The organism is Haloarcula sp. H-hyl6 (genome assembly GCF_056934455.1).
Genome location: NZ_JBRIIK010000001.1, coordinates 1,148,194 through 1,204,448 on the forward strand (window position 1 = coordinate 1,148,194; position 56,255 = coordinate 1,204,448).

The 56,255-nt window shown below is 66.2% G+C and carries 49 protein-coding genes, 2 tRNA genes and 3 rRNA genes (2 of these 54 only partly in view); 19 read left to right on the top strand and 35 right to left on the bottom strand.

Going from position 1 to position 56,255, the window contains the following annotated elements:
• From Hhyl6_RS06060 to Hhyl6_RS06070, 3 genes are all read left to right on the top strand, one after another.
• Nucleotides 1–563, top strand: the 3' end of a protein-coding gene (locus Hhyl6_RS06060; protein ID WP_483738327.1) for a DUF5305 domain-containing protein. It extends 586 nt beyond the left edge of the window; only the last 563 of its 1,149 coding nucleotides appear in the window; its start codon lies beyond the left edge, outside the window; the stop codon is at nt 561–563.
• A gap of 51 nt (nt 564–614) precedes the next feature.
• Complete coding sequence (gene mutS, locus Hhyl6_RS06065; protein WP_483738328.1) at nt 615–3,362, top strand: DNA mismatch repair protein MutS; 2,748 nt, start codon at nt 615–617, stop codon at nt 3,360–3,362.
• A gap of 71 nt (nt 3,363–3,433) precedes the next feature.
• Nucleotides 3,434–3,697, top strand: a complete 264-nt coding sequence (locus tag Hhyl6_RS06070) for a HalOD1 output domain-containing protein (protein WP_483738329.1) — start codon at nt 3,434–3,436, stop codon at nt 3,695–3,697.
• A 34-nt stretch (nt 3,698–3,731) separates the two neighbouring features.
• Here the strand turns inward: Hhyl6_RS06070 and nucS are convergent, their stop codons facing one another.
• Together nucS and Hhyl6_RS06080 are read right to left on the bottom strand one after the other, a co-directional pair.
• Entirely contained in the window at nt 3,732–4,460 is a 729-nt protein-coding gene (gene nucS, locus Hhyl6_RS06075) for an endonuclease NucS (protein ID WP_483738330.1), read from the bottom strand.
• Nucleotides 4,461–4,469: 9 nt separating this feature from the next.
• Nucleotides 4,470–4,904, bottom strand: coding sequence for a DUF6735 family protein (locus tag Hhyl6_RS06080; protein ID WP_483738331.1), 435 nt, complete (start codon nt 4,902–4,904; stop codon nt 4,470–4,472).
• Between the two features lie 307 nt (nt 4,905–5,211).
• On the opposite strand from Hhyl6_RS06080, the gene Hhyl6_RS06085 reads away from it, so the two are divergent.
• Together Hhyl6_RS06085 and Hhyl6_RS06090 are read left to right on the top strand one after the other, a co-directional pair.
• Nucleotides 5,212–5,499, top strand: coding sequence for a DUF7577 domain-containing protein (locus Hhyl6_RS06085; protein WP_483738332.1), 288 nt, complete (start codon nt 5,212–5,214; stop codon nt 5,497–5,499).
• Nucleotides 5,500–5,593: 94 nt separating this feature from the next.
• Nucleotides 5,594–6,574: a Gfo/Idh/MocA family protein gene (locus Hhyl6_RS06090; RefSeq protein WP_483738333.1), complete on the top strand. Its 981-nt coding sequence runs from the start codon at nt 5,594–5,596 to the stop codon at nt 6,572–6,574.
• A gap of 7 nt (nt 6,575–6,581) precedes the next feature.
• Here the strand turns inward: Hhyl6_RS06090 and Hhyl6_RS06095 are convergent, their stop codons facing one another.
• Genes Hhyl6_RS06095 through Hhyl6_RS06110 form a run of 4 tightly spaced genes read right to left on the bottom strand, consistent with a single transcriptional unit; the run spans nt 6,582 to nt 10,214 of the window.
• Nucleotides 6,582–7,112: a hypothetical protein gene (locus Hhyl6_RS06095; RefSeq protein ID WP_483738334.1), complete on the bottom strand. Its 531-nt coding sequence runs from the start codon at nt 7,110–7,112 to the stop codon at nt 6,582–6,584.
• A 60-nt stretch (nt 7,113–7,172) separates the two neighbouring features.
• Nucleotides 7,173–9,293, bottom strand: coding sequence for a type B DNA-directed DNA polymerase (locus Hhyl6_RS06100; RefSeq protein WP_483738335.1), 2,121 nt, complete (start codon nt 9,291–9,293; stop codon nt 7,173–7,175).
• A complete protein-coding gene (locus tag Hhyl6_RS06105) occupies nt 9,293–9,580 on the bottom strand; it encodes a DUF8156 family protein (RefSeq protein ID WP_483738336.1) in 288 nt (95 codons plus the stop codon). Before Hhyl6_RS06105 ends, Hhyl6_RS06100 begins: the two co-directional genes overlap by 1 nt.
• A 1-nt stretch (nt 9,581) precedes the next feature.
• Nucleotides 9,582–10,214, bottom strand: coding sequence for a hypothetical protein (locus Hhyl6_RS06110; protein WP_483738337.1), 633 nt, complete (start codon nt 10,212–10,214; stop codon nt 9,582–9,584).
• Nucleotides 10,215–10,368: 154 nt separating this feature from the next.
• On the opposite strand from Hhyl6_RS06110, the gene Hhyl6_RS06115 reads away from it, so the two are divergent.
• From Hhyl6_RS06115 to Hhyl6_RS06125, 3 genes are all read left to right on the top strand, one after another.
• The gene (locus Hhyl6_RS06115) at nt 10,369–11,163 is read left to right on the top strand and encodes an aldo/keto reductase (RefSeq protein ID WP_483739680.1); all 795 of its coding nucleotides are present in this window, start codon (nt 10,369–10,371) and stop codon (nt 11,161–11,163) included.
• An 11-nt stretch (nt 11,164–11,174) separates the two neighbouring features.
• Nucleotides 11,175–11,360 (top strand): hypothetical protein, encoded by a 186-nt coding sequence (locus Hhyl6_RS06120; protein WP_483738338.1) that lies wholly within the window; start codon nt 11,175–11,177, stop codon nt 11,358–11,360.
• Between the two features lie 94 nt (nt 11,361–11,454).
• Nucleotides 11,455–11,592, top strand: a complete 138-nt coding sequence (locus tag Hhyl6_RS06125; protein WP_483738339.1) for a hypothetical protein — start codon at nt 11,455–11,457, stop codon at nt 11,590–11,592.
• A gap of 154 nt (nt 11,593–11,746) precedes the next feature.
• On the opposite strand, the gene Hhyl6_RS06130 is transcribed toward Hhyl6_RS06125, so the two are convergent.
• The 7 genes from Hhyl6_RS06130 to Hhyl6_RS06160 form a co-directional block, all read right to left on the bottom strand.
• Nucleotides 11,747–11,911: a DUF1059 domain-containing protein gene (locus tag Hhyl6_RS06130; RefSeq protein WP_483738340.1), complete on the bottom strand. Its 165-nt coding sequence runs from the start codon at nt 11,909–11,911 to the stop codon at nt 11,747–11,749.
• Between the two features lie 142 nt (nt 11,912–12,053).
• Nucleotides 12,054–12,278 carry a hypothetical protein gene (locus Hhyl6_RS06135; RefSeq protein WP_483738341.1) on the bottom strand — a complete coding sequence of 75 codons (225 nt, stop codon included), beginning with the start codon at nt 12,276–12,278 and terminating at the stop codon, nt 12,054–12,056.
• A 263-nt stretch (nt 12,279–12,541) separates the two neighbouring features.
• A 5S ribosomal RNA gene (gene rrf, locus Hhyl6_RS06140) occupies nt 12,542–12,664 on the bottom strand.
• A gap of 130 nt (nt 12,665–12,794) precedes the next feature.
• Nucleotides 12,795–15,722 (bottom strand): 23S ribosomal RNA (locus tag Hhyl6_RS06145).
• 371 nt (nt 15,723–16,093) lie between these two features.
• A 16S ribosomal RNA gene (locus Hhyl6_RS06150) occupies nt 16,094–17,564 on the bottom strand.
• Together the 16S, 23S and 5S rRNA genes form the textbook arrangement of a ribosomal RNA operon.
• A gap of 419 nt (nt 17,565–17,983) precedes the next feature.
• Nucleotides 17,984–20,461, bottom strand: a complete 2,478-nt coding sequence (locus Hhyl6_RS06155; protein ID WP_483738342.1) for an efflux RND transporter permease subunit — start codon at nt 20,459–20,461, stop codon at nt 17,984–17,986.
• Nucleotides 20,462–20,464: 3 nt separating this feature from the next.
• A complete protein-coding gene (locus Hhyl6_RS06160; RefSeq protein ID WP_483738343.1) occupies nt 20,465–24,616 on the bottom strand; it encodes a COG1361 S-layer family protein in 4,152 nt (1,383 codons plus the stop codon).
• 704 nt (nt 24,617–25,320) lie between these two features.
• Between Hhyl6_RS06160 and Hhyl6_RS06165 the strand changes: the two genes are divergently transcribed.
• A complete protein-coding gene (locus Hhyl6_RS06165) occupies nt 25,321–26,472 on the top strand; it encodes a CapA family protein (RefSeq protein WP_483738344.1) in 1,152 nt (383 codons plus the stop codon).
• A 123-nt stretch (nt 26,473–26,595) separates the two neighbouring features.
• On the opposite strand, the gene Hhyl6_RS06170 is transcribed toward Hhyl6_RS06165, so the two are convergent.
• Entirely contained in the window at nt 26,596–28,176 is a 1,581-nt protein-coding gene (locus tag Hhyl6_RS06170) for a long-chain-fatty-acid--CoA ligase (protein ID WP_483738345.1), read from the bottom strand.
• Between the two features lie 284 nt (nt 28,177–28,460).
• Here Hhyl6_RS06170 and Hhyl6_RS06175 point away from each other — a divergent pair, with 284 nt between their 5' ends.
• Nucleotides 28,461–29,627, top strand: coding sequence for a thiolase C-terminal domain-containing protein (locus Hhyl6_RS06175; protein WP_483738346.1), 1,167 nt, complete (start codon nt 28,461–28,463; stop codon nt 29,625–29,627).
• Nucleotides 29,628–29,647: 20 nt separating this feature from the next.
• Nucleotides 29,648–30,118 (top strand): Zn-ribbon domain-containing OB-fold protein, encoded by a 471-nt coding sequence (locus Hhyl6_RS06180; RefSeq protein WP_483738347.1) that lies wholly within the window; start codon nt 29,648–29,650, stop codon nt 30,116–30,118.
• A gap of 376 nt (nt 30,119–30,494) precedes the next feature.
• Here the strand turns inward: Hhyl6_RS06180 and Hhyl6_RS06185 are convergent, their stop codons facing one another.
• Nucleotides 30,495–30,779, bottom strand: a complete 285-nt coding sequence (locus tag Hhyl6_RS06185; protein ID WP_220617979.1) for a type II toxin-antitoxin system RelE family toxin — start codon at nt 30,777–30,779, stop codon at nt 30,495–30,497.
• On the bottom strand, nt 30,769–31,065 hold the full coding sequence (locus tag Hhyl6_RS06190; protein WP_220617978.1) for a ribbon-helix-helix domain-containing protein: 297 nt from the start codon (nt 31,063–31,065) through the stop codon (nt 30,769–30,771). The genes Hhyl6_RS06185 and Hhyl6_RS06190 overlap by 11 nt, the downstream gene beginning before the upstream one ends.
• 325 nt (nt 31,066–31,390) lie before the next feature.
• Between Hhyl6_RS06190 and Hhyl6_RS06195 the strand changes: the two genes are divergently transcribed.
• Complete coding sequence (locus tag Hhyl6_RS06195; protein WP_483738348.1) at nt 31,391–31,663, top strand: type II toxin-antitoxin system HicB family antitoxin; 273 nt, start codon at nt 31,391–31,393, stop codon at nt 31,661–31,663.
• On the top strand, nt 31,664–31,915 hold the full coding sequence (locus tag Hhyl6_RS06200) for a type II toxin-antitoxin system HicA family toxin (RefSeq protein ID WP_483738349.1): 252 nt from the start codon (nt 31,664–31,666) through the stop codon (nt 31,913–31,915). It abuts the gene before it with no gap.
• Between the two features lie 118 nt (nt 31,916–32,033).
• Here Hhyl6_RS06200 and Hhyl6_RS06205 read toward each other — a convergent pair.
• From Hhyl6_RS06205 to Hhyl6_RS06235, 7 genes are all read right to left on the bottom strand, one after another.
• Nucleotides 32,034–32,105: transfer RNA gene (locus tag Hhyl6_RS06205), tRNA-Ala, on the bottom strand.
• 142 nt (nt 32,106–32,247) lie between these two features.
• The gene (gene rpsJ, locus Hhyl6_RS06210) at nt 32,248–32,559 is read right to left on the bottom strand and encodes a 30S ribosomal protein S10 (RefSeq protein ID WP_135305362.1); all 312 of its coding nucleotides are present in this window, start codon (nt 32,557–32,559) and stop codon (nt 32,248–32,250) included.
• A gap of 3 nt (nt 32,560–32,562) precedes the next feature.
• Entirely contained in the window at nt 32,563–33,828 is a 1,266-nt protein-coding gene (gene tuf / locus Hhyl6_RS06215) for a translation elongation factor EF-1 subunit alpha (RefSeq protein ID WP_483738350.1), read from the bottom strand.
• Between the two features lie 152 nt (nt 33,829–33,980).
• Nucleotides 33,981–34,934: a homoserine dehydrogenase gene (locus Hhyl6_RS06220; RefSeq protein ID WP_483738351.1), complete on the bottom strand. Its 954-nt coding sequence runs from the start codon at nt 34,932–34,934 to the stop codon at nt 33,981–33,983.
• Nucleotides 34,931–35,464 (bottom strand): amino acid-binding protein, encoded by a 534-nt coding sequence (locus Hhyl6_RS06225; protein ID WP_483738352.1) that lies wholly within the window; start codon nt 35,462–35,464, stop codon nt 34,931–34,933. Before Hhyl6_RS06225 ends, Hhyl6_RS06220 begins: the two co-directional genes overlap by 4 nt.
• An 89-nt stretch (nt 35,465–35,553) precedes the next feature.
• Entirely contained in the window at nt 35,554–35,775 is a 222-nt protein-coding gene (locus Hhyl6_RS06230) for a hypothetical protein (protein ID WP_483738353.1), read from the bottom strand.
• Between the two features lie 219 nt (nt 35,776–35,994).
• The gene (locus Hhyl6_RS06235) at nt 35,995–38,181 is read right to left on the bottom strand and encodes an elongation factor EF-2 (protein WP_483738354.1); all 2,187 of its coding nucleotides are present in this window, start codon (nt 38,179–38,181) and stop codon (nt 35,995–35,997) included.
• A 196-nt stretch (nt 38,182–38,377) separates the two neighbouring features.
• On the opposite strand from Hhyl6_RS06235, the gene Hhyl6_RS06240 reads away from it, so the two are divergent.
• On the top strand, nt 38,378–39,184 hold the full coding sequence (locus Hhyl6_RS06240; protein ID WP_483738355.1) for a DUF5781 family protein: 807 nt from the start codon (nt 38,378–38,380) through the stop codon (nt 39,182–39,184).
• On the opposite strand, the gene Hhyl6_RS06245 is transcribed toward Hhyl6_RS06240, so the two are convergent.
• The 5 genes from Hhyl6_RS06245 to Hhyl6_RS06265 all read right to left on the bottom strand — a co-directional run bounded on the left by Hhyl6_RS06245 (nt 39,181) and on the right by Hhyl6_RS06265 (nt 42,397).
• Nucleotides 39,181–39,894: an energy-coupling factor transporter transmembrane component T family protein gene (locus Hhyl6_RS06245; protein WP_483738356.1), complete on the bottom strand. Its 714-nt coding sequence runs from the start codon at nt 39,892–39,894 to the stop codon at nt 39,181–39,183. The two genes, Hhyl6_RS06240 and Hhyl6_RS06245, sit on opposite strands and share 4 nt — an antisense overlap.
• Nucleotides 39,888–40,592, bottom strand: coding sequence for an energy-coupling factor ABC transporter ATP-binding protein (locus Hhyl6_RS06250; protein ID WP_483738357.1), 705 nt, complete (start codon nt 40,590–40,592; stop codon nt 39,888–39,890). Before Hhyl6_RS06250 ends, Hhyl6_RS06245 begins: the two co-directional genes overlap by 7 nt.
• Nucleotides 40,589–41,173: a biotin transporter BioY gene (locus Hhyl6_RS06255; RefSeq protein WP_483738358.1), complete on the bottom strand. Its 585-nt coding sequence runs from the start codon at nt 41,171–41,173 to the stop codon at nt 40,589–40,591. The genes Hhyl6_RS06250 and Hhyl6_RS06255 overlap by 4 nt, the downstream gene beginning before the upstream one ends.
• Before the next feature lie 175 nt (nt 41,174–41,348).
• A complete protein-coding gene (locus tag Hhyl6_RS06260) occupies nt 41,349–41,966 on the bottom strand; it encodes a 30S ribosomal protein S7 (RefSeq protein WP_483738359.1) in 618 nt (205 codons plus the stop codon).
• A 2-nt stretch (nt 41,967–41,968) separates the two neighbouring features.
• Nucleotides 41,969–42,397: a 30S ribosomal protein S12 gene (locus Hhyl6_RS06265; protein WP_135305350.1), complete on the bottom strand. Its 429-nt coding sequence runs from the start codon at nt 42,395–42,397 to the stop codon at nt 41,969–41,971.
• Between the two features lie 216 nt (nt 42,398–42,613).
• On the opposite strand from Hhyl6_RS06265, the gene Hhyl6_RS06270 reads away from it, so the two are divergent.
• The gene (locus Hhyl6_RS06270; protein WP_483738360.1) at nt 42,614–45,022 is read left to right on the top strand and encodes a methyl-accepting chemotaxis protein; all 2,409 of its coding nucleotides are present in this window, start codon (nt 42,614–42,616) and stop codon (nt 45,020–45,022) included.
• A 195-nt stretch (nt 45,023–45,217) separates the two neighbouring features.
• On the opposite strand, the gene Hhyl6_RS06275 is transcribed toward Hhyl6_RS06270, so the two are convergent.
• Genes Hhyl6_RS06275 through Hhyl6_RS06300 form a run of 6 tightly spaced genes read right to left on the bottom strand, consistent with a single transcriptional unit; the run spans nt 45,218 to nt 53,352 of the window.
• Nucleotides 45,218–45,643 (bottom strand): NusA-like transcription termination signal-binding factor, encoded by a 426-nt coding sequence (locus tag Hhyl6_RS06275; RefSeq protein ID WP_483738361.1) that lies wholly within the window; start codon nt 45,641–45,643, stop codon nt 45,218–45,220.
• A complete protein-coding gene (gene rpoA2 / locus Hhyl6_RS06280; protein ID WP_483738362.1) occupies nt 45,643–46,818 on the bottom strand; it encodes a DNA-directed RNA polymerase subunit A'' in 1,176 nt (391 codons plus the stop codon). Before rpoA2 ends, Hhyl6_RS06275 begins: the two co-directional genes overlap by 1 nt.
• A gap of 2 nt (nt 46,819–46,820) precedes the next feature.
• On the bottom strand, nt 46,821–49,730 hold the full coding sequence (locus Hhyl6_RS06285) for a DNA-directed RNA polymerase subunit A' (RefSeq protein ID WP_483738363.1): 2,910 nt from the start codon (nt 49,728–49,730) through the stop codon (nt 46,821–46,823).
• A 1-nt stretch (nt 49,731) separates the two neighbouring features.
• Nucleotides 49,732–51,558 (bottom strand): DNA-directed RNA polymerase subunit B, encoded by a 1,827-nt coding sequence (gene rpoB, locus Hhyl6_RS06290; RefSeq protein WP_483738364.1) that lies wholly within the window; start codon nt 51,556–51,558, stop codon nt 49,732–49,734.
• A gap of 1 nt (nt 51,559) precedes the next feature.
• Nucleotides 51,560–53,125, bottom strand: a complete 1,566-nt coding sequence (locus Hhyl6_RS06295; RefSeq protein ID WP_483738365.1) for a DNA-directed RNA polymerase subunit B'' — start codon at nt 53,123–53,125, stop codon at nt 51,560–51,562.
• The gene (locus tag Hhyl6_RS06300; protein WP_166968171.1) at nt 53,125–53,352 is read right to left on the bottom strand and encodes a DNA-directed RNA polymerase subunit H; all 228 of its coding nucleotides are present in this window, start codon (nt 53,350–53,352) and stop codon (nt 53,125–53,127) included. Before Hhyl6_RS06300 ends, Hhyl6_RS06295 begins: the two co-directional genes overlap by 1 nt.
• A gap of 288 nt (nt 53,353–53,640) precedes the next feature.
• Here Hhyl6_RS06300 and Hhyl6_RS06305 point away from each other — a divergent pair.
• From Hhyl6_RS06305 to Hhyl6_RS06320, 4 genes are all read left to right on the top strand, one after another.
• Nucleotides 53,641–53,713 (top strand) — tRNA-Asp (locus tag Hhyl6_RS06305).
• A 362-nt stretch (nt 53,714–54,075) separates the two neighbouring features.
• Nucleotides 54,076–54,726: a hypothetical protein gene (locus Hhyl6_RS06310; RefSeq protein WP_483738366.1), complete on the top strand. Its 651-nt coding sequence runs from the start codon at nt 54,076–54,078 to the stop codon at nt 54,724–54,726.
• Between the two features lie 140 nt (nt 54,727–54,866).
• Nucleotides 54,867–55,172, top strand: a complete 306-nt coding sequence (locus tag Hhyl6_RS06315) for a winged helix-turn-helix transcriptional regulator (protein WP_483738367.1) — start codon at nt 54,867–54,869, stop codon at nt 55,170–55,172.
• Nucleotides 55,173–55,215: 43 nt separating this feature from the next.
• The gene (locus tag Hhyl6_RS06320; protein WP_483738368.1) at nt 55,216–55,704 is read left to right on the top strand and encodes a metallophosphoesterase family protein; all 489 of its coding nucleotides are present in this window, start codon (nt 55,216–55,218) and stop codon (nt 55,702–55,704) included.
• Here Hhyl6_RS06320 and Hhyl6_RS06325 read toward each other — a convergent pair.
• Nucleotides 55,679–56,255, bottom strand: the 3' portion of a protein-coding gene (locus Hhyl6_RS06325) for an inositol monophosphatase family protein (RefSeq protein WP_483738369.1). The gene runs 212 nt beyond the window's last position; 577 of the gene's 789 nt are visible here — the last part of the coding sequence; its start codon lies off the right edge, out of view — the gene reads right to left on this strand; its stop codon occupies nt 55,679–55,681. The genes Hhyl6_RS06320 and Hhyl6_RS06325 overlap by 26 nt on opposite strands.

Genomic DNA, 56,255 nt, shown 5'->3' on the forward strand with positions numbered 1-56,255 from the left:
ACCGTCTCCCGATGACGTCCGAAGGGAACGTCTACCGGGTCGAGGATCCCGGGGCGGTGACGACCTCGGGCGGCCAGACCGAGCGCGTCACCGTGCCCGCCGAGTACGGGTCGCTCCGACAGGTCGGCGGGCCCGTGCTGCTGGTCGCCGCTCTCGGCGTCCTCGCCGGCCTCGGCTACGCTCGGCGAACCGGCTGGCTCGCCGTCGCCGACGCCGAACGGGGGTGGCTCGACTACCGGTCGGCCCGCGAGGAGTTCGACGAGTGGATAACGACCGGGCGGGTGCCCCCCGAGGTCGGTGCGCCGGCGGTCGTCGACGTTGACTCGCTGTCTGGACTCGTCGACGTGGCCATCGACACCGACAACCGGGTCATCGAAGACGAGCGACGGGGGGCCTGCCTCGTCCTCGACGGGGACCGCTGGTACCGCTACGACGTCCCGACAGACCCGACGACCGAGGAACGGGATACGCTGACCGAGGCCGAAGCGGCGACCAATGGCGACAGTCCCGTCGACGCGGCGGCACGCGACATCGACCGCGCCGCGGACGACGAGGGCGACTGACGCCGGGACGCGACCGCGGGGTATTTCTACGGGCCGGCCCGCTGTGGGAGCATGGACGCTGCGCTTGGCCCGCCCGAACAGATGGCCGAGCTAGAGGAGGACCTGACGCCGATGATGGCGCAGTACTACGAGCTCTGTGAGCGGTACGACGACGCGCTCGTGCTCTTTCAGGTCGGAGACTTCTACGAGGCCTTCTGTGCCGCCGCCGAACGAGTCGCACGGCTCTGTGAGATAACGCTGACACAGCGGACCGACTCCACCGGGGAGTACCCGATGGCGGGCATCCCCATCGACAATGCCGAGTCCTACATCGAGACGCTGTTGGACGCCGGCTACCGGGTCGCAATCGCCGACCAAGTCGAGGACCCCGACGAGGTCAGCGGCGTCGTCCAGCGGGCGGTCACCCGCATCGTCACGCCGGGGACGCTCACCGAGTCGGAACTGCTGGGCGGGGCCGACAACAACTACGTCGCGGCGCTGGCCGCCGGCGAGGACGACTACGGGCTCGCGCTCGTGGACGTCTCGACCGGCGACTGCTACGCCACGAGCGTCGCCAGCGAGACGGCTGTCGCCGACGAACTGAGTCGGTTCGGCCCCGCCGAAGCCATCGTCGGCCCGGCCGTCGACGTCGACGAGGACGCGGTGTTCGGCCCCGCCTGTCTCGTCACCGAGTACGACGCCGCCGCGTTCGAGCGTGACCGGGGCGAGGAGCGCATCGAGCGATACTTCGGGCCGCCCGAGCGGTTGCTGGCCGGCGACGCCGAGCGATGCGCCTGTGGCGCTCTGCTGTCGTACGCCGAGTACACCCGCGGGAGCTCCGGTGCCGTGGGGCCGGACGGCGAACCGGTCGACCCCGACGTGGACCCCGAGCGAACCCTCGATTACCTCAACCACCTCACGCGGTACGACCCGCGCGAGTACATGCTGCTCGACGCGGTGGCTGTCGAGAGCCTCGAACTGTTCGAGCGCCGCTCCGTGCGGGGCCACGAGAACCTCACGCTGGTCGACACGCTGGACGAGACGGCCTGCGCGCTTGGCCGGCGCGAGTTGACCGACTGGCTCCGCCGCCCGCTACTGGACGCAGACCGCATCGACGCGCGCCACGAGGCGGTGGCCGAACTCCAGCGGGACCCGGCGACCCGCGAGCGCCTGCACGACCTGCTGGCGGACGTCTACGACCTCGAACGGCTCATCTCGCGAGTCTCCCGAGGTCGGGCGAACGCCCGGGACCTGCGCTCGCTGGCGGCGACGCTCTCGGTGGTCCCCGACGTTCGTGACGCCCTCGACGACGCCGACGCCCGCCTGCTGGCAGACCTCCACGCGACGCTGGACCCGCTCACGGAGACGCGCGAGGAAATCGAGGCCGCCGTCCGTCCGGACCCGCCACAGGAGATTACCGAGGGCGGCGTCGTCCGCGAGGGGTACGACGAGGAACTCGACGCCCTGCGCTCGACGGAGCGGTCGGGGAAAGAGTGGATAGACAGCCTCGAAGCCGACGAACGGGAGCGGACCGGCATCGACTCGCTGAAGGTCGGCCACAACGCCGTCCACGGCTACTACATCGAGGTGACCAACGCCAACCTCGACGCCGTGCCCGAGGACTACCAGCGCCGCCAGACGCTCAAGAACAGCGAGCGGTTCTACACCCCCGAACTCAAGGAGCGCGAAGAGGAGATTCTGCGCGCCGAGAGCGAGGCCGACGACCTGGAGTACGACCTGTTCTGTCAGGTCCGGGATGCCGTCGGCGACGAGGCCGAACGCGTGCAGGCGCTGGCCGACCGACTGGCCCGACTGGACGTCCTCGTGTCCTTCGCCGAGGTGGCCGCCCGCCACGACTTCTGCCGGCCGACCGTCGGCGGCGACGGCATCGACGTCGAGCGGGGCCGCCACCCCGTCGTCGAGCGAACGGAGGAGGCCTTCGTCCCCAACGACACCCACCTCGGGAGCGGTCCGGTGGGGGACCGCAGTGCAGACGAAACCGACCCCTTCTTCGCCGTCCTCACCGGCCCCAACATGAGCGGGAAGTCCACCTACATGCGACAGGTCGCGCTCGTCTGTCTGCTGGCGCAGGCGGGGAGTTTCGTCCCCGCGTCGTCGGCCGACCTCCCGGTGCTGGACCGCGTGTTCACCCGCGTCGGTGCCAGCGACGACATCGCCGGCGGGCGCTCGACGTTCATGATAGAGATGACCGAACTGGCGACCATCCTGCGGGAGGCGACGGCGGACTCGCTAGTCCTGCTGGACGAGGTGGGACGGGGCACCTCGACGGCCGACGGACTCGCCATCGCACGCGCCGTCACCGAGTACCTCCACGACGAGGTGGGTTCCTACACCCTCTTTGCGACCCACCACCACGACCTGACCGCGGCGGCCGACGACCTCGCGGGCGTCGCGAACCGCCACTTCGAGACGAGTCGGGAGGACGGCGACGTGGTGTTCGACCACGAACTCGCTGCCGGTGCGGCGGCGGCCTCCTACGGCGTCGAGGTGGCCGACATGGCCGGCGTCCCCGAGAGCGTCGTCGAACGGTCCCGCGCGTTGCTCGACGCGGACCGCGCCGAAGACTGCGAGGGCGACCCGACCCCAGCCGAGACCACTCCGTCGGACCCCGAACCATCGGCCCCGCCCGCGACCAACGGGCACGGGACGAGCGAGCGACCGGACGCGGGGGCCGCCCGACTGACCACGGACGAGGCGGACGCCGACGTCGCGGCAGTCCTCCGCGAGACGGACGTGGCGACGATGACGCCGCTGGAGGCGCTGAACGCCCTCGCCGACCTCAAAGACCGGGTCGAGTGAGACGGGAGACGAGACAACTCACTAACCAGTTAGGTAGACTCGTTTTATTCCTTGCCAGTTACTAACACAGTATGCGAACAGCACCCGACACCACCACCGCCTCGCCGGACCTCTCGACGACGCTGGACTCGCGCGACTCGCTCGCCGAAACGGTCGTTCGAGCAGTCGCGGCCGTCGACGACGCCCCGGTGGAGTCGCTCCCTCCGTTGACGACGGCGGTGGACCCGGACGCGCTCTCGGCGTTGTTCGGGAGCGAGACGGTCGGTCACGTCTCCTTCACCTACCACGAGCACACCGTCGTCGTCACCTCGACGAACGACGTCGCTGTCTACTGACGGTCCCGGTCACACCCGTCCGGTCGGCCGGTTCTCAGGGCGGTTCCAACGAGACGAACTCCAGTCCCTTCTCGGCCAGCAACTGCCGCGCGCGGTCGGTCACCGACGGCGCGACGAGGATGCCACGGACCTCCGTGTCGGCGTGCAAGTCCCGCCGCAGGGCCTCGACGTACCGGTCGAGTTGCCCGACGGCGTCTGGCCCGACGCGGCGGCGTTTGAGTTCCACGACGACGGTTCGACCGGCGGCGTCCTCGCCGTAGACGTCGACGGCACCGGCGGGCGTCTCTCGCTCCGTCGCCAGCGGCGTGAACCCGGACTCGACGAGGTCCGGTGCGTCGAGGACGCGTTCTTTCAGGTCCGCCTCCGTCCCGGTGACGGCCAGTTCTTCGGGGTCGCTCACGTCGAACGCGGCGGCGTGAGCCACCGTCTCGAAGGCGATTTCCAGTTCCTCCTCGGGCGTCGCCCGTTCCGACCGGACGACCAGCGACCCCTCCGCCACGGCGACGCTGTGGTCACAGCCCGGCGGTTGCCAGTTCACCGGTTGCTGGCCCTCGTCCGTGTGGACGAGCGCCGCCCCGTCTGGCTTCAGCGTGACGTGGCGGTCACCGGGGCCGAGTGAACTGGCCGCCCGCCCCTCGTACTCGACGGTGCAGGGGCCGAACAACGTCACCATCGCTCCCCGTTCGACCGCCCGCTCGACGAGGTCACGGACGGTGTCCGGGGCCGGGTAGCTGAGCGTCTCGACGGCGCTGTCGGCGGTCACGGCTGGCGGTTAGCGGTCGGCCCGTAAAAAGGACGCGTCGTCGGGCAGATGGACCCGGTCGGCCTCCCCGCGGAGTGCGGTCAGCAGTCCCGCCCGGACGGTGTCAGCGTCAACGCCGCGGGCGAGAGCGTCACAGGCGCTCGATTTCACTTCGGTCCACCAACCCCGGAGAGACGCCGGGTCGTCGGTGCGTGCGACGGCGACGTCCTCGAAGTCGGCGAGCGTCGGGTCCAGCCAGCAGACGCAGTAGTGCCGGAGCGGTCGGTCCCGGACGAGAACGCGGTCGATACCGGCGTCTATCGCCGTCCACACCGCCTCCGCCGACCACCCCGTCCCGAGGGGTCGTGACTGTGCGACCGGGTCGGCGTCGGCCCCCCAGTGGGCGAGTCGGCAGTCGAAGCGGCCGTCCGCACGCGGGACGACCACGAGGGTTCGGCGACCCATCAGCGACCCCCGGCCCCTGTCGTAGACATACGCGCCGCTGGTCGCCTCACCGTACTTGAACGCTCGTGCTACGCGTCGGCCCGAGGGAGGAGCGTGACCGTGTTCCTCTCGGTCGGCCCCGCGCCGAACGGACACACACCGCTCTGCTTGCGCTTGCCGGCCCTGGGAGGCCGACCGACACCGAGTGGGGAGCGTCAGAAACCAGTCGTCGAACGATTCCCCAACGAGACGCCCCGAAGACCGAAATTTCTCGGCACCATGCGAAACATGCACAACCCTCAAGTATCACGTCACCGTATAATCACGTATGATGGGGAGCGAATGGCTGTACGGTGCCATCGCCCTGCTCGTCGGTCTGCACGTGCTGACGATGCTGTACGCCTACCGGCGGCAGGGCGAACCCGCCTCCGCCGCCACCCAGTCCGACCCCGAGACGAGGCCGGTGACGCGAACCGACGAGGAGGGCGGGACCGTCGACTGCGCCCACTGCGGGGCCACGAACGAGCGTGGCTACCAGTTCTGCCGAGAGTGCGTCGCAGACCTCTCGAGTGGCGCGCCGCGGCGACAGTCACCCGAACACAGCCAGCCGTACTGACTGCGTGACGCTTCTGACCCTCTAGTTCCGTCGAGCGACGCCACCGCGACTCGCCGACGGGAGGTTTAGGTACGCGGCCAGCGTCCGCCCGCGTATGCGCTTTGGCGTACTCTCGACCGCGAAGATTGCCCGACAGTCGGTGGTTCCCGCCATCCAGCGGAGCGACCACGAGGTGGTGGCCATCGCCTCACGAGACGCCGACCGCTCGCGAGCGGTCGCCGACGACCTCGGCATCGAACAGTCCTACGGCGACTACGAGACCATGCTGGCCGACGCCCCGATAGACGCCGTCTACAATCCCCTCCCGAACGGCCTCCACGCCGAGTGGTGCCGCCGGGCCGCCGACGAGGGACGACACGTCCTCTGTGAGAAGCCCCTGACCGTCGACGCCGCGGAGGCCGTCGACCTCTTCGAGTACGTCGACGAGCGAGACGTCACGCTGATGGAGGCGTTCATGTACCAGTTCCACCCCCGGACCGAACGAGCGCGGACGGTCGTCGACGAGGAACTGGGCGAGATTCGGTCGGTCGAGGCGTCGTTCACGTTCGAACTGGACGACTCCGAGGACATCCGCCTCGACCCGGCCCTCGCCGGCGGGAGCCGCATGGACGTGGGCTGTTACGCCGTCAGCGCCGTCCGCGGCTTCCTCGGCGAACCGAACCGGGCCTACGGGACCGCAACCGACTCGCGTGACGCCGGCGTCGACACGGACTTCGCCGGCATACTGGAGTACGACGGTGCCGTCGGCCGCGTCGCCTGCGGGTTCGACACGCCACACTTCGAGCGGTACCGCGTCGAGACGACCGACGGGTGGCTGGAGGCGCGCGACTGCTTCGGTCCCGAGGCCGACCAGTCAGTCTCGCTGTCCTACGCCGTCGACGGCCGCGAGGTGACCGAGACGTTCGACGCCGTCGACCACTACACCCTGCAGGCCGAGGCGTTCGCCAACGCCGTCGCGGCCGGCGAGGCCCCGCGCGTCGACCGCGCGGAGACGCTTGGGAACATGCGCACGCTCGACGCCCTCGCTCGGAGCGCCGAGACGGGCGCACCCGTCGACGTGCCAGACCCGTCCTGACCCGACGTCACTCCTCGCGGTCGCTCGCGGCCGAGGCCGACCCGCCGGCGCTCGCACTCCCGGACCCGCCGGAACTGTCGGCCTCGCTGTAGTAGGTCCCGACCAGTCGGCGGTCGTGGGTGACGACGAGCGTGAAGTCGTCGGGCGTCGAGACGTTCAGGGTCGCGTTGTACCGCACCGAGAGGTCGCAGTTCGCCGTCGCCGCGCCCGGGTCCCGGTCGACGGCGAGGACGTACCGCCCCGGTCCGAAGCGGTCCAGCGACGCCGAGAGGGTCGTGTCGTGGGCGTCGACTGCGATGGTGCGGTTGATGTGTATCCGTCGGCCACCGGGAACCGGTCTGCTGACCGTCGAGTCGGGCCCCTCCCGCGTCTCGGCACAGCGGGTGTCTACCGTCTCGAACGAGTGGAGGGACGTCTCCTCGAAGGCGGCGGACTCGCCACCGAACTGGAGGGGGGCCGTAGCGCCGACGGCGACGGTGGCGGCGCCAGCGAGCGCGACGAGTACCGCGACGGCGGCGAGGGCGTATCTGCGGTCCATACGCGTTCGTCTCACGGAGTATCAAAAGAGACGGCGATGGCTACAACCTCGGTTTGAGCGTCACTCGAACGCCGCGAGGGTCGCCTCCGTGGTGTCCCGGAGGTAGCGACGGACCCGGTCGCGGTCCCACCCGAACGGCGACACCACCTCGGCGGCTGCCCGAACGAGACGGTCGCGGTAGAACCCGGCGTCGAACTCCGCGGGGTCCTCGAAGTCGAGGCGGACCCGGGCGCGCGACCGCTTGTCGTCGTCGACGACGACGTACCGGACCTCCTGTCCCGGGTGCCGGTCGACGCCGTGGTCGCCGTATCGCTCGAGCGCCGCGACGGTCCGCGAGCGCCGGTCGTACTCCGAGAGCGGTCTCGAGACGCGCGTCCGGACCACGAGGTCTGCGGGGTCGACCCCACCCCGGTCGAGTCTGGACAGGTGGCGACCGAGGCGGTCACAGACGGCCGCTGGCTCTCGGTGGCGGTCCAGCGAGCGCAGGAGGTCCCGCTGGGCCGCCGCGACGAACCCGCAGGTCGAACGCCGCCGCGCGGCCACCCCTCGAATCGTGAACTCGTCGCGGCCGGCCACCTTCCCGACGTAGCTCGTGAGCGACCCGCCACGGCCGGTCTGACTGGGGACGAACGCGACCCACGCGAAGTCGTCCTCGTGTTCCAGCGGGATGCCCACGGCGTCGCTGATGGCGGTCGTGAGGTCCGCGATTGGCGTCGGGGCCGCGACGCGAGGCGTGACCCACAGGCTGTCGACGATGCCGTGGAGCACCCGCCACCCGCCCGCTTCGAGACGCCGTTTGGCGTCCAGCAGAATCTCGCGGGCGTAGGCGTTGATGGCCTCGTGGCACTCGATGCGGCCGAACTTGCTGTTTCGGTACCCCTGATAGCCGAAGCAGGTGACCAGAACCCACTTCAGCGCCTCGGACCGGGCGGCCAGCGTCTCGCCTTCGGGCGAGTCGGCGTCCACGGCCGCCAGCTCGCGCTTGATTCGCGCCCGGTCGTCGAGGATGGGAGCGAGCACGCTCGGGACGAAGCCGGCGTCCTCGCAGACGCTGTATCCCAGCCCCGGCACGTCGTCGCCGTCGTGGCAGTCACACCGCACCGTCTCGGGACTGAGGTTGTACTCGCACATGATGCGCGGGTACAGCGACGCGAAGTCCACCTCGACGACGTTCTCGTGGTACCCGACGGCCGGTTCGAACGTGAACCCGCCGCGGTCCGCGTCGTGGAGCGTGCGAGCGGGCTTGAACGCCTCCGGTTCGCGGGCGCGCCACGGGACTAGCACGCCCCGGGCGAACGCCTCGCGTATCTGGATGGCGGTAAAGACCGTCCCGATAGACGACCGGGAGAGCGCTTGCAAGGGGAGCCACGACCGTTCGACGAGGTCCAGCAGGCCCGGGAGGCCGCCCTCGCTCCAGAGGAAACTGTTCGACCGGTCGACGATGGCCCGCCCCGGGACGGCGTAGCGCGCCGGCGAGTGCCCGACCCGGCCGTAGCTCTGGTAGGTGTTCGCCCCCGCGAGTCGTCGGTAGCCCGCCTCCCGACCGAGGTGGCAGTCGACGCCAGCGGCGTCCGCCCGGTCCTGAATCAATGGGACGAGGTCGGCGCTCGACAGGACCAGCACGTCGGGGTCGCGTGCGGCCAGTCGTCGGGCGAGGGCGCGGAGCGTCCCCACCTCGTCGGCGCCGGCCGGGAGCGGGGTCTCCTCACAGGTCAGTTCGGTCAGGTCGCCGTCGGCCAGCGCTCTCGTCGGGAGCGACAGCGAGAGCGTACGGAGGGGCGCATCCGGGACCGGCTTGGTGCCCGTGTCGAGACAGTAGCGGGCCGTCGGGTCGAGGTCCACGTTGTACAGGCGAACGGTCCCCGGTGCCCAGCGGTCGGGTTCGTGGAGACAGCGAATCTCCCGCGCGAGCGTCCGGAGTTCGCCCGCTCGCTCGCAGTCCACGCGAAGGACCCGGGCCCTGTCCTCGGCCCGGAGGGACGTGAACCGCCGCTCGAAAGCGGTGTCCGCGACTTTCGGGTCGACCGCCAGCCGCTCGCGGAGCGTCCGTAGCGCGTCCGCCGGCCCGCCCGCGTACAGCGACGGCACGTAGCGGCGGTCCTCGCGAACGGTCGCCGCCTCGCCGTCCGCGCGCGACCAGACCCGGACCGCGTCGTCGGTCACGTCAACGGCGAACGCCATCAGCGAGGCCCTCCGTCGTCCGCGGGTCCGTCTTCGCCCTCCAGTTCGGCCACTCGCTCGCGCACCCGCCGGAGTTCCGTCTCGTGGGCCAGTAACATCGACACCAGCACGAGCGTCTCCCGGTCCGGGTCGTTGGCGTACCCCGCGGCGTCGGCGTGCTGGCGGGCCCGTTCGAACAGGCGCTCGAAGTCCGCGCTCGTCTCGTGACGGAGCGCCCGACGGTAGTCCCGCCAACGGCCCTCGTAGTCCGCGAGGAAGTCGCGGTAAGTGGGGTTCGTCCGCCCCATCTCAGCGCACCGCCAGTTCGACCGGGTCGGGCGTCGCGAACTCGGGGTCGCCGACGGCGCCACAGACCTCGACCCAGTACGGGATAGTCGTCTGCCACCACCCCTCGTCCCAGTAGCCCGGCGGCGTGTGACCGGGTGCGTCGACGGCGTACCCGAGCGGCGTGTCCCGACAGGTCAGTTCCGTGTCGGCCCGTTCCCGGAGGACCGACCGGTGGTCGTCCGTCGCAGCGGGTGCCGAGACGAGCACCGGGACCGAGAGCGCCGTCGCGAGGGTCGTCAGGAGTTCGCAGGTGGCTCCGTACAGCCGTTCGAACTCACGGTCTGGCCCGCCCGCCGCCTCGTACAGCGCGGGCACGTTCGGCACGACGACGCGGTCCGTGCGACCCGACGCCCTCTCGACGGCCCGCCGGACGAGTTCGTGGTGCTGGTGGGCGGTGAACGCGCGAGCGACGCGGACGCCCCGAAGCGCACGCCTGTCACCGTCCGCCGTCAGGGCGTACGTCGAGGCCGCGCCTCCGGCGTCCACCCACAGCGTCTCGGCGGCCCCTGTCGAGCGAGCGAGGTGCGCGACGGCCCCACGGCCGTCCGGTTGGTCGACGTAGACGACTCCCGGTTCGAGCGATGGCGTCTGCATGACACGCCAGACCGGTTCCGGCGGGACAGAGGTAAAGTCGAGCCATGGGTGCGGAGCGGAACTGAAACTGGTCCAAACGGTTTTAGCGGCGGCGGGCCTCCGACCGACTGTGACAATCCCAACGACGACACTTCCGAGTGGCGACGAACTGCCGATGGTCGGCGTCGGTACGTGGAACCTAGACGAGGACACGGTCGGCGACTCCGTACGCGCGGGGTTGGACGCCGGATACGGCCACGTCGACACCGCCGAGGGGTACCGGAACGAAGCCGCCATCGGCGACGCACTCGCCGACTACGACCGCGAGGACGTGTTCCTCACCTCGAAAGTGCTTCCGAAGCACCTGAACTACGAGTCCGTCATCGCTTCGTGCGAGGACTCGCTCGACCGACTCGGGACGGACTACCTCGACCTCTACCTGATTCACTGGCCCAACCCGACCATCTCGCTGCGGGAGACGCTGGACGCGATGGCTACCCTCCACGACCAGGGGAAGATTCGCAACGTCGGCGTCTCGAACTTCAGCGCCTACCAACTCAGCGCCGCTCACCACGTCAGCGACGTCCCCATCGCGGTCAACCAGATAGAGTACCACCCGTGGAACACGCAGGACGACGTCGTGGAGTACTGCCACGAGACCGACACCGTCGTCGAAGCTGCCGCACCGCTGGGCCGGACAGAGGTGTTCGAAGACGAGACCATACAGGCCATCGCCGACTCCTACGACCGCTCGCCGGCACAGATAATCCTCAAGTGGGCCGTCGAGAACGGGGTCGTCCCCCTCCCGAAGTCCACCTCGCCGGACCACGTGCGCGCGAATCTCGACCTGTTCGACTGGGACCTCGCCGACGAGGACCACCAGCGCATCGACGACATCGACCACCACCAGCCGGTGTACGACTTCCCCGCCTACGACTGGTCGGGCGACACGTACGGCATCTCCCAGTAACCCGAGCGCGGATGGTGACGCCTCCCGCGCCCGGTCGCTGGGACGCCGCGGCCGCCGCGAGCGTCGTCGCCCTCCTCGTCGTCGCGTACGTCTTCGTCCCCGACGCGACCGTCCGGTACGGCGCGTGGCTCCTCGTCTTCTGCATCTGGATGGCGTGGTTCGTCGCCTTCGGCGCGCGGTGGCTCTACGGCGAGTGACAGTCGCTTGTCAGACGAAACCGCAGGACGTGAAGCTTTTACTCGATTCCGTGTCAGCGAGAATTTATTTACTCCCGGCCGCTATACACACCCGATGCCTCGCATCGAAGTCTCGGAGAACCTGTACCGACAGCTCGAGGACGAAGCGAACGGCGAGACCATCGACGACACCCTCTGGAAGATGGTCGGCACGTACCGCCGCAAGCACAACCCCGAGTCCGACCGCCGATAAGACGCCCGTCGACGATTCCTCTGTCGCCCGTGTGGTGAGCACCTGCCGTCTAGTGCCCCGAACCCAGACAGGTACCTGACCCGTCGATAGATACTCGGCTACCAGACGACCCGCGAATAAGATTGGTCGAGCGGCGAGTTTCTGTGTCGCCGACTCAGACAGTCGTCCAAGCGCTTCTGACGTCCGCCGCAGACATCTCCGTGTCGTGGGTCTCCTTCGCGTGGGTCTGTACGAACTCGACGAGCTCGTCCTCGTTCTCGGACCGAATCACGAAGTCACAGTCGTATCCCGAATCTCGACAGACTATCTCTTTTGCCATCGGTTTCGTACCTCCATAGAGAGGAGCGCAGCGACCCATTTCGTTACGAAGTCGTTAGCTGACCGGCGCTGACGCCGCCGTCGAGAAAGGTCGTCTTGTCCGCTCGTCCGACCGGTCACCGACCGTGCAGCGCAGGCGGCTATCAGTCGCTGTGGCGTCCTTCCTGCAGCGCCCGTGCCTCTTCGACCGGGACAGTAATCCAGTCGTCGTCCTCTTCGAACTTGAGTTGGACCATCCCCTCCGGGATGTCCACGTCAACCGTGGTCGAGTGTTCGGCGACGAGATGGCGCGCGTACTGCCCCCAAGCCGCGTCCTCAGCGGGCGCGATGGGGCGCCACGAGCAGTCCGGGTGCGAGCAGTGTACCATATCTTACCGCGCTTTTGCTCGACGGCCATATGAGCCTTTCTCAGCCCAGAAATGTGGTAATTCGGTCCTATAGACACGACGTCCTGCTGTCGCTGTACGGGTACCTCGAGTCGGTCAGACCGGCCCAGCGAAACGGGGGTTACGTGCGTCGGGCGCGGCCGACGACCGTCCGCCGGACAGCCCCGCCGCTCTCTGTACGTGCAACGAGCCCCGCAGAGAGATGACTCTCCGCGAGGCTCTATGAATGAGTGAATGAATATGAATGGTGGCGGCGAACCGAGTTTCCCAGAGGCTCGCGCACTCCAGTACTCACCGGAACGCTGGTGGGCTTATCTTCCGTGTTCGGGATGGGTACGGGAGGCAACCCCACCGCTATGGCCGCCTAACGCCGAGTCACGGAATCGAACCGTGATACACCAGTCTCGGTCGGTCAACCTTGCGTACGTGCGATCCAGTTTGCGCCTGGACTCGTTCAGCGCGACGAGCAATCGTCGGTGAATCGAGTCACAGTGCGTATGAATGATGGCTTCGAGTTGTTAGTTCTCGTGGGCTCAACACTTCGTTACCTCAGTGCGTACACCCCGAGTCTATCGACCGCGTCTTCTACGCGGACTCTCTGCGGTGTCTCTTTTCCAGGTGGGTTTCGAGCTTAGATGCGTTCAGCTCTTACCCCGTGCCGCGTGGCTACCCGGCGACTGCCCTCTCGGACAACCGGTACACCAGTGGCGGCCAATCGTAGTTCCTCTCGTACTATACGATCGTTCCCGTCAGACACCATGACACACCCAATAGATAGCAGCCGACCTGTCTCACGACGGTCTAAACCCAGCTCACGACCTCCTTTAATAGGCGAACAACCTCACCCTTGCCCGCTTCTGCACGGGCAGGATGGAGGGAACCGACATCGAGGTAGCAAGCCACTCGGTCGATATGTGCTCTTGCGAGTGACGACTCTGTTATCCCTAGGGTAGCTTTTCTGTCATCAATTGCCCGCATCAAGCAGGCTAATTGGTTCGCTAGACCACGCTTTCGCGTCAGCGTTCCTCGTTGGGAAGAACACTGTCAAGCTATCTTTTGCTCTTGCACTCTTCGCCGGGTCTCTGTCCCGGCTGAGATAGCCTTAGGGCGCGCTCGATATCTTTTCGAGCGCGTACCGCCCCAGTCAAACTGCCCGGCTACCGGTGTCCTCCTCCCGGAGTGAGAGTCGCAGTCACCGACGGGTAGTATTTCACTGATGCCTCGGTGGCCCGCTAGCGCGGGTACCTGTGTAATGGCTCCTACCTATGCTGCACATCGGCGACCACGTCTCAGCGACAGCCTGCAGTAAAGCTCCATAGGGTCTTCGCTTCCCCTTGGGTGTCTCCAGACTCCGCACTGGAATGTACAGTTCACCGGGCCCAACGTTGGGACAGTGATGCTCTGGTTAATCCATTCATGCAAGCCGCTACTGATGCGGCAAGGTACTACGCTACCTTAAGAGGGTCATAGTTACCCCCGCCGTTGACAGGTCCTTCGTCCTCTTGTACGAGGTGTTCAGATACCTGCACTGGGCAGGATTCAGTGACCGTACGAGTCCTTGCGGATTTGCGGTCACCTATGTTGTTACTAGACAGTCCGAGCATCCGAGTCACTGCGACCTGCTCCGTTCCGGAGCAGGCATCCCTTATCGCGAACTTACGGGACTAACTTGCCGAATTCCCTAACGTCGGTTGCTCCCGACAGGCCGTGGCTTTCGCCGCCATGGACACCTGTGTCGGTTCTCGGTACGGACATCATACTCGTCTTTTCACGGGCCCCAGGTTGAATCACGTTTCCCTATCCCGCCGTTCGTCCGCTTCCTGCCGTTACGGCTTCCACGGAGTTGGACGGTTCGACCGGGCGAAAGCCCGGTGTGATCGACCCCAGGGCGTCGACTTTCACTGTATGATGGCACGGGAATATTAACCCGTTTCCCATTTCGTCTCAGTCGAGTTGCGGTGAGACTTAGGACCGGCTAACCCTCAGCTGATCAGCAGTGCTGAGGAACCCTTATCCATAAGGCCGTCGGGGTTCTCACCCGACTATCGCTGCTACTATGGCCAGGATTTTCGTCACTCATCGGTCCACAGGAGTTCTCACCCCTGCTTCCATCCAATGAGAGCGCCAATCTACTCGGTCACCCTGTGACGGGTGCGGGCAGGTCTCGGTGGTGGATTTGAGTCCCGATCATTTTGGGCGCCTCAAACCTCGGCCGGTAAGCTGTTACGCTTTTCTTAGAGGGTAGCTGCTTCTAAGCTCACCTCCCGGCTGTCTAGGGCTCGAGACCACCTTCAGAGGATTACACTTAATCCACACTTGGGGACCTTAACCTACCTCTGGGTTGTTCCCCTCCTGGTGCACAGGCTTACCCCGCACACCGGAATCCCCGCGTCGACGGCGTTCGTAGGTTTGGAGTTTGACAGGTGTGCCGACTCCTCTCGGAGGCGGTCACACCAATCGGTCGCTCTACCCCACGAACTACCTCGGCGGAGGTCATGCTTCGACATGTTTCGATTGGAACCAGCTGTTGCCGGACTCGATGGGCCTTTCACCCCTACACATAGATCACGAGAGGGTATTGTAGGACACCAACTCTAACAGGCCTCCACGTGCCTTTCGGCACGCTTCACCTTGTCCATGCGTAGATCGTCCGGATTCGGGTCGTGTCCGAGTGGCTCCCCGCCCTTGAAGACGGCGGCCCTCGCCGTGAGGCTGCGGCCATGTCGGTTTCCCTGTGCCTCCCCGGATGCTCCGGTTAGACTTGCCAATCAGACACACTCCCTGGCTCGTTTTTCAAAACGTACGACAGAACATCGGCTTCCCGTGAGTCTTACTGTGTCCTCGCGGACAGGTCATTCGTCACGGGACCTTGTATGCCCCGTCGCTCCATCGCCAACTGAGTTCAAGCTCTATTTCACCTCCCTTCTGAGGGTACTTTGCAGCGTTCGTTCACACTACTTGTGCACTATCGGTCTCGAGGAGTGTTTAGCCTTCGCAGTCGATGCCTGCGACGTTCGCGAGGGATATCCAACCCCCGCTACTCCGGAACTGACGCACGCCGTACTGGTCTCAATTACGGGGTTGTCACCCTGTATCACGCCCTGTTCCAAGGGACTTCATTGAGACGGTCGAGCGATGAGAGTCAGTCCAAACACCACATTGGTCGTGAGACCTTCGGTTTGGGCTGTATCGCGTTCACTCGCGGTTACTGACGACATCACGTTGCGTTTTCTTTTCCTCCCGATACTGAGATGTTTCAGTTCTCGGGGTTCCTCATTGCGCGAAGCAATTGCTGAGGAGATTCTCATTCGGACATCCTGAGTTCTTCGCCTCCGTGCGGCTCCCTCAGGCTTTTCGCAGCTTGGCACGTCCTTCTTCAGCTCTCGAGCCGAGCTATCCACCAGCTGGCATAGTAGCCAACGTCGTTGTGACTCGCTAAACTGAACGAGTCCAGTGGACGCCTGGATCGCACGTACACACGGTTTCATCCTCGCCCCCAAGGTGGTAGATGGTAGGCGAATCGACCCTTCCCAGCCGCGGTTTCACCCGGGCTGGTGCATCAGTCGTCGTACCGTGTTCGAACGCTGGCCCACACTTAAGGGGCGTGGTTCGAACGCGGTACGCAGTACGGACCGGCCGGGAGTTGCACCCGGCGTCCCGTAAGGGACTCCGTCTCGGAGTGGTCTCGTGAGCCCAGCGGGCCCATACAGTTGTCAGTGTACGCGCTGACGGTGCGGGTGACTTGTGGTCACCAGTCAGTTAAGGTGGGCTGAGGCAGAGCCTCAGTCCCGGTCTGTAGGAGGTGATCCAGCCGCAGATTCCTCTACGGCTACCTTGTTACGACTTAAGCCCCCTTGCGGAGCCCAGATTCGACCAGCGCCTGCTGGCCTCATCCGGACCCCACTCGGGTGCTTTGACGGGCGGTGTGTGCAAGGAGCAGGGACGTATTCACCGCGCGCTTCTGACACGCGATTACTACCGAATCCAGCTTCATGCGGGCGAGTTTCAGCCCGCAATCCGAACTACGACCACGTTTGGAGATTAGCTTCGCCTCTCGGCGTCGCGTCCCACTGTCGTGGCCATTGTAGCCCGCGTGTTGCCCGGTCCATTCGGGGCATACTGACCTACCGTTGCCCGTTCCTTCCTCCGCTTTAGCAGCGGCAGTCTCCGTAGTGTACCCGACTACCTCGAGGGTATCGCTGGCAACTACGGATGCGGGTCTCGCTCGTTGCCTGACTTAACAGGACGCCTCACGGTACGAGCTGACGGCGGCCATGCACCTCCTCTCAACAGCTCGAGTAAGGTCGTCAACCTGACTGTCGTGACTGTTGTCGGGACCGGTGAGATGTCCGGCGTTGAGTCCAATTAAACCGCAGGCTCCTCCGGTTGTGGTGCTCCCCCGCCAATTCCTTTAAGTTTCATCCTTGCGGACGTACTTCCCAGGCGGCTCGCTTATCGTCTTCACTACGGCACATCACGCACTCATGGTGCGTGACATACCTAGCGAGCATCGTTTACAGCCAGGACTACCCGGGTATCTAATCCGGTTCGAGACCCTGGCTTTCGTCCCTCACCGTCGGGTCCGGTCTCTCGACGTGCTTTCGCCATTGGTGGTCCGTCCAGGATTACAGGATTTCACTCCTACCCCGGACGTACCCGTCGAGTCTCTCGGCCCCAAGCCGTGTAGTTTCCGCTGGACGCCGACGCGTTGAGCGCGTCGATTTCCCAACGGACTTACACAGCAGGCTACGGACGCTTTAGGCCCAATAATATCGGCCATCACTTGGACTGCCGGTATTACCGCGGCGGCTGGCACCGGTCTTGCCCAGTCCTTGTTCCTGTACCACCTTACGGTACAGAAAAGCGAGGACTATATGCCCTCGCACTCGGAGTCCCCCTATCGCACTCTCGTGCAGTGTAAAGGTTTCGCGCCTGCTGCGCCCCGTAGGGCCCGGTATCTTGTCTCAGATACCGTCTCCAGGCTCTTGCTGTCACAACCTGTACCGATTATGGGCATGGTGGGCCGTTACCCCACCATCTACCTAATCGGCCGCAGCCACATCCTACAGCGCCGGAACGTTTCTCACTCTCGGCACTCCAGCGTGAGAGTGATATCCGCTATTGGCCTCAGTTTCCCGAGGTTATCGCGGTCTGTAGGGTAGTTTGGCCACGTGTTACTGAGCTATACGCCGCGAGTCTAAACTCGCGCGACTAGCATGGCTAAATCGGACTCCGATAGCAATGGCCTCCGGCAGGATCAACCGGAATGTGCTGACATGGGTCAGCGGCGGAAGTGGTTGCACTCCGTCGGAAGCGTAACCCATCGACTCCTACGTCGATGGTGACTACTGTATGGGTCCGTGGGCTCACATCAGATTCCATCTTGACGGCGGACCGCAGGGGTGGAATCCTCATGTTGGGTGACCCGTCGCGGGTGGCGACGAGTCGTGTCGGCCCGGGGCGACCCGGGGCGACCTTCGCATCATATCCGATGGGAGGGGTATACTTAAATGACTCGTCTCGGGGACGCCCTGTGCAGGCGGCACATGGCGCACACGTGACGGGATTACACACGTCGGAAAGGCCCTCTGCCGCCAGACGTGTCAAACATAAAGGCAGCCGAGTGGGTCACCGGATGCGGAAGGTCACGGAAGGGTGGGCGGGGCCTCGACATCCGAAACGTCGGCTCACCCGACGTACTGCGCCCAGAGGACGACGACGCTCGGCGTGACGACCATCGCGGTGAGGTACGAGTACAGAATCGCCAGCGCGGTGAGTATCCCGAACTGACCGAGGATGGGCGTAATCGCCAGCACGAGGACGCCGATGCCGCTGGTCGTGGTGAGCATGCTCCCGGTGAGTGCGCCACCCGTGCCGGTGACCGTGGTGGTCAACGCGGGGACGACGGCGTCTGTCGGCGCCGCGTCCCCGTCGGCCCCGAGGACTCGCGCGTCGTACTCGTCGGCGAACCGGTGGACGAAGTGCGCCGAGTAGTCGATGCCGAGGCCCAGCGAGATGGAGAGTATCGTCGCAGTGAGCGCGTTGAACGGGAGGCCGACGAGTCGCATGGTCCCGACGAGTAACGTGATGGTGACGAGGATGGGGACGAGGTTGACCGCTCCGAGGGACGCGCGCCCGACGAGAGCGCGATAGACGGCGACCAGAAAGAGCGCCGTCGCGGCCAGCGCCACCAGCAGACTCCGGATAGCGGAGGCGAGGATTGCGTCGGCGACGTCCTGAAAGACGACGACCGACCCGGTGGCCGTGGCCGCGTACCGATACCGGTCCGCGACGGTCCGCGCGTCGCTCGTGACCGCGCCCTGTTCGGCGTCGCTCTCCGTCGTGTAGACGACGCGCGCGCTCCGCAAGTCCTCGGTGATGTACCGGAGGGCGCTGTCGCGGGCGGACGACGAGAGCAGGGCTCGATAGATGGCTTCGAGGTTGTCGTCGGGGACGCCGTCGGCGTCGACGTCGCTCCGGGCGAGCAGTCGGCGGAACGAGTCCGACCGGTTGGCGTGGGACCGGATGACGCCGATGATGCTCTGCGCGTCCGCCTGCCGGTTCGTTGCCACGAACGAGTCGGGCGGGTTCCGCCCGGCCCGCTGGACCGACTCCAGCGCGTCGTCCCGACGGAGCGGTCCCTGCACGTAGACGACCACGGTGTCGCCCTGTGCGGCCTCGAAGTTCTCTTCGAGGAAGTTCGTCCGCTCGGTGACGGTGTACTCGCCCGGTCGGAAGGGTTCGGGGAGTTCCTCGAGGTACGCGGGGTTGTCCTCTGGAGGGAGGAAGTCGTCCTGTGAGAACGCGGTGTCGACGCCGGTCCCGTAGTACCCCGCGCTGGCGGACACGATCAAGACGACGAGGAGGAACGCTCTCGGGGCGCGCCGCGCGATGGCGACGCCGACCGGGAGGACGCGGCCGAGCGGCGTCTCCGCCCGACCGAGCGGTCGCTGAAACGGCATGGGGACGCCCAGCGAGGCGAACACTTCGTCGGCGGTGACCTTCGCCGCGGGGAGGAAGATGCCGAAGATGAGGAACGTGAAGACGATGCCGACGGCGGCGACGATGCCGAAGTCCCGAATCGGCCCGAGGTCGCTGACCGTGTTGGCGCTGAAGCCGATGACCGTGGTGCCGGTGACGATGAAGAAGGCCACGAGCAACTGCCGGTTCGCCACCGCCATCGACCGCCTGATACCGAAGCCGTCGACGCGCTCCTCGCGGTAGCGGTTGATGGCGTGCAGTCCGAAGTCGATGCCGACCGCGAGCAACAGGGGCGGTACCGCGATGAGCAGTTGCGTGAATGGGATGCCGGCGAGACCGAGGAACCCTATCGTCCAGACGACGGTCATGACCAGCGACAGCAACCCCAGCGCGAGGTCGACCGGGTTGCGGTAGGCGTAGACGAGGAAGACGAAGATGAGGGCGACGGCGGCGGGGACGACGATGAACAGCGAGTCGAAGATTATCGTCGAGAACTCCGCGGCGACCAGCCCCGAACCGAACACGACGATGTCGCCGTCTGCGGCGGCGACGACGCGTTGACTGCGGCGTTGGATGACCGTGAGCGGACTGTCGCCGCCGACCCCCGCCGTCTCGTCTACGCCCCCCGGGATACGGTGCTGGACGACGGCGACGGTCGCTCCGGCCCGCGCCGACTCGGGGTTGAAGTCCTCGCTCAGTTGGCTTCGAAAGCCGGGGTCGTCAGCCACGGCGCGGACCGCGCGGTCGACCTCACCGGGGGACGCGTCTTCGACGGCGCGAATCTGCGCGTCGAGCGTGGTCGCCGACGGGTCGAGCGTACGGGCGACGGTACTGGCGGCGCTACTCGTCGACGTGACCCGTATCTCCTCGCGTGATTCGAGGCGCTCCAGCGTCCGGAGCATCCGCAGGAGTTCCGGTTTCGCGAGGACGTTCCGACCCCGGTGAATCAACTGCGTGCTCCCGCCGTCCGACTGGAACGTGGGGCCGAAGTCCTCGTTCACCCGCTCCAGCGCCGTCTGCGCGGGGCTGTCCTGCGTGAACTGCTCGGTCCCCGCTTCCGTCGAGACGCTCGCGAGTCCGGGGACGAACAGGGCCGTCACGACGACGAAGGCGACCACGACGGCGGTCGGTCGTCCGGTGATGGCGTCGTTCACCCGACCGACGACGGTGTCCCGGGACGACACGGGTCAGCCCTCGGCCGTGTCGTCGTCGGGCGACCCGGCTGTATCGTCCCCCGACGCATCGGTGTCGTCCGGACCAACCTCTCGGCCGGTCGGTTCGTCCGTACCCTCGTCGGCCGCGTCCCGTCGGCGGCGGTAGAGCACCACGGCGACGGCGACGAGCAAGACGAACGCCACGACGAGGAGCAAGAGGAGCCACGGAATCCCGTCGCCGGCCGGTTCCTGCACCGTCACGGCGACCGAATAGGTGTCCGAGAGCTTCGTCTCCTCGTCGGGTTCCTGATACTGGAAGTCGACGAGGAGCGGGTAGTCCTTGGCCGTCGCGTCGCCGCTCGCGCTCACTTCGAAGACGAGGCGGACCGTCTCGCCGGGGTCGAGGCGGCCGACGAACGCTTGGTCGTCGTCGGTGCTCAACGGGTCGTTGACGAACACCTTGGCGTCGACGTTGGTGAGGGTGACCTCGTCGTTGTTCGTGACCAGCAGGGTCACCAACTCGGTGTCACCGGCACCGAGAGAGGCGTTCGCTCCCCGGACCCGAAATACCGGTCGCCGCTCGGCGACGGAAACGAACCCGGGGAGAGAGTCGCTCTCCCGAATCTCGTCCTCGGCGTTGGTGTACTCGACGACGAACGACACGCGTCGGTCGCCCGGTTCCGTCTCGTCCAGTACCTCGACGGGGTAGGAGACGGTCGCCGTCTCGCCCGCGCGGAACCGGCCGACGGGTGCTTCGGTCTCTTGGAGTTCGACGTTCTCGCTCCCGACCGAGAGTCGGACGAAGGCGTCGGAGACGGTCGTCGGCCCGCGGTTACGGATGGTCGCTCTGAGCGTCCCCTCCGCGCCCACCCGAAGCGTACCCCCGACGTCGGTGACGGCGAAGGACTGCTCCGGGGCGGTCGTGACGCCGATGGTCGTCGTTTCGGCGGGCTGACTGTCCCCAGAGGCGTCCTCGTACTCGACGCGGAGTCGGAGCGGGTAGCGCTGCCCGCCCGCGTCCTCGGGCGCCGAGAGGCGGAACGAGACCGGCCGCCGCTGGTCGGGGCGCAACTCGTCCACGAATCGCGTGGCGTTCGCCGCGCCCTCGACGTCCAGTTCGTCACTCTGGGAGCGCAGCGAGACGAGCACCTGTCGGACCGTCGAGTCGCCCGCGTTTTCGAGCGTGAGCGTGACGTTGCCCTCGTCACCGGCCCGGAGGGACTCGGCCACGTCGACGACCCGGAACGTGTCTCGCTCCCGCGCGACCGACAAGGTCGAGGCGAGACGCTCGCTCTCGCGCCGGTCGCCGTCGGCGGTGGTGTACCGAACCACGAACGGGACCTGTCGCGGGATTGCCTCTGCGTCGGACGGAATCACGACGGGTAGACGGAACCGGGCGGACGACCCGACGGAGAGGTTCCCGATGGCGTACTCGGTCTCCTGTGGCACCAGCGAGTCGGTCGTCGGCCTGAGTTCGACGACGACGTCCTCGACGGCGCGGGGCCCGTCGTTGACGACGCGGCCGGTCAGGTCTCGTTCGGCGCCGACTTCGAGGGCACCCCTGACGTCCCTGACCGAGAACGCCTGTTCCGGGGCGGGATGGAGGGCGAGCGCGATTGGGTCCGACCGCTGTTGGTCGCCGTCGTCGTCCTCGTAGGCGACGCGCACGTCGAACGGGTAGTCCTGCGGGGCCGCGTCCTCGGGCGCGGCGACCTGAAACCGGACGGTCCGACGCTCGCCGGGGTCCCATCGGCCGACCGCTCTGCTCCCGTTGGTCCCGCCGGCCGCACCGACGGTCAGGTCCCCGCTCACCGACTGCAACTGGACGACCGCGTTCGTAATCGATTCGCGCCCGGTGTACCGGAGGCGGAGTGCGACGGTCCCCGACTCACCGACCTGCACGCCGTTGTCGAGGTCGACCACGCGGAACTGGCCCGCCTGCGCGGCCACACGGTACCGCGCCGCGAGGCGGCGACTCTCGACGACGTCGCCCTCCTCGTTTCGGTACTCGACGACGAACTCGAACTGCTTGCGGCCGGGTCTGGCGCGGTCGCGGACCCGAATCGGGAACTCGAAGGACTCCCGGTCGCCGGCGGCGAAGTCCCCGAGGACGTACTCCGATTCGAGCGCCACGACGTCGTCGCTCGGCGGAATCACGCGCAGGACCGCCGACTCGGCGTCCTGTGGCCCCTCGTTCTCGATGTCGCCGGAGACGCTCCCGTCGCGGCCGACCCGAAGCAGTCCCTCCGTGTCGCTGACGTCGAACGACTGCTCGGCGTCCGGCGTGACCCCGAACTGCACGTCGTCTGCGACCTGTTCGTCGCCGTCCCCGTCGGTGTACTGGACCGTCACCGCCACCGGGTACTCGTCGGTCGAAGCCGAGTCGGCCACCCGCGTCTGGACGTCGAAAGTCTCCGACTCGCCGGGGTCCCACTCCCCGACGAACCGCGTCGCGTTCCGCCCGCCGCCGAGTTGGAGCGTGCGGTCCGGAGAGGTGAACGTCACTCGGGCGTCCGTCAGCGTCTCCTCGCCGTCGTTGACCAACGTGACCGAGACGGACCCGCGGTCCCCGATTTGGGCGTCGGAGAGGACGCTCTCGACTTCGAACACCTCGGCTTCCTCGCGGATAGTCACCGTCTCGAACAGCGGGTCGCTCGTCCGCCGGTCGCCCTCGTCGGTCGTGTACCGCACCGCGAACTCGAACTGCCAGTCGGTGGGTTCGACGGTGTCGGCGACGCGAAGCGGCAGTTCGAAGTCGGTGTCCTCGTCGTCGTCGAGGTCGCCGAGCGGAACCTCGGTCTGCAACGGCGTCACCCCGTCTATCGAGGACCGGAACACCAACACCGCGTCCTCGACGTCGTTCGGCCCCTCGTTCTCGATGTCGCCGGAGACGGTCCCGTCGTCGCCGACCTGGAGGTCCCCAGACACGTCGTCGAGGTCGAACGACTGTTCGGCGTCCGGTTCGACGCCGAAGCGAACGTCGTCTGCGACCCGTTCGTCGCCGTCCTCGTCGGTGTACCGGACGGTCACCGTCACCGGGTACTCGTCGGTCGTCGACTCGTTCGAGAACCGCGTTCGCAGTTCGAACGTCTCCTCGTCCCCGTCGTCCCACTCCTCGACGAACCGCGTCGCGTTCCGCGACGTGCCGAACCGGAAGGCCGGGTCCAGCGAGGAGAAGCGCACCCGCGCGTCCGTCAACTCCTCGTCGCCCTCGTTCTCCAGCGTCACGGTCACCGTCCCGCGCTCGCCGACCTGCGAGTCGACGTCGACGTCCTCGACGTCGACGACGTCTTGCCGGTCCCGTATCTTCACGTCCGCGAACAGCGGCCCGCTCTCGCGTCGCTCGCCCGCCTCGGTGGTGTACTGGAGCGCGAACTCGAACTGTCGCTTCGTTGGCTCTGCCGTCCGTGCCACGCGGAAGGGCAGTTCGACCGTCCGCGACTCGTCGTCCTCGAACTCGCCCAGCGCGACTTCCGACTTCAGCGGGGTGACGCCGTCGGCCGTCTCGCGGACGACCAAGACGGCGTCCTCGACGTCTCGCGGACCGTCGTTCTCCACCGTGACCTCGATGTCGCCGTCGTCGCCCGCCCGAAGCGACCCGTCGACGTCGTCTATCGAGAACCGCTGTTCCGCATCTGGGTCGATACCGAACGTCAGCGGCGCCGACGCCGTCGCGTTCCCGTCGGGGTCGGTGTACCGGACCGTCACCGAGAGCGGGTACTCCTGGGACCGCGCGTCGTCCGTCGCCGACACCGCGAACTCGACCGTCTCCGTGTCACCCTCGTCCCAGTCGCCGACGAACCGACTCCCGTTGCGTCCGGCCCCCACGCGAATCTCCGGGTTCTGGGACTGCAACACCACCGTCGCCGCCGAGAGGTCGCCGAGGCCCTCGTTCTCCAACTCGACGGTGACGGTCCCCGATTCGCCGACCTGCAGGTCCGTATCGACGTCTCTGAGCCTGAACCCCGCGTCAGCATCCGCCCCATCGCCGTCACTGTCGTCACAGTCGCCACAGTCGTCCCCTCCGCCATCGTTGTCACTCCCGCCGTCATCGTCGTGCCCGTCGTGCCCGTCGTCGTCCCCACCCCCGGACGTACCGCTCGCCAGCGTGGGAGCGACGCCCGCTGCCAGTGCGAGGGCGGAACACACCAGCACGACGGCGGCTACGGCGAACGTTCGAGACATCCGTTCACGACACACCGTCGAACGCGCCGTGCGGGGTGGGCGGCCTATCGCGACGCCTATCTCTGGTGGCCATCAATCGAACGTACCAATCGCCACGGGCCACTTTGTATTGCCCTCGTATATCCGGCTAAGGCGATTATAACTGCCATCGGGTTGTCAGTTCCGCTCGAAGTAGAAGCGGATTATCGCCCGACCACGGCGTTCACTGGAGGTCCGAGCCGAGCAGTTGGCGACCGAACTCGGAGAGTGCGACAACCGGTTCGATGAAACGGCGGACTCGCCACCGCTGTCGAATGGTTCGAAAACTGGACACGGACGACCTGCAAGAGAGAGGGGCCAGTCGTCACGCGCCACCTTCCGGTTACGACGCGCGCCCGAGCATGGAACGAGGACCATCGCCCCGGAACGGTCGCTCTCAGGCACGCTCGGTAGACGGTCGAACTGCGCGATGTCCGTCAGGAGCGGCGAAAATCTTTCGCAACACGTCCTTTAGCACACCAATAATATTTGATACCAACTGGACAGTGGTACACGTCTCGACGTGCGACGCGGAGCGGAGATGTGTCGTCGACTGCACGTCCGCTCCGCGAACGCAACGGCAGACGGGGCGAGCGCCCAACACCGCCGGCCGTCCCGACCCCACCGGGCCCATCACCCCGCGAGAGACACACCCTCCACAAATGACACGCAATCGCCGTACGTACTTGGCAACCCTCGGAACGATAGCATTCGGTGGCTGTCTCGGCAGTCCGAACGAGTCGACTCCAACGGCCCGGACTCGGACCGCCACCGACGAGGGCACGACCGATGCCACTAGCACGACCGCTGAACACACCACGTCCGACGACGATACGACCACCGCCCGAGAGCACCACGAGACGACCATCGGATTCGCCGGTGATACGATGGTCGGGCGGAGCCTCAACCGGATTTACGGCCAGGACGACGTCGACCCAGCGGCCATCTGGGGCGACTTCCAGTCCGAACTCGAATCACTCGATGGGGTCTGCTGTAACCTCGAGTGTTGTCTCTCGAAGCGCGGCGAACGGTTCCCCAACCGAGCGTACCACTTTCGGGGGAACCCCGAGTGGGCAGTCCCCGCACTCGAAGCCGGGAACGTCACGTTCACCGCGCTGGCGAACAACCACGCGATGGATTTCGGAGCAGTCGCTCTCACCGACACCATCGACGTGCTCGAAGCGGCCGGAATCGAGAACGCGGGCACCGGTGAGACTCCCGCGGCGGCCTGGGCGCCGGCCACGTTCTCCGTCGGTGGTCTCGACGTCGCCGTCGTCTCTTTCTCGGAGGAGGGTAGCGTGTACGGCGTGACCGACGACCGACCCGGTATCGCCTGGGCCAAGGCCGACTCCGAACACCCGGAAACCCGACGCCTCGTCGAGAAGGCACTCGCGCGCGCTCGAGCGACCGAGCCGGACGTACTCGTCGCCTCGGTCCACTGGGGGGAAAACTGGGTCGAACGACCGAGCGATAGACTCGTCTCGTTCGGTCACTGGCTCGTCGACCAGGGCGTGGACCTCGTTCACGGCCACAGCGCACACGTCGTTCAGGCGGTCGAACAGTACGGCGAGGGCGTCATCCTGCACGACACCGGGGACCTCGTCGACGATTTCGGGGTGAAAGACGACCTCGGGAACAACAAGAGTTACCTCTTCGAGGTCACCCTCACGGGCGGAGCGGTGACGGAGATACGACTGGTTCCGTTCTTTATCGGCGACCACGTCTATCCAGCCAAGGAATCGGGCGCGACGTGGCTCAGAGAGACCATACGTGAACGCTCCGAGCCGTTCGAGACGACGTACGAACGGGACGGTGACGAACTCGTGGTCCGTCTCTGAGCCGGTCGGTCGTAGCTGTCCCTACTGAGACCCGTGGCGGATTGAATCTAGGCTTCGTGTATCGGTCGACGAGAGCTACCCTCTCAGGCGGACGGTGACGACGTAGGAGCTGGAACGGCCGAATCACCCGACAGGGTCGGCGTGGGACTCCCGGAGTTCGACCTTGCGTATCTTGCCCGTGGAGGTCTCGGGGAGGTCCTCGACGAACTCGACCACGGTCGGGCATTTGAAGTGCGCGAGGTTGTCGCGGGCGAACTCGATGACCCCTTCCTCGGAGAGGTCCGCGCCAGCGGCGGGCACGGCGATAGCTTTGGGCGTCTCGCCCCACTTCTCGTGGGGGACGCCGATTACGGCGACGCGCTCGATGTCGGGGTGGTCGTAGAGGGCGTCTTCGACCTCGACACTGGAGATGTTCTCGCCGCCGCTGATGATGACGTCCTTCTTGCGGTCCTTTATCGATATCATCCCGCGCTCGTCGACAGTGGCGAAGTCGCCGGTGTGGAACCACCCGTCGACCCGGTCGTGGAAGGCCTCCTGTGTTCGCTCGGGCTTGTTCCAGTAGCGGTCCATGACCTGGTTGCCCCGGACGACTATCTCGCCCATCGTCTCGTCGTCGTGCGGGACGTCCTCGCCGTCCCGGTCGACGACACGCAGTTCGGTCCCGAGCATGGCGTGGCCCTGACGGGTCTTGATCGCGAAGCGACCCTCACTCTCGATCCGGCGCGGCGAGTTACTCGTCGTTATCAACGGGCCGGTCTCGGTCAACCCGTAGACGTGCAGGATGTTCCAGCCCAGTTCGTCCTCGACGGTCCGGATGGTGGCCTCGGGCGGCGGGCTGGCCGCGGTCGCAATCCTGACCGGCTTGTCACCGGTCGCCGCGACGTCGTGGGCCTCGTAGTGGTCGACCATCGAGTTGAGGACCGTCGGCGCACCACAGAGGTAGCTCACGTCGTGGTCGTGGATGCGCTCGAAGGCGCCCTCGGCGTCGAAGGTGCGCTGGCAGACGTGCGTCCCGCCGACGCCGGTGATGACGTAGGGATACCCCCACCCGTTGACGTGGAACATCGGGAGCGTCCAGAGGTAGGCGTCGTCGTCGGTGACCTCGGTGTGGTGCGTGGTGATAAGCGCGTGCCAGTGTTCGGTGCGGTGGGTCCGGACCACGCCCTTCGGGTCGCCGGTCGTCCCGCTCGTGTAGTTGATAGTCGCGGGGTCGTCCTCGGAGATGTCTGGGCGCTCGACCTCGCCAGGGTCAGCCTCCGCAAGGAGTGACTCGTAGTCACGCCAGTCGCCGTCGACGCGGTCGGCCGGGTTGGCGACGAACGCCGTGGCGGGGACCTGACTGCGGACCGCCTCGATTTTCTCGGCGTACTCGTAGTCGGCGACGACCGCCCGGGCCCCGCAGTCGTCGAGGATGTACTCGTAGTCCTCGGGGATGAGCCGGTAGTTGAGCGGGACCGAGATGGCCCCGAGGACGTTGATACCGAACAGCGTCTCCAGAAACCAGTGTGTGTTCGGCGCGAGCAGCGCCACGCGGTCCCCCTTCTCGATGCCGAGGTTCGAGAGCGCCGCCGCCGCGCGGTCGACCCGCTCGCCGAACTCGGCGTAGGTGTACTCGGTGCCATCGTGAGCGACGACGCCGACGGCGTCGCCGTAGACGTCGACCCCCCTGTCGAGGAAGTCGAGCGTCGTCATCGGTCGGTGCATGATATGCCAAGACGTGACGGTGTGCCGTAAAGGTCTTTCTCCCCGGGCAACGCGAACACGCGACCCTCTGCGGACGGGAAGGGCGTTTCTGAGGGTTCTAGGGCCCTGTCGAACTGGTCCAGACACTGTACAGTCAGCACGACCCCTATATGAAGGGGTCCGCTGTGACGGGACTGAAACACACTCCCGGACACTCGATGTCAAAGTGTCAGCACCACCTACTGTTGTGGTTCAGCCGCGCGCCGTCCAAACCATTATCATCGTTAGTGGATGACTCCCAGACGATGTCCACAGCTCATCTCATCGCGGTCGGCTCCTCGCCGCTGGGCAAGACAGACCTGCCTGGCCGCGATTTATTCTCGAAAGCGCTGGCCGAGGCCTTCGAGGACTTGCCCGACCCGGCCGACGTCGTCGACGGACTGTACGTCGGCGCCCAGTCCGAACGGTACGAGAACCAGATCATGCAGGGGACGCTCATGGCCGAGTGGGCCGGCCTGCGGAACGTCCCCGCAGAGCGTGTCGAGGCGTGTGCGGCCGCTGGTGCGCTCGCGCTCAAGAACGCAGTCCGGGACGTCCGGGCGGGCGTCCACGACGCAGTGCTTGCCTGTGGCGTCGAGAAGATGACCGCCGGCGGGACCGAGGGTGCCACGAACGCGCTCGGTGCCGCCTTCGAGCGGGCCTTAGAACAGCGGTCCGGAATCACCGCGCCCGCTACGTACGCCCTACTCGCGCGGCGATACCTCCACGAGACCGACGCGACGGAACGAGACCTGGCCAGAATCGCCGTGAAGAACCACCGGAACGCGGCGGCCAACCCACGGGCGATGTTCCAGCAAGCAGTCGATGTCGAGACCGCTATGGACGCGCCCGACGTCGCTCCCCCGCTGAAACTGTACGACTGTGCGCCGGTTACCGACGGTGCCGCAGCCGTCGTCGTCGCGAACGACGAGGTGGCGGCCGACCTGCAGCGCCGTCCCGACGCAGTCCGCGTGGCCGGCGTCGGCTCGGCGGCCAACAACCTCGGCGTCGCGGAGCGTGACCTGACGTTCGTCGAGGGGGCGAACGTCGCTGCCTCGACCGCCTACGAGGACGCTGGCGTTGACGCCGCGGATGTCGACGTCGCGGAAGTCCACGACGCCTTCACCGTCTGTGAGGCACTGCTGGCCGAGGCCGCCGAGTTCGCCCCCAAGGGCCGCGGAATCGAGACGGTCGAGGAGCCTGTGGACCGGTCGGCGGGCTGGACCGACGTCCAGATCAACACCAGCGGCGGACTGAAGGCCCGTGGCCACCCGATCGGGGCGACCGGGCTGTTGCAGGCAGTCGAAGCGTACGAACAGCTCACCGGACGGGCCGGTGAACGGCAGGTGGCCGACGCCGACACCGCGCTCCTCATCAACGAAGGCGGCGTCGCGGACGCCCACACTGTGGCACACGTCCTGACTGCACAATGACCGACGAGGGTGACTCACCGATGACAGACACCGACTCCACGACGACGGGACCGCTCGCACCGGACGACATCACCGCCGACTCGCCGTTCACGCTCCCCGGCTTCTTCGACGCGTTAGCTGCGGGCCGGTTGCTGGCCGCCCGCTGTACCGAGTGTGAGACACACATGCTTCCGCCTCGCCCCGCCTGTTACGGCTGTGGCAGCCGGGCAGTCACGCTCTCGGAACAGCCCCGGACCGGCGAGGTGATATCGTACACGTCGGTCAACCGACCCCCGTCCGCGTTCGAGCACCTGGCGCCGATCACCGTCGCAGTGGTCGAACTCGACTCCTCGGCTCGACTTACCGGTCGCGTCGCCGCTCCGCTCGAGGACGTCACCATCGGCGACCGCGTCGAACTCCGGGTCCGAGACCCCGAGACGCTCGATATCGATCCGGACTTCGACCTGTCCTACGAGGAGGAGTGGCCGATCCACGTCTTCGAACTACTGTGAACGGATAGAACACTGGGGACGTTCGTTCGCGGTGCCCTCGTGAGTGGTGGGTGAGCGACGACTACCGTCGCTCGTAATATCGACCGTCGCCAGTGGATTTCTGTGCGTCTTCGATCAACCGCACCAACAGCGGCCAGCACAGCCGTCGAGACGCATCAGCGCCCGAGACGATTACATGCGTGAGCTCACACGACGACGGGTGCGTCACGAACCGTGACGGAACCGATTTAACCTAGTTCGGCAAAACAGCCGTATTAGGCCATACACTAGCTAAATATCCGATAGAGAATGAATGGACTCGCCGGGATACGATGACGTTGCGTGAAAGAATCGGTTAAATCAGCCCGCAGTCAGGTGATTACGAATATGGGGATATCTAATCGTCGTCGGCAGTGTAGGCACCGCTCCGATGTTCGATGCGATGGACTTCCAGTACTGGTCCGCTTCGATCGAGTGTACAGGCGAGTCGGTACTGCCCAACCCGGAGTTTCGAGAACGGGCCACCAGTCAGCGGTTCGAGAAAGTCGTCGGGTTCGCGCCATTCTGACTCGACGATTTCATCCAATTTCGAGATAATCCGGTCCTGTACGTGCGGGTCGAGGGAATCGAACTGGTCGGCCGCCCTCGTCGTGAACTTCCACGTCCACTCGTCACTCGTCATCTTCGTCTCGACCCATCAGCTCGACGACTTCCTCACGCGACACTAACTCTGCGTCGCCAGACCGCAGTTCGTGTTCACTGGCAGCAATCTGTTTCCATCCCTCGCGAGAGAACTCGGGGTGTTTCACCGCGTCGCGTGCTGCGTATCGGAGGAACTCACTCCGCGAATTGAATCCCTCCTCTTTCCACGTTGTGTCGATATCTTCGAGGAACGCCTTGCTCAGCCGGAGGTTGATCTGGACCATCTCTGGTCCATCATCGCCGGTCGTGGTGTCTGCATCAGACATATACACGTGCTTTACGTTCACATATACAAAACCTTGCCGCTGGACTGAACAAGAGAGTGGCCTCTAGGGAGGGGGTGCTCATTAAATGACATCCGTCATGGAGCGTGATGAATTCACAAGGAGTTACTCACACCCCTCGAAAATCAGCTATAGAACACACCTAACTGGGATATAAGTAGGAATGGACTCGCCGGGTTGGATAGTCCCGGAGATCGCGCACAATTCCACCTGAAGAGAAGGGAATGGGCTGACTGAGAGCCCCCGGACGGACTGCGCCGAGCGACTGCCGAAGGTTTATTCGACAGACGAGCGAATATTCGGGTACATGGCCAGTTCTACTCGTGACGGTGGCTCCGACCACGAAGACGAGATTCGGATGTGGCGCGAGGGAGACGGCTGGGTCATCACCGACGTGGAGACCGGCGTCACCACACAAGGAGACACCCGTGAAGGGGCGCTGGAGATGCTTGACGAAGCGGTCGCTCTGCACAACGGCGAGATCGGACACGAACCGACCGACGCGGAACTCCGCGAACTCGGTATCGACCCGGACGACAACTCGACCGGTGACTCGGAACCACCGGAGTTCATGCAGTAGATGGGGCGGCGAACGTTTTCCGGGATGGAGGTCGTGAAAGTGCTGGTGAACGCTGGTGGATTTGAGTGGCGACGGACAACCGGCGACCACGCCCAGTTGTACTACGAACACCCGACCAACGAAGACGATCGACGGCAGGTCACGGTCCCGTTGCACGACGAGCTCAGAACAGGGACACTCAGAGACATCGCCGAGAGTTCTGGTGCGAACGACTTCGAAACGTTTTGCGACTGGCTTGACCGAAACGCCTGAATCGTCAACCCCTCGATTGACGGAGCGGTTATTTCTGACCGTACCCGAACCGGAATCTACCGAATACAGGCTTGAATAGTCTCTCTTCCCGATAGTTCGAGAAGTGTTAGAATTCTTATGGACTCGCCGGGATTTGAACCCGGGGCCTCTTCCTTGCGAAGGAAGCGATCTGCCACTGATCTACGAGCCCGCTTCGTCTGCCACTCGAACGCGGGGTGGTATAAACCCTGCGCGTGAGGGCGAACTTCGATAGCGATTCACACGGAACGTGGGGTGTGTCCCGGCGTGCGATTCGGGTCGGGCGCCGAAGCCGAGGAACGGACCGTGCCGGTCTAGTCCTCGAGGACGATCTCGATGGAGACGTCGTTGGGCACCTGGATGCGCATCAGTTGGCGCAGCGCCCGTTCGTCGGCGTCGATGTCGATGAGCCGCTTGTGGACCCGCATCTCCCAGTGTTCCCACGTCGCGGTCCCCTCACCGTCGGGGGACTTGCGGGTGGGCACTTCCAGCGTCTTCGTCGGGAGCGGGACGGGACCGGACAGTTCGACGCCGGTCTTCTCCGCTATCTCCCGCACGTCGGCGCAGATGTCGTCGAGGTCCTCGGGGCTCGTACCCGCGAGCCGAACGCGTGCCTGCTGGGACATGTGTTATCGCTCGTTGACGCTGAGGACCTTGCCGGCGGCGATGGTCTGACCCATGTCGCGGATAGCGAACGAACCGAGCTCCGGAATCTCGGAGGACGGCTCGATGCTGAGCGGCTTCTGGGGTCGGATGGTGACGACAGCGGCGTCGCCGTTCTGGATGAAGTCGGGGTTCTCCTCGGCGACCTCACCGGACGACGGGTCGATCTTCTTGTCGATGGACTCGACGGTACACGCGACCTGTGCGGTGTGCGCGTGGAAGACCGGCGTGTACCCCTCGGTGATGACCGACGGGTGCTGCATCACGACGACCTGTGCCTGGAACGTCTCGGCGACGGACGGCGGGTCGTCGGCCGGACCACAGACGTCACCGCGGCGGATGTCGTCCTTGCCGACGCCACGGACGTTGAACCCGACGTTGTCACCGGGCTCGGCCTTCGGGACTTCCTCGTGGTGCATCTCGACGGTCTTGACCTCACCGGAGACGTCCGAGGGCTGGAAGGAGACGTTGTCGCCCGTGTTCAGGATACCGGTCTCGACGCGGCCGACCGGGACCGTACCGATACCGGAGATGGTGTAGACGTCCTGAATCGGCAGTCGGAGCGGCGCGTCCGTCGGCGGCTCCGGAGCCGGCAGGTTGTTGAGGGCGGTCAGCAGGATGTCGCCGTCGTACCAGCCCGTGTTGTCGGACTCCTCGGCGATGTTGTCGCCCTCGAAGGCCGAAATCGGGATGAACGAAGCGTTCTCCGTGTCGAAGCGGACCTGGTTGAGGAGGTCCTTGACCTCTTCGACGGTCTGCTTGTAGTCGGACTCGCTGTAGTCGACGAGGTCCATCTTGTTGACGGCGACGATGAGTTCGCCGATGCCCAGCGTGCGGGCCAGGAAGACGTGCTCCTGCGTCTGCGGCTGGACGCCGTCGTCGGCGGCGACGACGAGCACGGCGTTGTCGGCCTGGCTCGCGCCGGTGATCATGTTCTTGACGAAGTCGCGGTGGCCAGGACAGTCGACGATGGTGAAGTCGTACTCGTCGGTACTGAACTCCTGGTGGGCGATGTCGATGGTGACACCGCGTTCGCGCTCTTCGGCGAGGTTGTCCATGACGTAGGCGAACTCGAAACCGCCCTTGCCCTTCTCCTCGGCCTCTTCCTTGTGCTGTTCGATGACGTGCTCCGGTACCGATCCTGTCTCGTAGAGGAGTCGGCCGACGAGCGTGCTCTTACCGTGGTCAACGTGGCCGATGATGGCCAGGTTCTGGTGTTGTTCGTCGCTCATTGTTGTTTCTCACGCGCAGGGGCGCTATATCGGAGTCTTTGGCCGGTGGTTCATAAAACGATTTCGAAAGCACTCGCCGAGGAGACGGGCGCTGTCTGGCGATTTGGGACGCGGTGTCACGCGACGGGGGTGCCGACACCGGCAGGAACGGCCTACAGTTCGGGGAGTCGACCGACGTCCGCGAGGACGGCGCTGGCCGTCTCGGGACCGCCGGCACCGCGACCGGAGATGTTGAGACGCCCGGCGTGTTCGGTCTCCAGTTGGACGATGTTCCGGGTGCCGGTCGGCGCCAGCGGCGCGTTCTCCGGGACGAGTCGGGGGCTGACGCGGACCTCGCCCTCTGCCACTTCGGCGATGAGGCGGACGGTGCGGCCGTCCTCGGCGGCCAGTTCGAGCGCGCTCCCCTCGATGTCTTCGATGCCCTCGACCGTCGCGTCGTCGAGCGTGTACTCCTGCCCGTCGCCCGCGAGGACGTTGGCGACGATGACGCCCTTGAGCGCGGCGTCGGTGCCGTCCACGTCGAAGGTGGGGTCGGCCTCCGCGACGCCGAGGTCCTGTGCCTCCGCGAGGACGTGTTCGTAACCGAGGCCCTCGGCGCTCATCCGCGAGAGGATGAAGTTCGCGGTGCCGTTGAGGACGCCCCGCACCGCGTTGATGTGTTCGGGATCGAAGTCGGCGATGGTCGAGAGCACCGGCATCGCGCCGCCGACGGTGGCCTCGAACAGCACCGTCCCCGCGCTCTCGCGTTCGAGTGCGCGCACGTCCGCGTACCGTTCGGCGACCGGCCCCTTGTTGGCGAGGACGACGTGACGGTCCCGTTCGAGTGCGGCCTCGACGTGGCCGAAGCCGGGTTGGGCGTCGCCTAGCGTGGTCGGCGTCGCCTCGACGAGGACGTCGTACTCGCCGTCGAGGGCGTCAGAGGGGGCGGCATCGCCGAGGATACCGTCGGTCCGCTTCCGGTCGAGCGCGGCCGCCACGTCGACGCCCGACGGGTCGACGGCGGCGCTCTGGGAGTCCGCGAAGGTGGTGACGGAGTGGCCGTAGTCGGCCGCCAGTTCTGCGACCGAGGAGCCGACCGCACCGGCCCCGAGGATGGCGAGTCTCATAGCTCACCTCCGGCGGCGAGGGGTTCGATGACGCGCAACTCCTTCTCGGTGGCCAACTCCCGAATCGTCTCCATCACGCCGGCGGCGGCGCCCTGTTCGGTCGCCAGTCGGATGCGCGCGCTGGAGGCGTCGTCGGTCCCCTCGGGGGCCGACAGCGAGAGGTCGGTCACCGTCGCGTCCGTCGTCCCCTGGATGCGTGAGAGCGTATCGGAGAGGTCCGAGTCGATGAGGTGGCCCGAGAGGACGACCGTGAGCGTCTCGCTGTAGCGCTCGGCGCCGGCCTGGATGACGTTGATGCCGGCGTCGCGCACGGCGTCGACGATGGCCTCGAACCGCTCGGGGGTCGCCTCTAGGTCGACCTCCACGGGGATGTGTCCGCGGGGCGTGACGTTGCCCCGCTCGTGGAAGATAGAGAGGAGGTTCCCGCCGTTGTTGGCGATGGGTTCGAGCGCCCGCAACAGCTCGCCCGGTTCGTCGACCAGTTCGAGCCGCAGTGTGTAGGACCGAACCTCGTCGGTCGAGTCGCTCATCGCCCGCTCACCTCCTGTGAAGTAGTGCCGCTCATTGTGGGAGACTCAGCAGGGGCACGTATAAGAAACCGTCCGTTTGGCCGGCGGCCTCAGGGGAGATACCTGTCGTAGATGTCGTCTATCACCTCGTTGAACTGCTCGCCTCGCGGGGAGCCCCACGGGTTGCGCGAGAAGTAGTAGATGGCGGCGAACAGCGTCGATATCCAGAGCGCGACGGCCGGTGGGGCGACCAACCCCCAGAGCACCGTCGAGGTGCCCGCGACGAGCGCCGCGACGAGGAGGTCGACGAGTTGGTGGAGACGGTTCGACATGCTCGCGTGTTGGCCGTGGGGGAGCCTAAATCTGCGGGGCGCGAGGGCGGCCATCGGGGTTCCCACGTTCCACTCGGGATTCGCGTCGCGAGACGGCGTCCCGTTCCCTCGGTGCAGAAACCGAGGCCGCGCGGCGGGGTTGGACGAACAGATAGCCGCCGCTGACTGAGACTGACGGCACAGAGATAGAGAACAGCAGAAGCGAGGCGCGGGCGGGCCTTAGAAGTAGTCGATGGCCTGGGGCAGTTCCGTCTTCATGCCCTTGCGCTCGCGAATCTCGGTGATCTTCTCGGGCTGGAGGTTGTCGGCCATGACCTGGAAGCCGGCGTTCTCGGTGTTCCAAGAGGCACGGCCCTCGGTGGCCGAGCGGATGTCCGAGGAGAACCCGATCATCTCGTCGACGGGGGCGACGCCCTCGACGACCATCAGGTCCCCTTCCTGGTACATGTCGTCGACGCGGCCACGGCGACCCTGAATCTCGCCGGACGCCGCGCCCATGTGGTCGTTGGGCACGTCGATGCGGACCTGCTGAATCGGCTCCAGCAGCTTGATGTCGGCGTCGATGAGGGCGTTGTGGACGGCCTCACGGACGGCCGGGATGACCTGTGCCGGGCCACGGTGGATGGCGTCCTCGTGGAGGCGGGCGTCGTGGAGACGGATGAGCGACCCCTGGACCGGTTCGGCGGCCAGCGGACCGTCGTCGAGAGCCTCTTCGAGCCCCTCGATGACGAGTTCCATCGTCTCGTTGAGGTGCTGGATACCCTTCGTGTCGTCGATGAGGATGTTCGTCCCGTGGATGTGTTCGACCTCTTGGGACGTCTCCTTGTCCATGCCGGCCTCCTGCAGCGCTTCGCGGCGCTCCAGTTCGGGCATGTCCATGGACGCTTCGCCGAGTTTGATGGTCTCGACGATGTCCTCACCCAGCGGTTCGACGGTGATGTAGAACCGGTTGTGGTTGTTCGGCGAGCGACCCTCGACCTCGCGGGAGTTGCTCTGGGGCGCCTCGCGGTAGACGACGATGGGCTCCCCGGTGTTGATGGGGATGCCCTGGTTGCGCTCGATGCGCTGGCCGATGACCTCCAGGTGGAGTTCACCCTGCCCGGAGATGAGGTGTTCGCCGGTGTCCTCGTTGATTTCGACCTGAATCGTCGGGTCCTCCTTCGCGACCTGCTGGAGCGTCTGGATGAGCTTCGGCAGGTCGTCCATGTTCTGTGCCTCGACGGACTTCGTGATGACCGGCTCCGAGATGTGCTCGATGGACTCGAACGGCGTCATCTCGACGGAGGAGACGGTCGAACCGGCGATGGCGTCTTTCAGACCGGTGACGGCGGCGATGTTCCCGGCGGGAACCTCCTCGACCTCCTCGCGCTCGCCACCCATGTAGATGCCGACGCTCTGGATGCGGTTCGTGCCCGCGGTCCCGGAGACGTAGAGGTTCTGTCCCTTCTCCAGCGTGCCGGAGAAGACGCGGCCGGCGGCGATTTCGCCGGCGTGGGGGTCGACGCCGATGTCGGTCACCATCAGGACGACTTCCCCGTCCTCGTCGACCAGACGCATGCTCTCTGCGAGTTCGGACTCGGCGTCGCCGCGCCAGATACGCGGGATACGACGGGGCTGGGCGTCGACGGGGTTCGGGAAGTGCTCACAGACCATGTCGAGCACGACGTCCGACAGCGGCGTGCGCTCGTGGAGCTCTTGGCGCTTGTCGGCGCGTTCGAGTTCCATGATTTCGCCGAAGTCCATGCCGGTGCGCTGCATCGACGGCATCGAGACGCCCCACTTGTAGAGGGCGGACCCGAAGCCGACGGTGCCTTCCTCGACGGAGACCGTCCAGTCCTCGACGTCGTCCATCTCCTCGGTCATCCCGCGGATGAGTTCGTTGACGTCCTGGATGACCGCGAGGAGACGCTGCTGCATCTCTTCGGGCCCCTCCTGCAGTTCGGAGATGAGGCGGTCGACCTTGTTGATGAACAGCGTCGGCTTGACGCCCTCGCGGAGCGCCTGCCGGAGCACCGTCTCCGTCTGTGGCATGGCGCCCTCGACGGCGTCCACCACGACGAGCGCACCGTCGACGGCGCGCATCGCGCGGGTCACGTCGCCACCGAAGTCGACGTGGCCGGGAGTGTCGATGAGGTTGATGAGGTGGTTCTGGTCCTCGTACTCGTGGGTCATCGAGACGTTCGCGGCGTCGATGGTGATACCGCGTTCCTGCTCGTCTTCCTCCGTGTCCATGGCTAGCTGCTGGCCAGCCGTGTCGTCGGAAATCATGCCCGCACCGGCGAGCAGGTTGTCCGTCAGCGTCGTCTTGCCGTGGTCGACGTGAGCGGCGATGGCGATGTTCCGGATGTGCTCCGGGTCGTCCATCAATGTCTCACATTCTTGAACGATTTTCTTACGTCGGCCCATTATACAGAACCGTATCCACAGGAGGGTCAAAAGGATAGTGTTTCCATGTGAGCGTGCCATTCGCACGCGAACGTAGCGCTCGGGAGACGGCGGTCGATGTGGCGTCGCACTCGGCCCGTCTGCGGGACCCTACCGGGGCGATACGCGAGACCGGCCCACAAGAGCCATACGTCCGCGACGCCTGTGAACGAGACACATGGACGTGCACGTACGGGGCGGGCCGGCGGAACCGTTTCTCGGCGCTCGGGACCTCTTCTCGACGGAGTACGACCTCGAGAGGCCGGTGACGGTACGGGTCGCGGCGGACCCCGACGAGCGGACCCGCGTGAGCCACGACGAGGGCGGCCACCGACTGACTATCTCCCGGAAGGCCGCGACGAGCGCGATGGCCCGCGAACTCGCACTCCACGAGTTCGCCCACATGCACCACTACGAACGCGGCCACCCCTCCCACACGCAATCGACGGAAGAGGCCATCTATCTAGCACTCGCGGGCCGTTCGGTCGAGCGCCGGAAGCTCACGCACTGCTACCAGATAGCGAACCACATGAAGGACGTCTACGCCGACGACGTCTGGATGGCGATGGCGCCGGGGGACAAACTCGTGGACTTCCTCGAAGCGAGTCTGGCGGCCGCCGTCGCCGACCGCCCCGCCGAGACGACGGGGTGGGGCTGGGGAACCGCAGTTCCGTCCCCGACCGGAACCCAGCAGTCGACCCAACCAGCCACCCGTCTCACCCCTGCCGCCGACCCGGACATCACCGCGGTCAACGCCGCGTTCGCGCTCGCACTCTGTGAGCGTCACGACCTCGTCACCGAGGACCACCGCCTGTACGACCTCGCGCACGCGGCCGCCCACGACGCCGCCGACGTGGACCTCGGGGAGTTCAAGCGCCACTTCGAGTCGCTCGTTCCGGACCCCGACGAGTCCGAGTTCCGGAAGGCACTGGTCGACGTGACCAGAGCGTACGCGAGCGACGAGAGCGGGCGAGCGGCGGACTAGAGGAGCAACAGCGCAGGCGAGAGCGTCAGCGCCACCCCGAGCGCCAGCACCGGGTAGTCCCGCCGACCGAGTGAGAGCGCCGGGAGCGTCGGGTTCCACGCGAAACACCGCGCCCGAAGCGCCACGCCGAGGCCGTCCGAGCGGGCCAGCGTCCGCTCCAGCGACCGGACGACGAGGAGGCGTGCCCGCTCCCACACCGGCCGGCGCTCCCCGCCGCGGGCCCGTATCGCGTCCCGCACCTCTCGCACGTCCCCCAGAACCAGCGGAAACAGGCGTACGACGAGCGCCATCCCCACGCCGAGCAACTGGCCGGGTTTGCCCGGAACGAGGCGCTGGACCGCCACCCGCGTCTCGCGGACGGGCGTGCTGAGCAGATAGGCCGAACTCACGAACAGGACCGGCACCACCCGGGCGACGAGGCGGGCCGAGCGAACGGCCGGGTCCACCCGGAACCACGGGGGGCCAAGCGCGACGCCCGCGAGCAGGGGTGCGAGCGCCAGCACCGCGAACACGACCCGGTAGGAGCGGCCCACCGCGAGCGGCGAGAGACGCGCGGCCGCCAGCGCCGCCAGTCCCACCGCCGTCGTCGCGGCGAGACCCGGGACCGTCGGGTGCGCGACGACGGCGACGGCGAGACCGAACTGGACCAGCAGTTTCGACCGCGGGTCGAGTCGATGGGCGAGCGTCTCCCCGGGCCGGTAACTCAACATCGCGGGTCGCGGACGCCGAGTGATTCCACGTCGTCCAGCGCCGTCTCCGGGTCGTCGTCCAGAACGACCTGCCCCTCCCGCAGACCGACGACCCGGTCGGCCCGGGTGTGGAGGTCACGCAGGTCGTGGGTCACGACGACGAGGGCGGTGCCGTCGGCGTGCAACTCGTCGAGGTGGTCGAGTACCCGTTCTCGGGCGGGCCAGTCCAGCCCCGCCAGCGGTTCGTCCAGCACGAGGTAGTCCGGGGCCATCGCCAGCGCGCCGGCGATGGCCGCCCGGGCCTGTTCGCCGCCCGAGAGTTCGTCCAGTCGCTCGTCGGCGCGCCCCTCCAGTCCCACCGCCGACAGCGCCGTCTCGACCCGGCGGTCGATTTCGGCCCGGTCGAGGCCGAGGTTCTCCGGGCCGAAGGCCACGTCCGCGCCGACCGTGGCCGCGACGAACTGGTCGCGTGGCTGTTGGAACACCATGCCGACGCTCGTGCGGGCGGCGACCGGGGATTCGGACACGTCGGTTCCGTCCACCTCGACGGACCCGCCGTCGGGCGTCAACAGCGCGTTGAGGTGGCGAACGAGCGTGGTCTTCCCGCTCCCGTTGGGACCGACGAGCAGGCAGAACTCCCCCTCGGGAATCGAGAGCGACAGGTCGTCCAGCACGACCCGGTCCCCGTAGCGGAAGGTGAGGTCCCGGACCGCTATCATCGCCGGACGAGGTACCCGCCCTCGACGATGGCGACGGCGATGCCGAGTTTCAGGAGGTCGAGGGGGACGTACGGTCCCATCACGGCGGCCGCGCGGGCGAGCGGAAGCCCCGTGACCGCCGACAGCCACGGGACGCCGATGGCGTACACGACGACGAGGGCCGCGAACAGCCCCGCGACCTGCACGGGCACCGACACCTCGGCGAGGTCACGGGGCTCGATACCGCGGTGGACGACGGCACCGGCGACGACACTCCCGACGAGGAAGCCGACGAGGAAGCCGCCGGTCCCCTGCCCGACGAGGACGTAGCCGAGTCCGGCGTTCCCGTTCGAGAACACCGGCACGCCAGCGATGCCCACGAGGAGGTACAGCGCCAGCGCGAGTCCGCCCCAGAGCGGTCCGAGGAGGAGGCCCGCGAAGAACATCCCGAACGGTTGGAGCGAGAACGGCGGGAGCGTCCCCGGGAGCGGTATCGACACCTGCGAGAGCGCCGCCGTCAGCGCCGCGACGAGGACGGCCCGCGTGAAGTGCTTGACCGTCTCGTCCCCCACCAGTTCGACGGAACTGTGCTGCTGTGACATGCGCCATCCTCTCTCGTCAACCGGAATATAACCGACGGTTCACGGTTCCGGGTCCTGCTCGCTCGCCATCCGCGGCGGCGGCCGTCGTCGTAGCTCTAGTGTGGCGCGGCCGGGTCCGAGACGGGCGGTGCGGCCGCTGGAGAGCGCGAGAGAATCGAAAAGACAGTCCCGCAGATTAGCGAGCGGCGGCCGCGACGCGCTCTTTCTCCTCTTTCTGGTTGACGGCGTACGTCTGGACGTCGTCGTTGGCGGCACCGATGAGCTGCTGGGCGAGCGCCTCGGCGGCGCTGGTGGTCGTCTTGTACGTGCTGCCGTAGACGCCCTCTGCGAGGTACTTCAGGGCCTGGTCGACGCGGCGCTGGGGCGCGACGTCGACGGCCTTCGGGACGGAGATGCCACCGTACTTCAGGCGGACAGTCTCCTCTCGGGGGGCGCTGTTCTCGACGGCGCGGACGAGCACCTGCACGGGGTTCTCCTCGGTGCGCTCGTGGACGATGTCGAAGGCGTCCTGCACGATGGAGGTGGCCAGTTGCTTCTTGCCCGTGTTCTCGTCGGTCTGCATCAGACGGTTGATGAGGCGCTCGACGACGCTGATTTCTGACTTCTTGAACTGCTTGTCGGCGTGGCGGCCCATCGTGTGTGCGATGGGGGTGACCGTGATGTAGCGCTCGGTCGACGGGTCGGTGTACTCGATGTCCGTCACCGACCACTCGCCGAACAGTTCGGCGCGGGCCGTCTCTTCTTCGTCTGTACCGGCGGGTGCGTCGGGTTCGGGTTGTTCTTCCTCGCTCATGATTATCGGACCGGTTTCTCGGCGTTGCCGCGGACCAGTTCGATCATGGAGACGCCGTTGACCTTCTCCACCTTGTAGTTGACACCGGAGAGGTCGCCCATCGCGCGACCCTTCGCCCCACCGATGCCGGCGATGGTGACCTCGTCGTGCTCGTCGATGAAGGAGATAGCGCCGTCACCGGGACAGAACGCGGTGACCTGCTTCCCGTTCTTGATGAGCTGAACGCGGACGCACTTCCGGATAGCGGAGTTGGGCTGTTTGGCCTCGATGCCCACCTTCTCCAGTACGATGCCTCGACCCTGCGGCGCGCCCTCGAGCGGGTCGGACTTCTTGCCGAGCCCGCGTTCGCGGCGCGCGTAATCAGAGTCGGACCACCGGTGCTTCTGGCGGTCCTTCTTGAGTTTGCGCGCGGCGTATTTGCCGTTTGCCATAGTACGCGTCGTTATCCTGCCGAGGTACTTAAGACTCCTCTTTTGTCGGCGCTGTACCGCCCGCGTGTGGCGGTCTCCCCCACGCGAGACGGTCACACCACACTCGGACTCATATTTGCTGTTGATAACCGGGGAGTAGCATTTACAACTACCGTTAGGAAAGTAGGGCCAACGTACACGACCGAGCATGGACACGAAAGCACACTACTCAGTAACATGAACGGCGCGAAACTCCTCCCGGACGTCGTCCGGCAGAGCTATCTCCGGAAGTTCGCTCTCGCCGTCGCCGTCATCGCGGTGGTGGTCACGAGCGCCGGCCTCGTCGCCCAGAGCGCCATCGCCACGGAACTCACCGAGCAGCGCGAGGGCGAACTCACGACCACGACCGGACAGCAAGCCCAGTCGATGGCCGATTGGCTCGAGCGACAGGAACGGACGACCAGACTGCTCTCGAACCACTACTACGTCGCGGGCGCGACGGCGACCCGAGCGCAGGGCACCTTCGAGAACGCGCAGACGCGACTCAACGGGTCCGTCCACGCAATCAACTACGTCTCGTCGGCGACCAACCGCATCGAGCGAAGCACGGTCGACGCCTACCGCGACCAGACGCTGAGCGACTTCGGCGTGGCGTGGCGGCGGGGCACCCTCGTCTTCGAGGACGCGGACGACGTCGCCCAGTCGCGCGTGTTCCGTCACGACGACCACTACTACATCGCGTTCGCGAGCACCGTCCCCGAGAGCGACTACCACACCGTCGTCTTCTACAACGTCAGCCAGCGGTCCCAAGCGTTCAGTCACTCCATCGAGGGGAGCGAGACGATGGTCGTCGAGTCCGGTACCGGTCGGAACGAAGTCGTCTTCGCCGACAACCAGTCGCGCATCTTCAGCGGATACGACGGCGAGTACGGCGCGGCCGCCGTCGAGGCGGGCGCCAGCGGGGACAGCGGCGTCGTGCAGGCCGGCGACCGAGTGCTCAGCTACGCGCCCGTCGCGGGCACCGACTGGGTCGTCGTCAAGAGCGCCCCGAGCGAGAACGTCTACGCGCTCCGAAACCGAGTCCAGCGGGACCTGTTCGCGCTCGTCGGCCTCGCGCTGGTGGGCTTCGTCGCCTTCGGCGCGTTCGTCGGTCGCGACATCCGACGGTCGCTGACCGGCGTCGCCGACCGAGCAGAGGCGCTCGCGGCCGGTCGCATCGACGGCGACGCCGAGACGAGCGACCGACTGGACGAAATCGGACAGGTCGAGCGCGCGTTCACCGACATCCAGTCGTACCTCGGCACCGTCGCCGCGCAGGCGGACGCGCTGGCCCAACAGCAGTTCGACGACCCGGTCCTCGACGAAGACGTCCCCGGCCGCCTCGGAGAGTCGCTGTCGGCCATGCGGACCGACCTCCAGCAGTTCGTCACGGAGATAGAGGACGCGAAGGCCGACGCCGAGGCCGCCCAGCGGGAGGCCGAGGAACTCGCCGACTCGCTGGAACGACAGGCCGAGGAGTTCTCGGCGGTGATGCGCGAGGCCGCCGACGGCGACCTGAGCCAGCGCCTCGACGCCGAGACGGACACCGAGGCGATGAACGAGATAGCGCGGGCGTTCAACGACATGCTCGCCGAGTTGGGACAGACCATCGTCCACATCCGCGAGTTCGCCGCCGACGTCGACGGCTCCGCCGACCAGATTACCGCCAGCGCCACCGAGGTACGGGACGCGAGCGAGGAGGTCAGCGAGTCCGTCCAGGAGATAGCGAGCGGTGCCGACCGACAGCACGAGAACCTCCAGCAGGCCGCCGACGAGATGTCGAACCTCTCTGCGACCATCGAGGAAGTCGCCGCGCAGGCGAACGAGGTGGCCGACACCGCCGAGGCGGCCGCCGACGTCGGGGAGTCGGGGAGCGAACGCGCCGGCGAGGCCCACGCCGTCATGAACGACATCGAACGGCGGGCCGACGAGACGATTGCGCGGGTGGAGGCCCTCGACGAGGAGATGGCCCACATCGGCGACGTGGTGGAGTTGATAGACGACATCGCCGAACAGACGAACATGCTGGCGCTCAACGCCTCCATCGAGGCCGCCCGCGCCGGCGAGGCGGGGTCCGGGTTTGCCGTCGTCGCAGACGAGATAAAGCAACTCGCGGAGGAGACCGGCGAGGCCACCGACGAGGTGTCGGCGGTCATCAACGACGTGCAGGAGTCGACCGACGCCGCCGTGACCGACATCCGGGAGATGGGCGACAGCGTCAGCGAGGGCATCGACACCGTCGACGACGCCATCGAGTCGCTCTCGACCATCGTCGACCGGGTCCACGAGGTCAACGACGGCATCCAGTCCATCGACGACGCGACCGACGAACAGGCCAGCGCCACCGAGGAGACCGTCTCGATGGTCGACGAAGTCGGCTCCATCAGCGAGGAGACGGCCAGTCAGGCCGAGAACGTCGCCGCCGCGGCCCAACAGCAGACGGCGACCATCAACGAGGTCACGACGAGCATCGAGTCGCTGTCCGGACAGGCCACCGACCTCCGTGACCTCCTCCGGCAGTTCGACGTCGAGTCCGGGCAGGAGTACACGGGCGATACGGACGTGTTCGACCCCGAAGTCGCCGCCGACGGTCAGGGCGACGACTGACTCGGGCCACCGAGAGACCCTTCGATTCTCTCCTTCTCACCGTCGGTCGCGTACAGACCGAGTGAACACTACTGGTCGGAAGATGCCCGGTATCGCCCTTCGACAACTGCGCTGGCGGGTTGGCGGGCGCGACCGCCGCGAATAGCGCTCGCTACCGATGAGCGTCTGTGAAAGAAGCGACCGGGCGATAACCCGTCAGGTCAGTTCGATGCCGTCGATGTCGAAGTGGCGCTTCGCCAGCGTTCGCGCGGCGTCGATGTTGCGGCCCTCGCGGCCGATGGCCGCACCGCGGTCCTCCTGTGCCACCTCGACGTAGGCGACGATGTCGTCGTTCTCCGAGACGGTGACGTTGTACACCGCCGCCGGAGCCAAGGCGTTGGCGACGAAGTTCTCTGCCGTCTCGGCGTCCTCGACCAGTTTCACGTCGCGGCCGAGTTGCTCCTCGACTGCGCCGACGGTCTGTCCGCCGGGGCCGATGGCGTCTGCCATCTGCCCGTGCTTGACGAGGTAGACGATCTGGTCGTGGTCCTCGTCGACGACGCAATCCCGGACGGTCACCCCGGCTTCGTCCTCGAAGAGGGCGACCAGCCGGCGCGCTTCGTCCGAGATTTCGACCCGCATCAGTCCTGACTGGCGCCCATCCGGAGGTCGACGTCCCCGGTGCCCAGTTTGATGGGTTTGCCGACGATGACGTTCTCGGTGACGCCGTCGAGTTCGTCGACTTCGCCGTGGATGGCGGCGTCGAGCAGGTGGTTGACCGTGACCTCGAAGGCCGCACGGGCGAGTACGGAGTCTTTCGACCCGGAGATGCCGTGCCGGCCGATGGACTCGATGGTCCCCTCGTTGGTCATGATGTCCGCGACCAGCATCAGGTGGCGGACGTTCACGTCGTCCAGTCCCTGCTCTTCGAGCGTGTTCATCGTCTCGTTGATGAGCGTCTCGCGGGCCGCCTCGACGCCGAGGCTCCGGTAAATCTCGTGGATGTTGTTACACGTGGTGCGGGAGGCGTCGACGCCCTCGATGCCGAGCACCTCGCCGAAGTCCGACCCCTCGGTGTAGAGGACGAACTCCTCGCCCTCTTCGAGGTCTTCCTTGCGGATGACGACGCGGGAAATCTCCTCGATGCCCTTGAAGACGATGTCGCGCAGTTCCTCGACGAGTTGGAGCAGGTCGCGGTAGCTGGGTTCCTCGGGGCCGAACTCGATGACGGTGCCGGCCTGCCGGGTCTGGACGCCGAGGTTGGATTCGATGGTCTCGGCTATCTCCTCGGCGATGGCCTCCGTGTCGTTCACGGTGGGCCACCGTTCGAGCAGGGTGTCCTCGTTCAGGTCTATCTGGACGAGCATGTCCGCGACGTTCGTCGAGATGTCCCCGAGTGCGAGGATGCGCGTCGCCTCTATCTTCCAGACGACCTCGTGGGCCTTCTCGCGGTCGTCGGCGTACTCCTCGTCCAGATGGACGGTCATCATCGGGGTGTCCGGGGTCTTCCGGGCGTCTACCAGTTCGATGAGGCGGGGGAGCCCCTGCGTGACGTCGATTTCGGCGACGCCCGCGTAGTGGAACGTGTTCATCGTCATCTGCGTCCCCGGTTCCCCGATAGACTGGGCCGAGACGGTCCCCACGGGGTCGAGCGGGTCGACCCGCGTGTCCATGTAGCGGGACTCGACGGCCTTCGCGATGCGGTCGGCGTCCTCGACGCCGACGCCGCGCTCCTCGATAGTGCTGTACACCTCGTCTTTCAGCCGTCGCGGGAGTTCAGTGTCCTCGACGACGGCCTCGATGTCTTCGGATACCATGGTCAGTCATCACCCTCGGCCATCCACCAGTCGTCGGCGTGTTCCGAGAGGTTGGTCCGCTCGGTGCGCTGCCCGAGGAAGCTCTCCTTCTGCTTCTCGCTCTCGAACTCCTCGTTGAGGACGCTGTCGGCGATTTGCTCGACGTCGACGGCGGCCTCGTCCTGGTTGGAGGAGACGTCGACCGGCGACGTGCCGTCCTCGCCGAACTCGAACTGGACGATGGTGTCCGAGGTGTCCCGGACGGTGCCGTCGTACTGCGTCTCCAGTTCGGAGAGCGCGTTGATGAGACGGCGCTGGAGGTATCCGGACTTCGAGGTCCGGACTGCCGTGTCGACCAGCCCCTCGCGGCCACCCATGGCGTGGAAGAAGAACTCCTTCGGGGAGAGCCCCGAGCGGTAGGAGGCCTCCACGAACCCGTGGGCGTCCGCGGAGAGGTCGCCCTCCTCGAAGTGCGAGAGGGTGCGGTTCTCGTAGCCGCGGTTGATTCGCTCGCCCCGAACCGCCTGCTGGCCGACACAGCCGGCCATCTGGGTCAGGTTCAGCATCGACCCACGCGCGCCGGACTCGGCCATCACGACGGCCGGGTTGTCGTCGTCGAAGTGGTCCTCGGCGATGTCACCGGCGGAGTCACGCGCCTTGCCCAGCGTCTGCATGATCTTCATCTCGAGCGTCTCGTCGACCGTGCGGCCGGGCAGGGACTCGAGGTCGCCGGCCTCGTAGGTCTCGATGAGTTCCTCGACGCGGTCGTAGGCGTTGTCGATGGCGTCGTTGATCTGCTCCTCGGCCGGCCGCGGGATGGACTCGTCGTCGATGCCGATGGAGAACCCGAAGTGCATGATGGAACGCATCGCCAGCGCGGACACCTCGTTGACGAGGATGCGGGCGCGCGTCTTCGAGTAGTCCTTGGCGATGGTGTCGACGACTTCGCCCCCGAACGCGCCGACGGCGTCCTCGTCGATGGTCCCGGAGGTCATCTCCCCGTCCTCGATGGTGACGGTGTCGCCCGCAGAGGACGTGAACTCCAGATTGAGGTCGTCCGGCAGGAGTTCCGAGAACAGCGTGCGGCCGGTCCAGTACTCCTCGCCGGTGTCGTCGACGCCGTCGGCCTCGGGCAGTTCGTCGATGCGGGTCGCCCGAAGCAGGTCGAGCGCCTGCGTCTCGTTGAACTGTGGGTCGGTGTGTGTCAGCAGGTACGTCCCGCTGATGTGGTCCTGAATGGCGCCGATGATGTTCTCACCGAAGCGCGGCGAGAGCATCTGTTCCTGCACGCGCATGAGGACGCGGGCCTCGGCCCGCGCTTCCTCGTTCTGGAGGGCGTGCATGTTCATCTCGTCGCCGTCGAAGTCGGCGTTGTACGGCGGGCAGACGACGGTGTTCAGCCGGAACGTCTTGTACGGCATCACGACCACCTCGTGGGCCATGATAGACATCCGGTGCAGCGACGGCTGGCGGTTGAAGATGATGATGTCGCCGTCCACGAGGTGGCGAGACACTTCCCACCCGGCTTCGACCTTCTCGGCCAGTTCCTCGCAGTTCTTCTCCGTGACCTTCAGTCGGCGGCCGTCCGGCCGTCGGACGTAGTTTGCGCCGGGGTGGCCTTCCGGGCCGTTGGCGACGTAGCGACGAGCGTTCTCGAGGTTGCGCTCGTTGACGTTCATCGTCTGGGTCATCTCGCGGGCCACGCGCTCGGGGACGCCGACCTCGTTCAGCGAGAGGGTCGGGTCCGGCGAGATGACGGTACGCGCCGAGAAGTTGACGCGCTTCCCGGACAGCGAGCCACGGAAGCGGCCCTCCTTGCCCTTCAGCCGCTGGGAGAGGGTCTTCAGGGGCCGGCCGGAGCGGTGTCGGGCCGGCGGCGTGCCCGAAATCTCGTTGTCCATGAACGTGGTGACGTGGTACTGCAGGAGTTCCCAGAGGTCCTCGATGATGAGTTGCGGGGCACCCGCCTCGCGGTTCTCCATGAACCGCTGGTTGATGCGGATGATGTCGACCAGTTTGTGAGTGAGGTCGTCCTCGGAGCGCTGGCCGTTGTCCAGCGTAATCGAGGGCCGAGCGGTGACCGGCGGCACCGGGAGCACCGTCAGAATCATCCACTCGGGACGGGAGCGCTCGGGGTTCATCCCCAGCACCTCGATGTCCTCGTCCGGGATGTCCTCGAACCAGTCCCGGATGTCGCTGGGCATCAGTTTGTTCATGTCCTCCTCGGTCAGGTCGACCGAGAGCGCCTTCTCCAAGGCGCGGCGGTCCTCCTGCCGGGGACGGAACTCGCCGCTGAGAATCTCCTGCACGCGGCCGCTGTCGATGCCCGTCTCCTCGGCGAGGTCCGACGGGGAGATGCGCTCGTCGGACTCCTCCATCGCCTCGGCGATGCGGTCGGGGTAGTCCGCCGAGAGCACCTGCTGGACCTCGTAGTAGGTCGTCGGCTTCTCGTGTTTGATGTCGTACTGCTTCTCGCCACAGTACGGACAGCGGTCCTTCTTGCGGGCCTGTCGGATGGCCGCCTTCGTCACGTCGTTCAGGTCGCGGCCGAGGTCGCGCGAGCGCTGGAGTTGCTCGGTGAACTCCTCGCGCTCGCTCTCGTCGAGACAGAGCCGCGAACACTCGCGGCACGTGCCGCGGAGCAGACGGCGGATGAGCTTCGCGAACCCGACGTGGATGACCGGCGCGGCGAGTTCGATGTGGCCGAAGTGGCCGTTACACGACCCGCTGTGTTTGCCGCAGGTCTTGCACTCCAGTCCGGGGTCGATGACGCCCAGGCGCGGGTCCATCAGCCCCATGTCGATGGGGAAGCCGTCGTCGTCGTAGGTGTCGGCCGTGATGACCTTCGTGGCCGACATCTCGCGGTACTCCTCGGGGTCCATCAGCCCGAAACTGAGCTGACCGATTTCCTGCGGTGTCTGTTGGGAACTCATGCTAGACTGCGTCCTCCAGTTCGATTCGCGGGGCGATGCCGAGCGCCTTCATCTCGTCTAAGAGGAGCTTGAACGCGTAGGACATCTCCACCTCGTGGATGTCCGTCTCCTCCTCGCAGTTCGGGCAGTAGATGCGACGCTGTTCGACGTTCTCGACGGCGGTCATACCACACTGACCACAGACGTTTATCCACTCGCGGTCGGACTCGTCGAGGAGGCGCTCTTTGAGCGCCATCGCCGCGCCGTGCCCGATGAGAACGTCCCGTTCCATCTCACCCACGCGGAGGCCACCCTCGCGGGCGCGCCCCTCCGTGGGCTGGCGGGTGAGCACCTGCACCGGCCCGCGCGAGCGGGCGTGCAGCTTGTTCGAGACCATGTGGTAGAGCTTCTGGTAGAAGATGTCCCCGACGAAGATGTCGGCTTCAATCTTCTCGCCGGTGACGCCGGAGTACATCGTCTCCTTCCCGCTGGAGTCGAAGCCGTGCTCTTCGAGCGAGCCGCGGAGTCGCTCCTCGTCCTCTCCGGTGAAGGCAGTGCCGTCGACGCGTCGGCCTTCGAGTGCGCCGACCTTCCCGCCGATCATCTCGAGGATGTGGCCGACGGTCATGCGCGAGGGGAGGGCGTGCGGGTTGATGATGAGGTCCGGCACGACGCCCTCCTCGGTGAAGGGCATGTCCTCCTGCGGGGCGATGTGGCCGACGACACCTTTCTGCCCGTGACGGCTGGCGAACTTGTCGCCGAGTTCCGGGATGCGCTCGTCGCGCACGGAGACTTTCGAGAGCTTCGACCCGTCCTCGCCCTCCATGAGCGTGACGGTGTCGACGACGCCGGATTCGCCCGAGCGCATCGTGACGCTCGTCTCCCGGCGCTTCTGCGGGGAGAGACCGCCCATGTCGTCCGGTTCTTCGAGGAACCGGGGCGGGCTGGTCTTCCCGAGGAGGACGGCGTTCTCGCCGACGTCCGTCTCGGGGTTGACGAGGCCGTCGTCGTCTAAGTGCGTGTACGCCTCCTCGCCGCGAGCGCCGCGGACCTCGTCGTCGGGAATCTCGAAGCGGTCCTCCTGTCCGCCGGGGTAGCGCCGTTCCTCACCCTCGTAGGTCCGGAAGAAGTGCGAGCGGGCGAGCGCGCGGTCGACCGACCCGCCGTTCATGACCAGCGCGTCCTCGATGTTGAACCCCTCGTAGGACATGACGGCGACGACGAAGTTCTGGGCCGCCGGCCGGTCGTCGTAGCCGATTTGCTCGGTGGTCTGGGTCTTGACCATCGAGAGCTGCGGGTAGTGCAGGAGGTGCTGACGGGTGTCCGGGCGGATGCGGTAGTTCGCGCTCGGGAGCCCGAGCGACTGCTTGATCATCCCCGACCCCATCGTAATCCGCGGGCTGGCGTTGTGCTCGGGGTACGGAATCATCCCCGCACCGATACCGAACATCAGTTGCGGGTCGACTTCGAGGTGGGTGTGGTTCTCGGTGAGTTCGCTCTCGTCGACGCCGACGAGGATGTCCTCCTCCTCCTCGGCGTCGATGAACTCGACGACGCCGAGCTCGACGAGTTCCTCGAACTCCAGTTCGCCGTTCTTGACCGCCTCGACCTCCTCGTCGGTCATCAGCGGTTCGCCGTCCTCGACGACCAGCAGGGGGCGTCGGGCGCGGCCGGCGTCGGCGTTGATGATGACCTCGTCCGTCCGGTCTTTCACCGAGACGTTCACCATCTGGGAGACGTCCCCCCGGCGTCGGGCCTGTCGAACCTGTTCTGCGAGCTGTTCGGGGTCGGGATGTGTCCCGACCAAGCTACCGTTGACGTATACCTTGGCTTCTCGTCCCTGACTCATGTTAGTCGTCCGCGGGCTGCTGTTCGATAGACTCGATACCGGGGATGCCCTGAACCCCCATGTCCGCGAGTTCCTGTTTGAGACCCTGTGCGTCCTCGACGTCCTGTGACAGCTCCATCGCCTGCGCGAAGTTCTTCACCAGCCCACAGTTCGGTCCCTCCGGCGTCTCGGAGGGACAGATGCGACCCCACTGGGTCGCGTGCAGGTCCCGCGCTTCGAAGTGCGGTTGCGAGCGCGAGAGCGGCGAGCGCAGACGGCGGAGGTGCGAGAGCACCCCCATGAAGTCGGTGCGGTCGACCAGTTGCGAGACGCCGGAGCGGCCGCCGACCCAGTTCCCCGTCGCGATGGGGTGTTCCAGCCGTTCGGTCAGCACGTCCGAGCGGACGACAGTGGAGACAGAGAGCTGTCGGTTCCGCATGTTCGCGCGTTCGAGCTGGTACTTCACGTCCCGGGCGAGCTTGTTCAGCGCCGTCCGGAACAGGTCGGTCATCAGGTCGCCGCTGACCTTCAGCCGCTTGTTGGCGTAGTGGTCCTTGTCGTCGGACTCGCGGCGGTCGAGCGCGAGTTCGAAGCAGGCCTCGGCCATCCGGCAGAGGTAGTACGCCTTGTTGATTCGGACCTCCTCCTCGTCGACGCCCTCCTCGTGGAGGTGTGGCAGGAGGTACCGGTCGATGACGTAGTTCGCCCGCTTGAGCTGGTAGTTCTTGCCCTGTCCGGAGGCGACGCGCTGCCCGAGCGTCTCGATGGCTTCCTCGGTCGTCTGGACCTCGGCCTCCTCCAAGTTCTCGAGCATGAACTTCACGATTTCCGGGTCCTCGGAGACGCGGTGGACGATTTCCTCGTCCGATTCGAGGCCCAGAGCGCGCACGAGCGTCACGAAGTCGATGCTGCCGGAGACAGACGGGAAAGAGACCTCCAGAAGACCGTCGCGGGTCCGTTCACAGAGGACGAGCGCGCGGTAGCCGCGGCGCTGGGAGAACGTCTTGGCGACCTGCACCTCGTCGCCGTACTTCGTGTCGTACTCAGCGAGAATCTTGTTCGGCGCGAGGTCCTCGCTGGTCATCAGGACTCGCTCGGAGCCGTTGACACAGAAGTAGCCGCCGGGGTCGGCCGGGTCCTCGCCGATGTCGATGAGTTCCTCGTCGGAGAAGCCGGCGATGTTACACTTGTTCGACCCGACCATGATGGGCATGCGCCCGATTTTGGTCTCGGTCCGGTCGACGACTTCCTCCGGTTCCTCCTCGCCGCCGCGGACGATGGCCATCTCCATGAACACCGGCGCGGAGTAGGTGATGTTGCGGAGACGGGCCTCCTGCGGGTAGAGCAGTTCCTCGCTCCCGTCGGCCTCCCGCACCCGAGGGGTGACGACGCGGACGTCGCCCAGTTCGACCCACACCGGTTCCTGCCCTTCCTTGTCACCGATGTCGGTCTCGATGGTCTCTTTCTCGTCGACCACCTGTTGCATCCCTCGGTCGAGGAACGCGTTGAACGAGCGGAAGTGGTGTTCTGCGAGCCGTTCCTTCGCGAAGTACTCGCGCGAAATCGCGCGTCGGTCCTGTGTGTCCATTATTCCACCACCAGTCGATAGACGACGGCCGTATCGGTCGTTCGCGAGTCGCGTTCGATGCGGATGACGTCGCCGACCTCCGCGTCGTCCGGGAGTCCCGGGTCGGCGCGTTTTATCTTCGGGAGGTCGGTCTTCTTGATGTCGTACTCGTCGAGCACTGCCTCTAGGTCGTCCTCGTCGACGACGCTGTGGTCGGGGACGAGGTCGTGTTGACTTACATCTACCATGTGTGTGTGCGTGCGTGGGGCCTGCTGCTGGAGAAGGTGGCTGTCACGAGATACTACAGGTCGGTATTGTCGGCACGCATATAACACTTACCAACTTGGCCTGCAGTGGCTACTGGACCCCACAGCACACGCACACAGGCGACCGTGGGACGACCTCGCGTACCAGCCAGTTCGGCCAGACTGGATATAGAAGTTTGGGTCCCGTCACGGGTACTCATCACAGGGCGCCTTCCTTTGGAAAGTCTTAATACTACCACCGGGATACGATGAAGTGCAGCAAGGCAGCGTGCCCGGATGGTGTAGTGGCCCATCATACGACCCTGTCACGGTCGTGACGCGGGTTCAAATCCCGCTCCGGGCGTCTTCTACTGCGAACAACTTCGGCGAGCACCGTGTGTGTTCGCCATCGTGAGCAGCTGAGACGGCGAGAGGGATTTGAACCCTGGAAGACGAACAGCGAGAGGCTTCCTCCGGTTCAAATCCCGCTCCGGGCGTTCTTCTCTCGAACTCGTCTCGACTAGTTGCTCGTGTGACCCGAGGGGGCGTTAGCGGCGACATAACCATACACGCCTGTCGAGAAAGCACGGCGTGTGAGGGGGCAATCGCCCCCTCTCCCTGTCATAGGCCCGCCGTGTCGGCGGACGTACGGACCCACACGCCAGTTGGGCATAGGCTTTGTCCCGCGTCGACAGACTGTTTAGTGGCGCCGTTCCAACAGGGGGCATGGACGACGTGGACGGCGAGGAGATGCCCGGCGCAATCGTCGAGGCGTTCCTCGAACGCGAGGAGGGAGTCCGTGCGCTGCTCGAGGAACTGGAGAAGTTGACCATCGAGGGGCGCCACGAGGAGGTCCGTGACCGCCTTCGGAACCTCGCCGACAGCGACGAGGCGGTGTTCTACACCGTCGCCTTCAGCCTCACGAACTCTCGGCAGTTCTTCGGGGACGTGGAGGCCCAACTTGACGTGACTGCCGCCGACCGCCTGCGCGACCTCGCGGAGACGTACCCGACGCTGGCCGAACCGTTCAACATCGTGCGCACGGAGCGAGCGGAGGACCGCCTGAACCCGGTGACCGACACCAGCTACACCGTCACGTATCACCACGCCGTCGAGTCGCCGATGATTACGTACAGTCCCCTTTCGGGCGACCAGCAGTTGTACGAGTCCCGAGGCACCCCCAGCGAGGTGTTGCGGGTGGCGACGGACCTCGCGGCGGCGACCACCGACGGCCTCGACGTCGCCTTAGAGAACGACTACTCGGTCAACACGGAGGAACTGAGCACGCTCATCGATCGTCGGGAGGAACTGGAGACGGAACTGTCGAAGCTCAGGGACCAACTGGACGAGTTGCGGCGGACGCCCGTAGAGGAGTAGCGAGAGCGCGACCGGAGGGTGCGCTACTCGAACTCGGGAAGAACGTGCCACCCGAACAGACCGACAGGGGCAGTGACACGCCCGCAACTGGTGCGTTTATGTATCGTCACCCATAACCGTCGGTACGATTCTCAATGGGCATGGAGCGACTCGCCAATCAAGTGGAAAAGGAGAGCCGGGACCTCGCGATTCTGGAGGTCGTCATCGAGCAAGGACCCATCGGCATCGTCCGACTGTCGGAGGAGACCGGCATCCCCGAACACAAGGTACGGTACTCGCTGCGGATGCTGGAGGACGACGAACTAATCGACCCGACCCCGCAGGGCGCGATTCCTGCCGACGACATCGAACATCGCGTGGCCGACATCAACGAGGGCATCGACCGTCTCGTCGAGCGGTTGACGGAACTCGAGAGCCTCGTCCCGGCGACCGAAGCCGCCGAGTGACGGCCGGCCAACCGTTTTGGGCGGGGCCGCCGAACCGGGTTCTATGGACGTCGCACTCATCAGCGACACGCACATCCCCTCACGAGCGAGCGCGATACCCGACGCGTTCCGCGAGCGAATCGAGGCGGCCGACCACGTCGTCCACGCGGGCGACTTCGACAGCGAGGGGACGCTGTCGAACGTCAGGGCGATGGCCGCACGCCTCACGGCCGTCGGCGGGAACATGGACCCCAGAATCGGCTTACCGGACGTGGCGACGGTCGAACTCGGCGGCGTCACCTTCGTCGTCACCCACGGCACCGGCTCACACCGGGGCTACGAGGGCCGCGTGGCGGGTATCGTCCGCGAAGAGGCGGGGCCGGACGCCGTCGGCGTCGCGGGCCACACCCACGAGGTACTGGACACCACCCACGGCGGCGTTCGGCTGTTGAACCCCGGGAGCGCGACCGGCGCGTCGCCGGCCGACCGGGCGACGATGATGAGCGCCACCGTCGCCGACGGCGACCTCAGCGTGGCGGTTCACGAACGGTAGCGGCCGTTTCGAACAGAGCGTCGGCCGCCTCCTGCGTGGGGGCGAACGCCGACAGCGGCCCCTCGCGGCGGCTCTCGCACCCGGCCTCGGCGGCAAGCAGTTCGCCGGCGAGTTGTTCGCGCTCGTCGGGGTGCAGACAGACGTAGCCGTCCAGCGCGCCCCGCGAGAGCAGGCCCCAGTGGACGACGGGAGCCCACGTCTGGATGCACCGCTTCGCGGTCTGGCCGAGCTCCCACCGTATCTCGTCGGCGTTCTTTCGACCGGGTCCGTCGTAGACCACCGGGGACCCGATGACGAACGCGACGGTGCTGGCCTCGACCGGCGGCGTCTCGCCGTCGGTCACCGTCACCGGCCGGCCGTTGTATCGCACGCCGTCGCCGCGGCTAGCGACGTAGACGTCGTCCAGCGCGGGCACCGAGACGGCCGCGGCGACCGGGTCGTCGCCACTATCGACCACGGTCACGGCGGCCCCGAACGTGGGGATGCCGGCGACGAAGTTGTTCGTCCCGTCCAGCGCGTCCACCAGCCAGCGGTAGTCGCCGGTCCCCTCG

What these genes read in the sequence shown, in the direction of transcription:
- Hhyl6_RS06265 (WP_135305350.1), bottom strand. Translation starts at nt 42,397, where the DNA reads ATGGCAAACGGCAAATACGCCGCGCGCAAACTCAAGAAGGACCGCCAG.
- Hhyl6_RS06300 (WP_166968171.1), bottom strand. Translation starts at nt 53,352, where the DNA reads ATGGTAGATGTAAGTCAACACGACCTCGTCCCCGACCACAGCGTCGTC.
- Hhyl6_RS06320 (WP_483738368.1), top strand. Translation starts at nt 55,216, where the DNA reads ATGGACGTCGCACTCATCAGCGACACGCACATCCCCTCACGAGCGAGC.
- Hhyl6_RS06175 (WP_483738346.1), top strand. Translation starts at nt 28,461, where the DNA reads ATGTCCACAGCTCATCTCATCGCGGTCGGCTCCTCGCCGCTGGGCAAG.
- Hhyl6_RS06110 (WP_483738337.1), bottom strand. Translation starts at nt 10,214, where the DNA reads ATGCAGACGCCATCGCTCGAACCGGGAGTCGTCTACGTCGACCAACCG.
- Hhyl6_RS06160 (WP_483738343.1), bottom strand. Translation starts at nt 24,616, where the DNA reads ATGTCTCGAACGTTCGCCGTAGCCGCCGTCGTGCTGGTGTGTTCCGCC.
- rpoA2 (WP_483738362.1), bottom strand. Translation starts at nt 46,818, where the DNA reads ATGGTATCCGAAGACATCGAGGCCGTCGTCGAGGACACTGAACTCCCG.
- Hhyl6_RS06295 (WP_483738365.1), bottom strand. Translation starts at nt 53,125, where the DNA reads ATGGACACACAGGACCGACGCGCGATTTCGCGCGAGTACTTCGCGAAG.
- rpoB (WP_483738364.1), bottom strand. Translation starts at nt 51,558, where the DNA reads ATGAGTCAGGGACGAGAAGCCAAGGTATACGTCAACGGTAGCTTGGTC.
- Hhyl6_RS06225 (WP_483738352.1), bottom strand. Translation starts at nt 35,464, where the DNA reads ATGAGCGACTCGACCGACGAGGTTCGGTCCTACACACTGCGGCTCGAA.
- Hhyl6_RS06230 (WP_483738353.1), bottom strand. Translation starts at nt 35,775, where the DNA reads ATGTCGAACCGTCTCCACCAACTCGTCGACCTCCTCGTCGCGGCGCTC.
- Hhyl6_RS06270 (WP_483738360.1), top strand. Translation starts at nt 42,614, where the DNA reads ATGAACGGCGCGAAACTCCTCCCGGACGTCGTCCGGCAGAGCTATCTC.
- Hhyl6_RS06255 (WP_483738358.1), bottom strand. Translation starts at nt 41,173, where the DNA reads ATGTCACAGCAGCACAGTTCCGTCGAACTGGTGGGGGACGAGACGGTC.
- mutS (WP_483738328.1), top strand. Translation starts at nt 615, where the DNA reads ATGGACGCTGCGCTTGGCCCGCCCGAACAGATGGCCGAGCTAGAGGAG.
- Hhyl6_RS06310 (WP_483738366.1), top strand. Translation starts at nt 54,076, where the DNA reads ATGGACGACGTGGACGGCGAGGAGATGCCCGGCGCAATCGTCGAGGCG.
- Hhyl6_RS06090 (WP_483738333.1), top strand. Translation starts at nt 5,594, where the DNA reads ATGCGCTTTGGCGTACTCTCGACCGCGAAGATTGCCCGACAGTCGGTG.
- Hhyl6_RS06220 (WP_483738351.1), bottom strand. Translation starts at nt 34,934, where the DNA reads ATGAGACTCGCCATCCTCGGGGCCGGTGCGGTCGGCTCCTCGGTCGCA.
- Hhyl6_RS06285 (WP_483738363.1), bottom strand. Translation starts at nt 49,730, where the DNA reads ATGAGTTCCCAACAGACACCGCAGGAAATCGGTCAGCTCAGTTTCGGG.
- Hhyl6_RS06095 (WP_483738334.1), bottom strand. Translation starts at nt 7,112, where the DNA reads ATGGACCGCAGATACGCCCTCGCCGCCGTCGCGGTACTCGTCGCGCTC.
- Hhyl6_RS06250 (WP_483738357.1), bottom strand. Translation starts at nt 40,592, where the DNA reads ATGATAGCGGTCCGGGACCTCACCTTCCGCTACGGGGACCGGGTCGTG.
- Hhyl6_RS06195 (WP_483738348.1), top strand. Translation starts at nt 31,391, where the DNA reads ATGGCCAGTTCTACTCGTGACGGTGGCTCCGACCACGAAGACGAGATT.
- rpsJ (WP_135305362.1), bottom strand. Translation starts at nt 32,559, where the DNA reads ATGTCCCAGCAGGCACGCGTTCGGCTCGCGGGTACGAGCCCCGAGGAC.
- Hhyl6_RS06200 (WP_483738349.1), top strand. Translation starts at nt 31,664, where the DNA reads ATGGGGCGGCGAACGTTTTCCGGGATGGAGGTCGTGAAAGTGCTGGTG.
- Hhyl6_RS06235 (WP_483738354.1), bottom strand. Translation starts at nt 38,181, where the DNA reads ATGGGCCGACGTAAGAAAATCGTTCAAGAATGTGAGACATTGATGGAC.
- Hhyl6_RS06315 (WP_483738367.1), top strand. Translation starts at nt 54,867, where the DNA reads ATGGAGCGACTCGCCAATCAAGTGGAAAAGGAGAGCCGGGACCTCGCG.
- tuf (WP_483738350.1), bottom strand. Translation starts at nt 33,828, where the DNA reads ATGAGCGACGAACAACACCAGAACCTGGCCATCATCGGCCACGTTGAC.
- Hhyl6_RS06245 (WP_483738356.1), bottom strand. Translation starts at nt 39,894, where the DNA reads ATGTTGAGTTACCGGCCCGGGGAGACGCTCGCCCATCGACTCGACCCG.
- Hhyl6_RS06260 (WP_483738359.1), bottom strand. Translation starts at nt 41,966, where the DNA reads ATGAGCGAGGAAGAACAACCCGAACCCGACGCACCCGCCGGTACAGAC.
- Hhyl6_RS06130 (WP_483738340.1), bottom strand. Translation starts at nt 11,911, where the DNA reads ATGGCAAAAGAGATAGTCTGTCGAGATTCGGGATACGACTGTGACTTC.
- Hhyl6_RS06085 (WP_483738332.1), top strand. Translation starts at nt 5,212, where the DNA reads ATGATGGGGAGCGAATGGCTGTACGGTGCCATCGCCCTGCTCGTCGGT.
- Hhyl6_RS06185 (WP_220617979.1), bottom strand. Translation starts at nt 30,779, where the DNA reads ATGACGAGTGACGAGTGGACGTGGAAGTTCACGACGAGGGCGGCCGAC.
- Hhyl6_RS06180 (WP_483738347.1), top strand. Translation starts at nt 29,648, where the DNA reads ATGACAGACACCGACTCCACGACGACGGGACCGCTCGCACCGGACGAC.
- Hhyl6_RS06240 (WP_483738355.1), top strand. Translation starts at nt 38,378, where the DNA reads ATGGACGTGCACGTACGGGGCGGGCCGGCGGAACCGTTTCTCGGCGCT.
- Hhyl6_RS06120 (WP_483738338.1), top strand. Translation starts at nt 11,175, where the DNA reads ATGGTGACGCCTCCCGCGCCCGGTCGCTGGGACGCCGCGGCCGCCGCG.
- Hhyl6_RS06070 (WP_483738329.1), top strand. Translation starts at nt 3,434, where the DNA reads ATGCGAACAGCACCCGACACCACCACCGCCTCGCCGGACCTCTCGACG.
- Hhyl6_RS06105 (WP_483738336.1), bottom strand. Translation starts at nt 9,580, where the DNA reads ATGGGGCGGACGAACCCCACTTACCGCGACTTCCTCGCGGACTACGAG.
- Hhyl6_RS06170 (WP_483738345.1), bottom strand. Translation starts at nt 28,176, where the DNA reads ATGCACCGACCGATGACGACGCTCGACTTCCTCGACAGGGGGGTCGAC.
- Hhyl6_RS06125 (WP_483738339.1), top strand. Translation starts at nt 11,455, where the DNA reads ATGCCTCGCATCGAAGTCTCGGAGAACCTGTACCGACAGCTCGAGGAC.
- Hhyl6_RS06190 (WP_220617978.1), bottom strand. Translation starts at nt 31,065, where the DNA reads ATGTCTGATGCAGACACCACGACCGGCGATGATGGACCAGAGATGGTC.
- Hhyl6_RS06115 (WP_483739680.1), top strand. Translation starts at nt 10,369, where the DNA reads ATGGTCGGCGTCGGTACGTGGAACCTAGACGAGGACACGGTCGGCGAC.
- Hhyl6_RS06100 (WP_483738335.1), bottom strand. Translation starts at nt 9,293, where the DNA reads ATGGCGTTCGCCGTTGACGTGACCGACGACGCGGTCCGGGTCTGGTCG.
- Hhyl6_RS06135 (WP_483738341.1), bottom strand. Translation starts at nt 12,278, where the DNA reads ATGGTACACTGCTCGCACCCGGACTGCTCGTGGCGCCCCATCGCGCCC.
- Hhyl6_RS06275 (WP_483738361.1), bottom strand. Translation starts at nt 45,643, where the DNA reads ATGCGGGTCGAAATCTCGGACGAAGCGCGCCGGCTGGTCGCCCTCTTC.
- Hhyl6_RS06080 (WP_483738331.1), bottom strand. Translation starts at nt 4,904, where the DNA reads ATGGGTCGCCGAACCCTCGTGGTCGTCCCGCGTGCGGACGGCCGCTTC.